Raw genomic sequence first — 57671 nt, forward strand, 5'->3', positions numbered from 1 at the left:
TTAATTTAGAAGTAATTGTTTCGTGGCAAGGTCGACAAGAGTTCAATGCAAATGATGCTACTGGCGCTACAAAGTGTGGAACGGCTGACAAAAAGCGCCGCTTAGTTGTTTTAACTAGTTATATTTACCTTAGGAGCTAACATGAAGCAAAAAGGTTTTACACTTGTAGAAATGATGATTTCATTATTTATTGGTGGATTAATACTAGGTGGCGTTATGTTTACCTATATAGGAATGAAAGTAACCACTAAAGATACGATGACTATTGGTGAGCTTCAAGAATCAGGGCGCCTTGCAATTAACATTATGCAACGTGATATTGAACAAATTGGCTTTTGGGGAACTTATTATGACGATTCGTTCACCGCAATAAACACAGATACACTAGCAAACCCTGGAACAGACTGCTTTGAAGGATTAAATAATGGGAGTTTCCCTGATTTTGCTACAGCTAGTAATTTTAGAACTATTTACGCAAAGGTTGCAGGCGAATCAAAAGAGCTTAACTGTCTAAATAATCCGATTAAAAGCACTGACATTATTCAATTAAAATTTTTACAAGGCAAGAGTTTAACAGTTAATGCAGTAACTAATGAGACTCAGGCCGATGAAAACTACTTTATAGCTGAGCAAGAGAAAGCTCAATTTTTCCGTGGAACGGTTAACGCTGCTTCTCTTAATGTTAATGCAACTGTTTGGCCTTATAGCCATCATGTTTATTATCTATCAGAACAAACTTATAAAGTTAATAATAAGAATTTAACTGTACCTGCATTAATGAGAAAGCGCCTGGTTGGTGGAAATATCAATACAGAAACTATTATGGAAGGTGTTGAGAATATGCGGTTTGTTTTTGGTCTTGATACTAACAGCGACAATCGTGTAGATACCTACCGAAGTATTCAAGATATGAAGCATACAGATTGGGAAAATCGTAAAGGTATTTTAACTGTTCAGGTTTTTTTATTAATACGTGCATTGCAGCCAGACCCAGGAGTTAAAATTAAAAACCAAACTTACACATTAGGTGAAGATGAAGATAAGCGTATATTAACATTTACCGATAATTTCAGACGTACTGTGTTTACTACTACTATTCGATTAAATAATGTTGGATCAAATTTATGGCGTATTTAAAACAATCACAAAAAAAACAGCAAGGTGTAGTTCTAATTACAGCTTTAATAATGGTTATTGCAGTGACCGGTATTGCTGTGACACTTATGAGCAGTAGTAGTATTGATATTAAAATTACCAATGCAGCACAAGAGCGCGAAGTAGCCGAAAATGAACTCATTGGTGAAGTGCAACGCATGATCTCTGATGAGGCAAATCAAGGCGCTGATAATCATTTCTTCCTGACTCCCGATGAAGTAACTGCAATCGCGGATGGTGATGACAAAGGTATGGTGATTGCAAATCATGCAGATATGCAAAGCAAAATGACTAACCTGAACAAGGGGGAGCTAGATTTAGAATGCCCTCGACGCTTTAATTTTACAGCAGGTATATCGTGCAATATGTTACAGGTCGCCACTACTATAGAATATGGTTCTAAAAGTAAGCATGAACTAACTATTGTTACAGGTATAGCACAAGAAATGGCCAGCGTAAGCAAGGGGATTTAAGATGAAATTTAAATTAAACAAAGTGTTAGCCTCTTTGCTTGGCTTAACAATAAGTATGTCGGTATTTGCAGAGGATATTGAGCTTTATGTAAATCATGATGTAGAGACAGACGAAAATCCAAGAGTGTTAATGATATTTGATACTTCAGGAAGTATGGCTTGGGATGTTGTAGATGGAGGCAGGTGTTATCGTCGTTATCAAAATGGACAGTTCTATGAATCTGATTGTTTTAAAAGTCAGACTTACTTTAATTACACACAGCAGTGTTACAAGTCTGTAAATGGATATGCACAAGCTATTTGTGAAGATAGTCGATTATTAGTAGCAAAAAACGCCGTTAGCCAACTAGTTACTGATAATGATGATATTGATTTTGGTTTAATGAGATTTAGAGAAAGCTCAGGTGGCTATGTATTAGCAAGGCTTGGTTCTAACAAAAATACCTTACTTAATGAAATTGATGATTTGCCTGCAAGTGGAGCAACTCCCTTAACAGAGACCTTATGGGAGGCGTATAGATATATTACTGGGCAAAGTCTTTACTATGGTTATGGTATTAACAATAGAGATAAAGCAGCTGATGCTAATGGAACTTATAAGTCACCATTTAAAAAGGAGTCAGGAGATCCTCTTAGGTGTGATAACTCAATTAATATTATTTTGATGACTGATGGAGATCCCACTAACGATGATGGTCGTGATGATCAGATTAAAAGTGTACATAATAATTTATTTAATGATTCAATCCCTTTTGTGAGTGGTGATTATTCTAATAGCTATTTAGTTGCTCTATCAAAAATAATACATGGAACAAATAATACAAAAGTAGATTTATACTCTGAGACAAGCGATGTGCTAGATACGGGTAGAGTTTTTACCATAGGCTTTGGCACAGGAATGAGTGATGGCGGTATTGACTTACTAGAGAAAGCGGCATCGGTTGGTGGAGGGCAGTACTTAGAGGCGCGAACCTCAGAGGCTTTATCAGAGGCATTAAAAAATACGATTTCAAGAATCAGAGAAGTAAATGATAGTTTTTCATCACCTTCAGTTGCAAGTAATAATGTAGATCAAACTCGTAGTCGAGATGCTGTTTATTTTGCCATGTTTTACCCAGAAACAGGTGCTCGTTGGCGTGGAAACCTAAAAAAGCTGAAAGTATCAGGGAGTCAAATTGTTGACTCAAAAGGATTATCGGCACTTGATGAAAATGGCTTGATTGACGAAAATGCAGAAACATTTTGGTTGCCAAGCGGGGAGCCAGCTGATGGTAACTTAGTTGCACAAGGTGGTGTAAATCTTCATTTAACTACATTAGATTCAGATAGCCGTAATTTATACACTGACAATCAGGGAGCAATAGTAAATTTTAATACCTCAGTTGTCAGTGATATTCTTAATTTAGTCGATAATAATCCTCTGAGCTTATCGAGCGATGATATTAAATGGGCGATGGGTGTTGATGTTGATGATGATGATGCTGATGGGTCTAACGTTGACCAGCGTCAAGATATTTTTGGTGATCCTCTGCATTCTAAACCTGTCGCAATCGATTATGGTAATGATGATATTCGAGTTTTAATAGGAACTAATGCAGGCTTTTTGCATATGTTCAAGGATTCTGATGATAGCGTAAGTGAAAGTTGGGCATTTATACCGTCTGCTTTATACGACATTATTGAACCTCTACGTAAAAATCAGGCCGATACGAAAGTATATGGTATGGATGGCCCTATTAGTATTTATTTTGATAATAAAAACTTAAATAGTGATGGTTTAAACGACGGTATTATTGATGCGAGTGGCGACGATAGAGTGTGGGCTTTTGCAGGAATGCGTCGCGGTGGTAAAAATTATTACGGACTTGATATAACAAACCCAAACATACCAAAAAAATTATGGGACGCACCAATAGAGGGCGGAAAAGGCGATTTTAAAGAGCTTGCGCAAACATGGTCAAAGCCACAAATAGCCTATATTAAAGCATTTGGTGATAAGCCTTTATTAATTTTTGGTGCTGGGTACGATACAAATAAAGATGCAGCTATTCGTAGTGAGGATAATATAGGGCGAGGTATCTATATTGTTGAAGCCGAAACAGGTAAAAGAGTATGGGCATTAACACCCGATATTAATGGCTTTAAAGGTAAGCATAGCATTGCTGCAGATGTTACCACGCTTGACTCAGATTATGATGGGTATATAGACCGAATTTATGCGGCAGATACTGGTGGAGATATTTGGCGTATAGATATGCCAGGCACTAGTACTAGCGAATTTAGTCACTTTAAATTAGCTGAACTTGGCAGTAATAAAGCAACTGAAGACCGACGCTTTTTTTACAAACCACTCGTTGCACGAACTATTTATAGTAAAGTAAGCGAGACAACAATTGATGGTAGTACCGTTATAACACGCTTAGATACGCCGTATGATGCAATAGTTATTGGTAGTGGTAACCGCTCAAAACCAACCGGTACCAATGAGAAAGATCAACTGTTTATGATCAGAGATGAAAATACAGTTACTAAATCGTATAAAACGAATGCACCAGATACTATTGTGCCTGCTGATTTGATGCAAATGAATTCAGACCCATTTGGTAATGCTCTAGATGACGTTGATGATTTTGTTGACTTAGAAGTGGACTTGGCTAAATTTAATGGCTGGAGATATGAGTTAGGAACGGGTGAAAAATCACTAGCTGCTGCTACAGTTGTTGGCGGTGTTGCTTATTTTACAAGTTTCACACCTGCATCAGATACATCGACTGAAAACCAATGTTCATTAAGTGGTGGTGGTGGTTCTTTATACGCTTTTCACTTACATTACGGTACTAAAGTGTATGACGACCTTAAATTTACAACCAGCTATGATGTACCAGATACACCTCAGTTATACTTTGGTGAAGGCGCTTCATGTGTAGATGGTAATGGCGATGGTAAATGTGATGACGACCCAACAGTTGACGTAATACAAGAAAGTCAGTTTTATTTAATTGGCCCTGGTATTAAAGGTGAAAATGCGGAAAATCCAATGAAACCTGTAGAAATAAAAGGTCCTGGTTTAACTGTTGTCGATGGTAAAGTTGTATTGGTTAATGACAATGCAGTAGGGTTTGGCTTCAAAACCCAACAAACATATATCTATAAACGTGAAGAAAATGACGAAGTTAATAATTAAGGAAATTAAATGAAGAAACAATACGGGTTTACCTTAATTGAGCTGATGATAGCTGTTGCTATCGTCGGCATACTCGCTTCAATTGCGCTGCCTAACTATACTGAATATGTAAAGCGTGCTTCGCGCGCTGAAGCGGCTGCAGCATTGTTAGATGCTGCAAATAAGGAGGAGCAGTATTTTGTCGATAATAGGGAATATACAGAGACATTTACTGATTTAGGATTGCAAAGTAAGACCGAAAATGGTCACTTTGAGCTATCCATAAAGGTAGTCGATAGCAATACCTTCACTATTACAGCTAAACCTATAGATGGTCCTGTAAAGGGGGATAATGACTGTAAAGAGCTTACAATTACTGACACAGGTCTTAAAGGTGCAAAAGGAAGTAAAGGTAACTCTGATATTGATTATTGTTGGGGTCGATAATAGCCTAGATTACTTCTTCTGACACTTATCAGTTGATTTGATGCGAATTCTACCCGTTTGACTTACAGATAAAGCCAATCCTTCGAGATTGGCTTTATTGCTATTGGGACAATATATAAAAGTCCCATTTTGAAAGCCATTTAAAGAACCATCTGGACGAAACGTAATGGCGTTGCGCGGATACTCTAAAGTATCAGCGTCATGAACATCCTCGAAAGTGCTTAAGAGTAACTCATCATCATCTAGAGTCGTTGATTTATCTTTGTCGATAAAGAGTGACATTTGACCATCCCACTCGTCCTTTGTACATTGACTGCCTTTTAGTGCGCAAAGTGTGACGTAAGTCCCATTTTCAATTGCGTAAAGGCGGCCATAATTTATATTTCGGTGTAGCAGATTCACATGGTTATCTAATCGGTTTTTAGCCAAGAAATCTGGATAAAACCACATCGACAATTGACTGATAATACTGACAACAGCCATCGATACCATTAATTCAAGAAGTGTCACTCCCTTGTTTTTTGATATTGATAATCTCATCCTTGAAGACCTGAGTTAATAAATGATTAACTGAGTCTAGTAAATGATACAAATATGACAAGATGAATTTGTGTGTTTTTTAACCGCAAGTCTGAGCTGTATCACCAGTATAAAAAGAAGTACCAGATTGAGATACTGTTAAAGCTTTATTATTTTCACTGCCATTATTAGGACAAAATACAAAATCACCGGGCTTCGTTGTTATTCGACCACTGGTATTAAATCGTAATCTCCTATCATTACCAGTATATTTTATTTTGTCATTAAGGCTTATTTTTTCCATGACACGTAGTAAAGAGTCTGTAGAGCTGTTGTATTGACCACTATTATCACCATCAATGAATACAATGATAATTTTATTTCTGTCCCATCGATTACGACATTGCATTGTATCATTTTGATTTTTTACTTCACCATGCTGCGCGGCGCATATAACGACTATTTCATCTGTACTCGCTGCTTGAGAGCGTGCATAGCTAATATTTCTTTTTAATTCCAACAAAAAGTTCTCAGCTCTATTTTCTTCTAGCATATCGCTACTATTCCAAATTGCAATTGATGCAATAATGCCAACGATAGCAACGGTTACCATGAGTTCTAAAAGGGTGAACCCGTTTTGTTTGTTTTTCATATTAATCTCATTTACTGCTAGTCATTTAAGTATAGCTATTTTTATATAATAAATTATACCACGATAGGTTGTTTTATCACCGTAATTCAATTGCTTTGTTTGCTATGAACACCATGATTGTCTAAAATCGAGGCAACTGGAGATTTCAAAAGTAATCAATATGAAAAAAATAGAAGCAATTATTAAACCTTTTAAGTTAGATGATGTGCGTGAAGCGTTGTCGGATGTAGGTATAACAGGTATGACGGTAAGCGAAGTTAAAGGCTTTGGGCGTCAAAAAGGTCACACTGAGCTATATCGTGGCGCAGAGTATATGGTCGATTTTTTACCTAAAGTAAAACTTGATATTGTATTAACTGATGAAGATGTAGACCGTGCAATTGAAGTTATTGTAAAAACGGCGCAAACAGGAAAAATCGGTGATGGTAAAATATTTGTCACAGATGTTGAGCGTGTAATACGTATTCGTACTGCAGAGGAAGATGAAGAAGCGATTTAAGCTTGTTTTTCTATGTAGCAAAAAGGCGCTTAGTAAGCGCCTTTTTTATTTAGTGCTTTTATTTAGTTCTTTTATTTAGTTTTCGTGTTTGCTTTGCGTGCTCACTAAGCTCAGTTAAACCTAATTGGTCGTAACTTTTCTCCATCATTTCAAGCGCGGGATCTAAGTAACTGCTTTGTGAATAATGCTCAACAACAAACTTACCTCTATTAGCAGCAGCTAAATAAGCTTCACGTTCGTAATAGTAAGTTGCTACTTTTAATTCATAACGTGCCATACGGTTTAAAAGCCACACTAAACGACGCTTAGCTTCAGGCGCGTAATCACTTTTAGGAAAACGTTTTACTAATGTCGATAAATCTGTAAATGCAACACGAGTACGGTTAGCATCACGGTCGGCTCTATCTACACCAAAGTACTCTTGGAACGCATTTTTATCTGCTTTAATATTTACTAAACCACGCATGTAATACATGTAGTCTAAATCTTTATGATTTGGGTTTAAGCGAATAAAGCGGTCAATGGTTGCAAGCGCTTGTTCAGTATTACCTGATTGATAATGTGCATAGACTAAGTCCATTTGTACTTGCTTAGAGAATGGGCCAAACGGGTAGCGAGAGTCTATTGCACTCAAAAGTTCAATTGCACGAGCATATAAACCAGAATCTAGCGTTTCTTTTGCATCTTCATATAAAGCGTGTGCAGACTTATTCGGTACACGTTGAATGTCTTCTTGGTCTGGAGCAGACGAACAAGCGCCTAAACTAAGTACAGAAACTGAAAAAACAATGGCAAATGCACGTTTCCCTATTTTATTTATCATTTTATTTGTTACCTTCGATGTCTTCGGCTAGGCCAAGTCGGTAAAACCGAGTAAACTATGCGTATTATATTATGCTTTTATTAAAAGCGATTCTAACCCAGTCGAGCAAAGCTTGCACTGGTAAATTGGGTAAAGTTACTAATGTCAGAGCAAATTTCTCTTCAAGCCGACGTTCCAACCGAATTAGGTGGTAAACGTCTAGACCAAGTATTAGCACAATTGTTCCCTGATTATTCACGTTCTCGTATAAAAACGTGGATTTTGGATGATAAAATCACTGTAGACGGTGAAATTTTCAACACTCCACGCGAAAAGCTACTAGGTGGTGAAGTTGTAAGTGTTGAAACAACAATTGAAGCACCACGCGAATATGAAGCACAAGATATCAAATTAAACATTGTTTATGAAGACGATGATATTTTGGTAATTAATAAACCAATGGGCCTAGTGGTTCACCCAGGTGCGGGTAACCCTAATGGAACAGTGTTAAACGCATTGCTACATTACTACCCTGAAATAATTAACGTGCCACGTGCAGGTATTGTGCATCGTTTAGATAAAGACACGACCGGTTTAATGGTTGTAGCTAAAACGATTCCAGCACAAACGCATTTAGTAACAGCGCTGCAAAAGCGTGAAAACTTTACGCGTGAATATGAAGCACTGTGTAATGGTACTATGACTGCAGGTGGTATGGTTGAAAAAGCGATTGGCCGTCATCCTACTCAGCGTACGCATATGGCCGTACATGAACTGGGTAAACCGGCAATTACACATTACCGTGTTGCTGAAAAATTCCGTGCTCATACTCGTTTACGTCTGCGCCTAGAAACAGGCCGTACTCACCAGATTCGTGTGCACATGGCGCATTTAAATCATCCGCTAATTGGCGATCAATCTTATGGCGGCCGTCCGCGTCCACCTAAAGGTGCAACACCAGAGTTATTCGAGTTACTTCGTAGCTTTAGACGCCAAGCATTACATGCTGTAAAATTGAGCATTGCGCATCCAATCACGGGTGAAATGATGACATGGCAAGCACCTATCCCTGATGATATGGTTGCTATGACACATGCACTACGTGAAGATACTAAAGCTAATCCTGATATCGATAGATAATGCACTTATTGTCAGCGACATGGCAAAACCTTCATAAAGTAGGAACGTTAAGTACTACTTGTGGAGGTGGTGTTTCAAAAACCCCATTTAAAAGTTTCAATTTGGGATACCATGTTGGAGATAATCAAGATCATGTATCAAAAAACCGCTCACTATTAACCAAATACTTACCTAAACCTGCCGTGTGGCTAAATCAAGTTCATAGCTCTGATGTTGTTATTGTTGATGAACATTTTGACTCTAATAAGTTACACAATGCTGATGCGCTTTATACTCAGTTATTAAATCAGCCTTTGGCTATCATGACCGCCGATTGCTTGCCTATTTTATTAGTGAGTGATGATGAAAAGGAAGTTGCAGCTATACATGGCGGCTGGCGAGGGCTTGAGCAGGGAATTATTAAAAATACTTTAGAATGTTTTAGCTCAAAGTATGAAAATATAAATGCTTGGCTAGGGCCTGCAATTGGGCCAACTCAATTTGAGGTTGGGGCTGAAGTGTTTGAGTTATTTCAAAAAAGGTCTTCTTCATTTATTCAAGCATTTACACCACAAGCTAATGGCAAATTTCTTGCTGATATTTATGGCATTGCGCGTACTTTACTTACCCAGCAAGGCGTTAAAAAGATTACAGGCGGCGACTATTGTACAGTCTCTCAAAGTGACTTATTTTTTTCTTATCGACGGGATGGACAAACCGGACGTATGGCAAGTTTGATCTGGCGCAAGTAATTAGCACCTTTAGCTATTATATTTCTCTCTACACCTTGAACAAACACCTAAACATACCCATTAATTAAGCAATTAGATTATTTAATAGGTAACACCATGCGTTTAGATAGGTTTACAAGTAAATTTCAATCTGCGCTTTCTGATGCGCAATCGCTAGCCCTTGGCCGCGACCATCAATTTATTGAACCCGTACATTTAATGTACTCATTACTGCAGCAAAGCGGCTCCAGTGTGCGTGCGTTATTTGCCCAAACGGGGGTCAGCGCAGATGAACTTAACACCAAGCTTTCTCAAGAAATAGAAAAACTATTTAAAGTAGAAGGCGTAGGTGGCGACGTGCAGCTATCAAATAATATGGCTTCACTTATTAACCTATGTGACAAGTATGCGCAAAAACGCAAAGACAAATACATTTCAAGTGAATTGTTTGTACTGGCAGCATGCGACGATAAAGGTCCACTTGGCGATATATTTAGATCGTTAAATATTACCTCCACTAAAATTGAAACAGCGATTAAAGCGATTCGTGGTGGTCAAAAAGTTGATGACCCAAATGCCGAAGAAACACGCCAAGCGCTTGAAAAGTACACGATTGATCTAACTGAGCGAGCAGAGCAAGGTAAGCTTGACCCTGTTATTGGTCGTGATGACGAAATTCGCCGTACGATTCAAGTACTACAACGCCGTACTAAAAATAACCCTGTATTAATCGGTGAGCCAGGTGTTGGTAAAACAGCAATAGCAGAAGGTTTAGCACAGCGTATTATTAATGGTGAAGTACCTGAAGGATTAAAAAACAAACGTGTTTTATCGCTTGATTTAGGAGCACTAGTTGCGGGCGCTAAATATCGCGGTGAATTTGAAGAGCGTTTAAAATCAGTATTAAACGAATTGGCTAAAGAAGAAGGCCAAGTCATTTTATTTATTGATGAAATACACACTATTGTGGGTGCAGGCAAAAGTGATGGCGCAATGGATGCGGGTAATATGCTAAAACCTGCTTTAGCACGCGGTGAGTTACACTGTGTTGGCGCAACCACGCTTGATGAATACCGTAAATATATAGAGAAAGACGCAGCACTTGAGCGTCGATTCCAAAAGGTACTCATTGAAGAGCCGTCGGTTGAAGATACCATTGCAATATTGCGTGGCTTAAAAGAGCGATATGAGCTACATCATTCAGTAGAAATTACTGATCCCGCGATTGTTGCTGCGGCGCAGTTATCTCATCGCTATATTAGCGATCGTCAGTTACCAGATAAAGCAATTGATTTAATAGACGAAGCGGGTTCTTCGATTCGATTACAAATTGATTCAAAACCAGAGTCGTTAGATAAGCTTGAGCGTCGTATTATCCAATTAAAATTAGAAGATAATGCACTTGCTAAAGAAAAAGATGAGGCGAGTCAAAAACGTCGCACTGAAATGCAAGAGTTGATCACCGACCTTGATGGGCAATATCGTGAGCTAGACGAAATTTGGAATGCTGAAAAAGCATCGCTTCAAGGTACACAAGTAATTAAAGCCGAGCTTGAACAAGCAAGATTAGATTTAGATGTAGCGCGAAGAGCAAGTGATTTACAGCGTATGTCAGAGCTGCAATATGGGCGAATTCCAGAGCTTGAACGAAAACTTGATTTAGCCTCACAAGCCGAAATGCAAGAAATGACTCTGCTTAAGAACCAAGTAGGTGAGGATGAAATTGCTGAAATTTTATCTCGCTGGACAGGTATTCCTGTTGCAAGAATGCTACAAGGTGAGCGTGAAAAGCTGCTGCAAATGGAAGATAAGTTACACAGTAAAGTAATAGGGCAAGATGAAGCGGTCGTTGCTGTTGCTAACGCAATAAGACGCTCACGTGCAGGACTTGCAGATCCTAATCGCCCAATTGGTTCTTTCTTGTTTTTAGGTCCAACAGGTGTGGGTAAAACCGAGCTTACAAAAGCACTGGCTGGTTTTATGTTTGATACCGAAGACGCCATGGTGCGTATCGACATGTCTGAGTTTATGGAAAAGCACTCAGTTGCCCGCCTAGTGGGCGCACCTCCAGGTTATGTGGGTTATGAAGAGGGCGGTTATTTAACAGAAGCTGTTCGTCGTAAACCTTACTCAGTTATATTGCTTGATGAAATAGAAAAAGCACACCCAGATGTGTTTAACATTTTACTGCAAGTGTTAGATGATGGCCGATTAACTGACGGACAAGGTAGAACCGTTGATTTTAAAAATACTGTTATTATCATGACATCAAATTTAGGCTCAGATATTATCCAAGAACAAGCGGGTAATAATGACTATACGACCCTTAAAGCTAAAGTAATGGAAGTATTGATTAATGAGTTTAGACCTGAGTTTATTAACCGTATTGACGAGACTGTTGTATTCCACCCGTTAGCAAACGAGCATATAAAAGAAATAGCTGATATTCAGTTAATGAAATTACGTGAGCGTTTAACAGAGATGGGGTATCTGCTTGAAATAAGCGATGCTGCACTTGAGCGAATTGCAGCAAGTGGGTTTGACCCTGTGTACGGTGCACGCCCGCTTAAGCGTGCTATTCAGCAAACGATTGAAAATCCGCTAGCACAAAAGCTACTTAATGGGGACTACATACCAGGTAGCGTGATTGTTATTGATGCAAATGACGACGCTTTGGTATTTACCAAACGCTGATTGTAAATAATTAAACTCTAAAGCCGCTAAAATAGCGGCTTTTTTATGTTTGTTAAACTTTAAAAGTTAGTAATAAATCGTTCACTCTACGTGAGCCTTCAACAAGCTCAGCTGCACCTTTTGCCACATTAAAGCTTAAACTTAAGTTGTTATCGCCAAAGTCTTTAATTTGCGAAACATTATTACTAATGTCGTTACTAACCATTTGTTGCTCTTCTGCAGCGGATGATATTTGTATTGCTAAGTGAGATATTTCACTGATTTGGATAAAAATACCCTCTAATTCAACTTGGGTTTTATCGGTTGTCAAAACACAGTTATCGGCTTGTGCTTTAGTGCTTTGCATTACTTTGGACCAGCTAAATAAAGTGTCTTGTATTTCTTTAATAGAACTATGGATTTGTGTCGTAGCATTTTGAGTGCGTGACGAAAGAGTCCTTACCTCATCGGCGACTACTGCAAAGCCTCGACCATGTTCTCCCGCTCTAGCTGCTTCAATCGCTGCATTAAGAGCAAGTAAGTTAGTTTGATCGGCAATTCCTTCTATTTCACTCATTACCTTACCAATTTTATCTGCTTCAGAGGCTAAGCTGGTGGCTGTATTTGCAGCTTGTTCTACTTGAGAAGCTAAGTCAGATACCATTTTACTATTATCAGCAATGTGGTCTTTTATCTCTGAGCAACTTTGATGGGTGTTATTCACTTTATCCGCTGTTTGAGCGGTATTTACTGATATTTCACCAATGGTAGAACTCATTTGAGTCATCGCTGATGCAATTTGTTCTAAACGCTCACCTTGAGAAGAAATCCCTTTTTCGGTAAGTGTTGATTGTTTGTCTAAATCAGTCGCGATGCCATTAAAGCTTAATGTTGAGTCTTTCATACGGCCAAGAACGGTGCGCAATTTTGCACTTAGCATTTGCTCTCTATAATCACTTACACTGTGCGGTGTATGGCCGCTGTAAATATAACGAGAGATTGAATCGGCTTTTGCTTTTTGTTCGCGTAATATTTTAGGGGTAACAATGAGTTCGTCATAATTTAGCACAATAACTAAAGCACAAATAAATAGGCTAATTGCAGCAATGGTGATTGATGCCGCAACAGCAATAAAAATCAGCCAAAATAATAGGCTTATAAAAGTAAGGCTTTGTCGTATTGTGGTGTGTTCTCGTAGTTTAAATAATGACTTGTTGGTATTTATTTTGTTGTAAAGTGTTTGTGCACGTTGCTTAAGTTGAGAGCTTGCTTTGGTTCTTACAGATTGATAACCAACAAGTCGGCCATGTTCAAAAATGGGGGTTACAAAGGCATCTACCCAGTAATAGCGGCCATCTTTACAGCGGTTTTTAACCATACCGCGCCACGAGTGTTCTTGTTTTAATGTTGCCCACATTTCTTTAAAGGCTGCTTTTGGCATATCAGGGTGGCGAACAATATTATGATGCTGACCGATAAGCTCTTGTGCGCTATATCCTGCTACAGCACAAAACGCTTGATTGACGTATGTTATTACACCTTTAAGATCAGTAGTGGAAACCAGCTCTTGTGATTCATCAAAGTATACTTCTTCATTTTTTAAGCTTTTATCATTGTGCATTGTATTTATTATCATCCTTTATTGTTGCAGTCATTATATTGCTTACACCCTACAAAGCAAAAAATAGCGTCCTTCCTTCTATGCTCATAAGACAAATAATTGTATTTATTGATCTAGATCAAGTTTAAATACCGGACAGCTAAAGCGAACTGATTTTGTATAAGTTCCGGTCTATTACTTTAAGCTGATATTTTACTTATTTGATTTATAATTAAATACGTATTTAAAGCATTTGTATAATGCACATAGCAATGGCAATATTACGACTTAATATAATGATGTTGGTCATATTAAGCGCATGTATAGAGTGGGGAAATAATTATTAAATTTGAAAAGTTATATAGTTCTTAGCAATTTATACCAGTTGCATTAAATAAGTGATCTATTATAGCGCTAAGAAAATAGCACAATAGCAAGGCGAAAATTATGACATATAGTTGTTCTATATGAGTAATTTTTAACGCAGTGAGTGCGCTATTTAATGCGATAGAATGATCATATTTTCAATAAAAATTGGTATTAATCTTGAGTCTAAGTAATTAGTCCCCATAACCTTATGATTAAGCCACGTGGCCCGAGGAAAGATTTTTTGACAACACATGATTTAGCTAACGCACTTGAAGCGTTATCAGTAAATGAGCACCAACATGCAGTTAAAGGCATTAAACGTGGCATAGAGCGAGAGTCGCTAAGAATACAAGAGAATGGTGCTATATCACCTAAAGGTCATCCAAAAGGGGTGGGCAGTGCGTTAACTAATGGCCATATCACAACTGATTTTTCTGAATCTTTACTTGAATTTATTACTCCAGTTAGTGAGTCGTCAACGCAAACTCTTAAGCAATTAAAAGATCTTCAAAAGTTCACTCTAGAAAAGATGGACGATGAACTGCTTTGGCCTATTAGTATGCCATGCTTTATTGAACACCAAGATGATATTGTTTTAGCTCAATTTGGTAGTTCAAATACTGGTCAAATGAAAACACTATACCGTGAAGGATTAAAAAATCGTTACGGAAGTATGATGCAAGCAATTGCAGGTGTTCACTTTAATATTTCATTCCCAGATACGCTTTGGCAATCGCTTCATTCGTTACAACAAAGTAATGCAAGCCTTCAAGATTTTATTTCAGAAGGTTATTTAGCGCTTATTCGTAATTTTAAACGCGAACTATGGCTAATAAGTTACATGTTTGGTGCATCGCCAGCATTGTGTAACTCATTTTTACAAGGTCGAAAAACCGATTTACCATTTAAAAAACTAGGTAAAGGTACGCTTTACTTAGAAGTTGGTACTGCACTGCGTTTAGGCAATTTAGGTTATACAAATAGCGCTCAGTCGTCACTACGCGTAATGTATAACTCGTTAGATGAATATGTAGCAGGCCTTAAAAAAGCAATCAACACACCATCAGAAATTTATGGTGATCTTGATGACTACAAGAGTGAAAACCCTAAGCAGTTAAATAAAAATATTCTGCAGATTGAAAACGAATTTTACTCGCCAATTCGTCCTAAGCGTAATGCTAAAAGTGGCGAAACGCCAACGGATGCACTGCTTCGAGCAGGCATTGAATATGTAGAAATTCGCGCATTAGACGTTAATCCGTTTAGCGAAGTTGGTATTGATATTGAGCAAATTCACTTTTTAGATGTGTTTTTAACGTATTGTTTATTAAAAGATTCAGCTCCAATGGATTGGAAAGAACAAGCACGCAGTACTGAAAACCTCGACACAGTAGTCAATCAAGGTCGAGAAGAAGGGCTAATGCTTAACTTTAATAACACACAGCGTAGTCTTCAGTCGTGGGGCGATGAAATATTTGCACAGCTCACTGATGTCGCTAAATGGATGGATAATGCTTATGGTGTTAATTATTACTCCGATACTATAAAGCGCATGGCTACGTGGGTGCATAATCCAGAGCTTACTTATTCTGGACGTTACGTGTCGCAATTAAAAGAGTCTGGTTTAGACAACGGTCACTTTGCACTAGCACTGGCTAATAAATACAAACAAAGTCACGCAGACACTGATTACAGTGAGTTTTTAAAGCCTTGGCTGGAACAACAAGTTGTAGAGTCTAACGAAGCACAAACTGCAATTGAGCAAGCAGATACTCAGTCATTTACCGCCTTTTTAGATGCGTATTTTAGCGGTAAATAATCTTAATACTTAGTAAAATTTAAGCAAAAAAAAACGCAGCCTAAGTAGGCTGCGTAAATATATATTCAGGGATGAACTAATGCTGTACTGCTGCATTCATTGAGTCAGACCCACACTTTTTAGAAAAGTTCTGTGAGATCTTAGAAAAATGAAAAAAAATGCAATTATTTTATCTCTTGCCATTACTTTAGCTGGTTGTGCTACAGCGCCTCCAAAACAACCTAACGATCTATGTAAAATCTTTGAAGAAAAACCTGATTGGTATTTTGACGCAAAAGACGCGCAAGAAAAATGGGGTTCACCTAAGCATGTACTCATGAGTATGATGTACCAGGAAAGCTCCTTTAAGCATGATGCGGCTCCGCCTATGGAGTACTTCTTATGGATAATTCCAACCGGTCGCGCAAGTGATGCTTATGGCTACTCACAGGCTAAAACACCAACATGGTCAGATTATATTCGTGAAACAGGCAACAATGGTGCTGATAGAGACGACTTTGACGATGCAATCGACTTTATGGCGTGGTTTGTTTATAAAACGCATAAAGTAAATAAAATCTCTAAATGGGATGCTTACGCACAATACCTTAATTATCATGAAGGTTGGGGTGGCTATAAGCGTGGCACATATAAAAAGAAAAAGTGGTTAATGGGTGTAGCAAACAAAGTTAAACACAGAGCGAGCCGTTATGGCGCGCAATTAAAGCGCTGTGAAGACGAGCTTGATAAAGGTTGGTTTGAACGTCTTATATTTGGCTAGAGAGTTATTAATGGATATAAAAAAGGAGCCAATCGGCTAATGCCAGTCAGTTAAGCTGACTGGCATCTTTCTTTTTATGGGGATACTTAGATGGTTTTGGCTTAACCCATCGGGGATATCTTCTATCCTCTCGTCTAGCTGGAAGCTTAAATAAGACCAGTGTATCGAGTGAGTGCTGCCAGTGTATTGGAATGTTCCCTGGGCTCATTATAGATACTGACGAGAAATACTGAATGACAGCCATCGAACTGCTAGAGAAACTTAGCTGGTTAGGCCATATCCCTGTGACTGTCGCCGCCATCGTCATTATTCTTCGTATTAAATTATAGGCGAGTAACACGGCCCATAGCTCCTGACGCACCATGTCTGGACGCTTACTTCTTAAATGGTATGCGCTATCAAGCATGGTTTGTTTGATTTCTCTAAACCCAAGTTCTATCTCCCAACGATGACAATATAATTCAACAATTTCATTACCTGGATAACGCAATCTATCCGTCATCGAGGTTAATATACGGTAGCTTTTGCCCTTTATTGTTTTGCTGATTAATCTCGCTTTAATCGTTTCAGGAACATCGGGAAAGTTTTTTTGTGCATGCTTTGTGGTTTTCAATTCAATGATATGGTCATTTTTACCCGCGCTGGAGATGATTTCATACTGTAAGTCGGGCCTTGCTGGTATCAGCCAGTGCCTCACCTCCCCAGTTTGATGCCAACGGTTTAACAGGCCTAAAGAATAATATCCTTTATCAAACATAGTCAGTGAATTATCTGGTGTACGTTCAATTAAACGCTCAGCTAATTTCATCTCGTTGGTTTTATAGTTATCAAACTCGCTACTGAGAAGTTGATGGCTGGTCAATTCCATATGACAAACCATGCGTATTTGAGGAAAGGCTGTATCACCGTATTGGTTGCTACCTGAAGAGAAGGCTTTACGATTATCAGGCGTGTCGGCTGTTCGCCACACAACACCGTAACAGCTAATAGGTTCAAACCATTCCATGTTTCGAATGACTGTTGCTTATACATTGATTGAGCAGATTTATTGAAAACGTGTTTAACGGAATCATCACCTAACCTTTGTCTCGCCTGTACCATCGCACTTGGAGCAACGAGTTGGTTCTTGCCAGGTAACATGATATCTAGCTTATTAGCGATATTCCAAACTGATTCTTTTCGAAACAATGCCATGCCAATAACTGACCACAAAACGGCTTCAAGCGGTAATCTTCGCTTACGAACGGTTGCAATTCCTGCTTGTTGAAAACCTTGTTCAATGATTTCAGGGTCAAGAATTTCTGATAATTTTTCAAAGGTATGATATCGGCTGCTTTCTTCAAGTGTTGCTTGCAGTGCTTGTTCTATATTCACAAAAAATCCGTAGTTAGTTTCCTAACTACGGATTTTGCATGATCGTTTGGATCGGTCAACCGGTCATTTTCTTAACTGATCGGCATTAGCCAATCGGCTCCTTTTATACTTAGCGAGAACGCTTATTAGGCTGAATCTTCACCTGTTTTATCATATTCTCTTTTACTTCGAGTACTTCAATAGGGTAGCCCGCAATACGTAGACTAATATTTGCATCGGGAATATCTTCTAAGTATTCAACAATTAAACCACTCAAAGTTTTTGGGCCGTCTAGTGGGAAATCCCAACCCATCTCTTTATTTAAATCGCGTACGTTAGCGCCGCCATCTACAATACAAGAGCCATCTGTTTGTGTTTCTACTTCTTCGCTTGGCGTACGAGTTTGTGTAGTTGTAAAATCGCCAACAACTTCTTCTAAAATATCTTCAAGCGTTACTAAACCTTGAATATCGCCATACTCGTCTACTACTAAGCCAATACGCTCTTTAGACTGCTGAAACTTTAACAGCTGAGTGTTAAGTGATGTTCCCTCTGGGATAAAGTAAATTTCGCGTACAGCACGTAGCAAAGATGGTTTATCAAATTGCTCTTTTGTAAGTAGACGAAGTGCATCTCGAGAGTGAATAAAGCCTACTGCGTCATCTATATTGTCGCGATACAACAACACGCGAGTATGTTGTGCATGGGTAAGCTGGCGACTAATTAGTTTCCAATCATCATTAATATCAATAGCCACAATTTCGTTACGTGGGATCATGATATCTTCAACGGTTACTTGCTCTAAATCTAAAATTGAGGTCAGCATACTTTGATGGCGAGCAGGGATAAGTGCGCCTGACTCATTGAGCACTGTTTTTAATTCTTCTTTGCTCATGCTGTGCTCGTCGATTTGAGCGGCACTAATACCAAATAATCGCAATATCCCGTTGGTCATCCAGTTAACGATAACAACAAAAGGAAAAAGAATTTTTAGTAACCCTTTAAGTATTATTGAGCTTGGAAAGGCAACTTTTTCAGGATAGAGGGCAGCAAGAGTTTTAGGTGTTACTTCGGCAAATATAAGCACGACTAAAGTTAACACACCCGTAGCGATAGCAATACCAAGGTCACCGTAAAGGCGAATACCTATAATGGTAGCAACTTGAGCTGCAGCTATATTGACAAGATTATTGCCAATTAAGATTAAACCGATGAGCCTATCTGGACGGCTAAGTAATTTACTGACTCGTTTAGCTGCACGATGATCCTCTTTAGCGAGGTGTCGCAGGCGTATACGATTGATTGACATAATTCCGGTTTCTGAACCAGAAAAATAAGCAGAAAAAAGCACCAAAAAACCTAAAATGATAAATAGGGTACTTGTCGATATGTCGTCCAACGATGGATCCTTTTCTTATAAATCAATGCGTATTAAGCTAGAGTGAGCAAGCAGAGTCAAGTTAAAACTTATTTAGTATCACTTCTTGTATGAAACGGCTGCCAAAATATGCGAGTGTGAGGACAAATGCAGCGACCATGATCGTAATAACCACAGGTTTACCGCGCCAACCCTTTTTCATATGCCCGATGGCTACAATGGCAAAAATAGCCCACGCAACTAACGACAATATCGTTTTATGAATGAACTCTTTAGCAAACATCCCATCAAGAAATACAAACCCCGAGAGTAATGCGAACGTGAGTAATATGGTGCCTAAATTAAGGAGTTGGTAAAGCTGGCGCTCAACAACCATCAAAGGCGGAAGGTGACTATGCACAATTGCTAAATCTTTACGTTTTAAACGTTTATCAATAAAGTAGAACTGTACACCATATAAAGTAGCAATAATTAAAATACAGTAGGCCAATAGGGATAAGGAAATGTGTGTTACTAAGCCAACCTCAATATTAATGCTTTGAAGTAAAATATGATGAGGAATAAATAAACTGGCAATTGTAAGTAAAGCACCAAAACCATAAACAACGGGCAATAATAAAGTGGCAGGGAACTTTAGCGACACAGCTGTTACTGAAACTACAATAACCCAGCATGTTAAAAGGGAGACGTTTACAATACTTAAGTCTTGACCGTCGGATCTAAAAACAGAGTTAACTAACAGCAGCATATGCGCCACTATAGCAACAGTGCTCAATATGACGGTTACCTTTTGGCTAGGGCCTTGTTGATGAAACAGGCGTGAGAGCACGTGAGACGTTGCTAACACATAAAATAAACTGGCAATAATAGTTAAACTAATAATCAGCATTGTGCTTGGGCCACTTAATTTGAGACAAAATAATCCTTGTTGTTATATAGCCATTGTATTTTATAGCAAAGCAAATGCATAGACCTTAAAAAAAGAAACTCAACAAGGTGCACTTGAACACTGTATTGTAAGACGCCATATACGGTATACTACTTTTAATTGAAACTTAATAAGTCAATCCTGGTTAATTGAAAATCAAACTAACCGTAAAATTTTAATGGATTGATATAAACGTCTTATCGGAACCGTTACATGTTTGAGAACCTCCAAGAACGATTAGGTAAAACCTTAAAAAATATCAGTGGCCGTGGCCGTCTGACTGAAGACAACATAAAAGACACACTTCGCGAAGTGCGTATGGCATTTTTAGAAGCCGATGTGGCACTGCCTGTTGTTCGCGAGTTTGTAAAACAAGTTAAAGAACGTGCAGTTGGGGTTGAAGTTACAAAAAGCTTAAGCCCAGGCCAAGTATTTATAAAAATAGTGCGTGAAGAACTAGAAAAAGCAATGGGTGAGGCCAATGAAGAGCTAAGCCTAAATGCACAACCGCCAGCCGTTGTTATGGTAGCGGGTCTGCAAGGTGCGGGTAAAACCACCAGTGTAGCTAAGCTTGCTAAGTTTTTAAAAGAACGCAAAAAGAAATCAGTGCTTGTAGTAAGTGCCGATGTTTATCGCCCTGCTGCGATTAAACAGCTAGAAACGCTTGCTACAGAAGTTGACGTTGATTTCTTTCCAAGTGATATTTCGCAAAAGCCAGTGGATATTGCAAACGCTGCAATTTCTCATGCTAAAAAGAAATTTATAGATGTAGTACTTGTTGATACCGCAGGTCGTTTACATGTTGACAGCAACATGATGGACGAGATTAAAGATCTTCACAAAGCAATCAACCCAATTGAAACTTTATTCGTTGTTGATGCAATGACGGGTCAAGATGCGGCAAATACAGCTAAAGCATTTGACGAAGCCCTGCCACTAACCGGTGTAATATTAACAAAAACCGATGGTGATGCACGTGGTGGTGCTGCTTTATCTATTCGTCATATTACAGGCAAACCAATTAAATTTATGGGTGTGGGTGAGCGTATTGACGCACTTGAGCCTTTTCATCCAGACCGTATAGCGTCGCGTATTTTAGGTATGGGTGATGTACTTTCATTAATCGAAGAAGTCGAAATGAAAGTAGATAAAGAGCAAGCTGCCAAAGTTGCTGAAAAAGTATTTAAAGGTGCCGGTTTTACCCTTGACGACTTTGCTGATCAATTAAAGCAAATGAAAAACATGGGTGGCATGATGTCGATGCTTGATAAGCTCCCTGGTATGTCTAACTTACCAGATGCTGTTAAAGGCCAAATGGGTGACAAAACATTTATCCAAATGGAAGCTATTATTAGCTCAATGACTAAAAAAGAGCGCGCACGTCCAGAAATCATTAAAGGTTCACGTAAAAAGCGCATAGCTGCTGGCTCTGGTACACAAGTACAAGAGATTAATAAGTTGCTTAAGCAGTTTACGCAAATGCAAAAAATGATGAAAAAGATGAAAGGTAAAGGCGGCATGACCAAAATGATGCGCGGTATGAAAGGCATGTTACCACCTGGGATGATGGGTGGCGGTGGTCCTAAGTTTTAAAAAATACTTTTGAGTTATTTTTTAAAATAATAGCGAATCATATTTAAAGGAGCAAATAGCTCCTTTTTTGTTGAATAAATTATGCATGTAATACACCTTTAACCCTAATTTGTCGTTGAGATCACGGTTTAACCTACTAAACTGTCTTTTTGCTTCACTTCTTACTTGCGTTATTGCCAAAAACTCGTACAATTCCCCAGCTCCCCATTCTGGGGAGTAAATCTTATTAATGAAAACAGTCAATCTTTATAGAGGACGGTATGGTAACTATTCGTTTGCAACGTGGTGGCGCTAAAAAACGCCCTTTCTATCAAATTGTGGTTGCGGATAGCCGTTTCTCGCGTGACGGTCGCTTCATCGAGAAAGTAGGCTTTTTTAACCCAATTGCTTCAGGTCAAGAAGAAAAAATTCGTTTAGATTTACCACGTGTTGAACACTGGGTAGGTCAGGGCGCATCTCTTTCAGATCGCGTAGCTAAGTTAGTAAAAGACGCTCGTAAAGCGGCTTAATAGGCGTAAGTGTAACCATGAGTCAAGAGAACACCTCATCAATAATTGTCGTAGGAAAGCTCGGTGCCCCATATGGTATAAAGGGCTGGCTTAAGGTACATTCATTTACTGATGATCCCGTAGGGATCTTCGATTTCAGCCCGTGGTTGATAGGGCAGCAAGGTAAATGGCAGTCCTTAGAAGTGGTCGACTGGCGTCGCCACAACAAAGGCTTTATCGCTAAATTTGCGCAGATAAACGACCGAGACGAAGCAATGGCTTATACCCATGCTGAAATCTCAATGGATGCAGCGCATTTACCAGAACTTCCGCAAGGTGAGTTCTATTGGCGAGATCTCATTGGCATGTCTGTTGTAACCGATAAAGGTTATAGCTTAGGCATTGTTGATGACCTTATGGAGACAGGGTCAAATGACGTACTAGTTGTGAAAGCAAATAGTAAAGACGCATTTGGTCAAGCTGAACGTTTGATTCCTTTTTTAACTGATTCAGTTATTAAAGAAGTTAAATACGACGCAAGAGAAATTACCGTAGATTGGGATCCAGGGTTTTAATGACGCAAACTAGTTCATTATGGGTAGGGGTGATAAGCCTTTTTCCAGACATGTTTGACGCTATTACAGACCAAGGTGTTACCGGTCGCGCAGTAAAAAATGGTTTAATTGATTTTAACTGTTGGAATCCGCGAGACTACGCTTTAGATAAGCATAGAACCGTAGATGACCGTCCTTACGGGGGCGGACCAGGTATGTTAATGATGGTTGAGCCATTAAAAAAAGCGATTGCCGAAGCTAAAAAAGCAGCTGGTGATGGCGCTAAAGTAATTTATATGTCCCCGCAAGGGCGCAAACTTGATCAGCAGGGCGCTAGCGAACTCGCTAACTCTAATAAACTGATTTTGATTGCCGGTCGCTATGAAGGTATAGATGAGAGAATAATAGAATCATATGTTGACGAAGAATGGTCAATTGGTGATTTTATTTTGAGTGGTGGTGAACTACCTGCCATGACATTAATTGACGCAGTAGCGCGATTAGTGCCAGGTGTGTTAGGTCATAACCAGTCAGCAGAACAAGATTCGTTTTCGGATGGCTTGTTAGATTGTCCACACTATACACGACCAGAAACATTGGACGACAAACAGGTTCCTGCTGTATTACTCAGTGGAAACCACCAAGAGATAGCAAAGTGGCGGCTTAAGCAGTCATTAGGTAGAACTTGGTTACGACGTCCTGACTTGTTGCATAACCTAGCTCTGACTGAGGAGCAAGCGGTATTACTCGCAGAATTTCAGCAAGAGTACCAAAAAGCTTGTGGCTAGAAGACAGTTACACCTAGGAAAGTGAGAAACATAATGGCAAAAGTAAACCAAAATATTATTAAAGCGCTTGAAGATGAGCAGCTTAAAACAGACGTACCTGCATTTGGCCCTGGTGATACAGTGGTTGTACAGGTAAAAGTAAAAGAAGGTGCTAAAGAGCGTCTACAGGCCTTTGAAGGTGTTGTAATCGCTAAGCGTAATCGTGGTCTTCACTCAGCATTCACAGTTCGTAAAATTTCGAACGGTGAAGGTGTTGAGCGTGTATTCCAAACGCACAGCCCTCTTATTGATAGCGTAGCAGTTAAGCGTCGCGGTGCAGTTCGCCGTGCTAAGCTTTACTACCTACGTGAGCGTTCTGGTAAATCTGCACGTATTAGAGAAAAACTTAACTAATACGCGCTGTTTATCAACGCAAAAAAACGGGTTGCATCCTTCGGGTTGCAACCCGTTTTGGTTTTAGAATATTATTTTCTCAATTCTCAATTCTCAATTCTCAATTCTCAATTCTCAATTCTCAATTCTCAATTCTTATTTCCTCATTAGTAAAATTTAAGCTTTAGCCTTTTATCAGTTAGCTGATCCTGTTAGTATTTATCGTATTGATTAGTTTACTTTTATGTAAATTTATATTTACGTTATTTGTTTTTTAAGGTGGTATGAACGTGGCTGACATAAGTGATTTAGCACAGCTGAGAGAAGGTATAGATGAATGCGACGCACAGCTTGTTGCCTTACTTGCTAAACGTAATGGTATTACGCAAAAAATTGGTGAGATAAAACAACAAACAGGCGCGCCTTTACATGCTCCTAATCGTGAAGCAGAGCTATTAGCGGCAAGAAGACAAGAAGCAATAAATCAAAATGTAAGCCCCGATCTCGTTGAAGATATACTAAGACGCATGATGCGAGAAGCCTATCAAAACCAACAAGCAAAACTTGCATGTGCAGCGCCAGAACTTTCGCCAATTGTTATTGTAGGTGGCCAAGGAGCTATGGGGCAGCTATTTGCTCAGCAGTTTATTCGCTCAGGTTACGAAGTTAAAGTTTTAGATAAAGATCAGCAAAACGATGCGCAAAATATTTTAAAAGGTGCCAAGCTAGTAATGATTAGCGTACCAATTAATGCATTGGACGAAGTAGTTGCTAAGTTACCTAAACTAGATGATGACTGTTTACTAGTTGATATTACATCGGTAAAGCAATCGCCTATTAAAGCACTAAAAGCTGCGCACAGTGGCCCTGTGGTTGGTTTGCATCCTATGTTTGGCCCTGACATATCACACTGGGTAAAACAAACAGTCGTTGTATGTGAAGGGCGAGAGCACCAAGCGGCAAAAGGCTTGTTACAGCAGTTACAAGTATGGGGTTGTCAGCTTGTTGAGCTTGATGCTAAAAAACACGACGAAGCAATGCAAATTATTCAGGTAATGCGCCATTTAACAACATTTGTGTACGGACAGTTTTTAGCAAAACAAAGTCATACACTAGAAGAGTTACGTAGTTGCTCATCACCTATATATCAATTAGAGCTGATGATGGTAGGGCGTTTATTTGCGCAGTCGCCGGAGTTGTACTCAGATATTATGTTAGCGCAATTCGATGATGTAGAGAGCCTACTCGCACAGTACCAAGACACTTTTGCAAGTACATTGGAAAAATTAAAAGCAGGAGATAAAGCAGCGCTTATTGATTCTTTTGCACAGGCGAAAGTTTACTTTTCTGACTCAACAGAGCACTTTTTAACACAAAGCCGAAGCTTATTAAATAAAGCGAATGATTCAAAAGTTTTAGACTAATACTTGTCACTTTTTGCTAAAAAGGGCCGATATCGGCCCTTTTTAATTATGAAAGTGTGTATTAGGTATTAACGCTTACAGCCTGTAATGACTCGCTTTGATAGCAGCCTAAAATACGCACATATTGGGTGTGTTCTTTAAGTTCTTCTAGCGCTTCTTTTACTTGGCTATCAGCTAAGTTTGCTTCAAGATCCACATAAAATACTTCTTCCCACGGATTGCCCGGAGTTGGGCGCGACTCAAGTTTTACTAAATTAATCTTATGCTGTTTAAAAATCATCAACGCATCGGCTAGTGAGCCCGCTTGCTGTTTTGTGGACATGATTAAACTAGTTTTAGTTGGAATTTGGTTAGACACTTGCAGAGGTTTACGCGCAACAACAATAAAGCGGCTATGGTTTTCGCTTTGATTAGCTAGGTTTGATTTAATAACCTCAAGGCCGACATTTTTTCCTGCTTGTGCAGAGCCAATTGCAGCACTATTTGGTGTGTTCAGAGCTGATTGTAATGCGCTTGATGTAGAGTCACAAGTTTCGTGTTGCAAATCACCCAAGCCTTGCAAAAAACGGCTGCACTGTGCAAATGGTTGTGGATGTGCAAATACTTTTGTTAGTTGGCTAAGTTCAGTATCAGGGTTTGCGAGTAAGCAATGCTCTACACTGTGAGTGACTTCTCCAACAATAGAGACTTGTGCGTGCTGTAATAAGTCAAATACTTCGTTAATGCTACCAGAGCTTGTGTTTTCAATCGGTAATAAACCAAAATCAGCTTGGCCGTTTTCTACTTTACCTGTTATTTCGTCAAACGATGTACAGCCAATTTCAATTAATTTACCAGGGCGGCGGCTAAAGTATTTATGACATGCAAGCTGGCTATAAGAACCTTGACCACCTAAGTAAGTTACACGGTGTGTTTCACTCAGTGCGTCTGGATTAAGGTTTTTTTGTAACATTGCTTGTTGGTGTAAAACTGAATCTTCCAAAATAGTTTGAAACACATTATTTACGTAGTAAGCATCTAAACCCAGTGACTTACCATAACCAATTAATTTTTCTAGAAGCGCGAGTTCACGTGCTTCATCGCGAATTGGCTTGTTGTTGGCGATTTTATATTCAACCACACCGTGGCTAATGCGACGGCGTTTAGCTAATAACACGAGTAAGTCGGAGTCTATTTCATTTATATCGTGTCTTAGTGCATTTAATACATCATTTGTCATTTTGGTATCCTCATTCCAAAAGTAGGCTGTTATTACACAGCAAAAACAAAAAAGCCTCCCGGTTGGGAGGCTTTACTATTCGATTGATTTTATCTCACAAACAGGGAAGCCTCTTCTATATAAAGAAGCTAAAAAACGAAAAAAAAGTGCGAGAGATAAATATGTTCATACGGTTAATGTATGGAGAGTTGCCAACAATGTCAATAAAGATCTAAATAAGCTTAGGGTACTATTTATTTACCTTAGGTGGTTATTATAGAAACTTTACAAATAATTTATAAATATGAATGCGGATCTGGTATATTTCGTTAACTGGTTCAAATAATAACAATTATTAATAATTAAGGTTGACCCGTGGTTTACAGACGGCCTCCATCTCGTTTTGGATTGAATTCTTTAAGTGTAAAACTTTCACTGCTTATATCTGCTATTTGTTTAATAGCAGGGGTATGTGCGGCTGCCTTAATGCTTAAATCTGAAGAGAAACAACTTGTTTTTGAAGAACATGAGGTGTTAAAAAGCTCTACAGATTTATTAGTGAAGCAGTTTAATGAGCGTATTAAAACAAAAATAAATATTGCTCAGCAAGCTAATAACGTAGTAACAGAGCAGCTTTTTCAATCTAATTCACCAATTAATTTAGGTAATAAATCACAGTTACAGTTTAATAGCGATGGTACCATTCGAAGTGCCTCGGCTGATGGATTGTCAGCAGCATTTTTACCACAGCAAAATTACTCTCCCTTTTATAAACGCCTATTTAATGATTCTGAAATGTTATGGCGTATAATTTCTCCGACTCTGGTACACGACTTTTTTAACTTTTATTTAATTACCGATGACGATTTCATTCGTGTTTCTCCTCCAAACTGGGCATTAAATGCACCAGCCGAGTTTAGAGTTACGCAAGGAACAACGTATAAATATATTAAAAGTATGTTGGGGTCAGAGCGAGAGCCTGCATGGTCAAAAGTTTATTACGATACAGTATGGCGAAAGTGGGTTATTAGCTTACTAGTGCCGGTGTATGTTGATAACGAGTTTTTAGGTGTAACGGGAAGCGATATTTCCCTTAACAAACTTATTTCATTTTTACCTGTTGGCGATAAAGAAAAACACTTACTTGTATTTGATAGTAAAGGGCAATTGTTAGCCCATCCCAATCTAAACCCCGCATTATTAGCTGACTACGGTAGTGACAATAAAGCACTCGCTACTAACGAATTTGTAAACCCAGAACTGCAGTCAATTATTGACGATGCAATTGCGGTGAAGTTACCAGAATACGCCAATTCATTTGAACAAAATGATGAAGCTCACATTATTAATATCCGTAAAATTGATGATTTAGATTGGTACATAGGGGTTTATAAAAAACGTTCATCAACGTTATCTGCGTTACAAGATTTAAAACTGAAGTTTTTTGGACTCTTTATTTTATACGCAATATTAGTTGCCTTATTGCTGCATCAGGCGCTTTATCAACTAGTGCTTCGCCGTTTACATACTTTAGTTTATGCAGTAACAAGCTTTGGTAAAGGTCAGCTAACAACAGAGTTTCCGCCAGAAAACAAAGATGAAATAGGTACCCTTAATGGCTCATTTAGAGACATGACGGTAGAAATCCGCAAACTTATTGATGGTTTAAACCAAAGAATTACAGAAAAAGAAATTGCTGAAAAAGCAGCTAATCGTTTATCTAAAGCGGTCGCGTTCTCGGGTACTGGGGTTGTGATCACCGATGAAAATTTTGTCATTGAGTACGTAAACCCCAAAATGCTCGAAATGACAGGCTATCCAGAAAGCCATTTTAATAGGGCACCATTACTTAATATTATTGCCTCAGAAATGTCTATTTTAATTGAAGATATAGACATAGATTTACGCAGCCGTAATTACTGGCGCGGGGACACATTAATAGCTGGTTTAAACAAAGAGCCAATTTGGGTGTCTTTAAGTGTTTCGCCAATTCGTGAAGAGGGCGGTGAAATAACCAGTTATGTAGCATCAGCACAAGATATTTCGTTTGTAAAAGAAAGCCAGCGTAAAATGGAACAATTGGCTTACTTTGACACCCTTACGGGACTTGCCAACAGAACATTTTTTAGAATGCAATTGCGTAAATCAATGGCATTAGCAGAGCGCGGACATTATGCATTTGCTTTGTTTTACTTTGATTTAGACGAATTTAAGCGTATTAACGACACATTAGGGCACGATGCTGGCGATCAATTATTAATTGAAGTGGCAAACAGACTTAAAAAACGTTTACGAGCCGAGGACACCATAGCGCGCTTAGGTGGTGATGAATTTGCAGTGTTGCTCAGTGGTATAGAAAGCCAAGCTCACGCAGCTGATGTTGCCAATACAATTCAAAAAACACTGAATGTGCCTATAAAACTAGGTAGCAATGAAGTTATTGTGAGCGCGAGTATTGGTATAACTATGGCTCCTTACGATAGCTTAGAGGAAGATCAGTTACTCAAACATGCTGATTTGGCAATGTATGAGGCAAAAGCAAAAGGACGTAATACCTTCCACTTTTATAGCCAAGAATTAAATGCGGCCGCAAATGAGCGTTTATTTATTGAAAATGAGTTACGTATAGGGCTCAAAGAAAAGCAATTTGTAGTTTACTACCAACCTCAAGTTGATAGCCGTACTCATCAGGTCGTTGGTTATGAAGCGTTATTAAGATGGTTCCACCCAACTGAAGGCGCAATCCCTCCAGATAAATTTATTCCTATTGCAGAAGCGACAGGCCTTATAGTTGAATTAGGTGAATGGGTGCTTCAAGAGTCTTGTGATTTTGCCGTAAGATTGGCAGAACAAGGTCTAGAAAATAATATATCGATAAACTTATCGGCCCGCCAGTTTAAAGACTCAAGCTTAGTTACAACACTGAGCAAAATGATAATTAAGTCGGGTGTTTCAGCAAAGCGCCTTCATTTAGAGCTGACCGAAAGCATGCTAATGGGTAATGTAGAGGCAGCCATTACACAATTGCACGAGCTTAAAGCATTAGGTATATCTATTTCTATTGATGACTTTGGTACAGGTTATTCGTCGCTCAGTTACTTAAAACGATTCCCGGTTGATATATTGAAAATTGACCGTTCATTTGTAAAAGATATCCCAGAGGATACAAATGATATGGAAATCACTGCAGCTATTATTGCCATGGCGCAAAAGTTAAAGCTAGACGTGGTCGCAGAAGGGGTTGAGACAATAGAGCAGATGCAGTTTTTACATAATAATAATTGCTTCGTTGTACAAGGCTATTATTTTAGTAAGCCAATTGCTGAGCACGAACTACCGAATTTGTATGAAAGGTTAAATGAACTCGCAAATAGCGAAGTAACTAGTTAATAAAATTGCGGGTTAACCACCCGCAATTTTAACTTTAAATTTTAACGCTTCTAAAATGCCTTTTAGTTTATCTCGGTCATCACCTTGTACTTCAATAATGCCTTCTTTTACTGCGCCGCCTTGGCCCATTTTGCTTTTTATAGTTTTAGCTAACTTTTTTAAATCGTGATCTTTTGGATCAATGCCAACAACTAGCATTACGCCTTTGCCTTTACGCCCTTTTGTTTGACGCTCAATGCGAATAAAACCATCTTTAAAAAGTTTAGCGTGCAACTCTTTTTCTGGTTTCGGCTGGTCAATGCGACCCGTACTAGTTGAATATACTAAGTGACTATCACTCATACCTTACCTTTGTGGATAAAAATGAATTAAATACTGGTGTAAATGATAGCAAATTTGAAGTTGTGTGTTTTTCTTTTTGCTAAATACTTTTAACAGGTTATATTTAGTTCAAAGGAAATATTATTGGAGTTTACTATGAGTTTAACTAAGAATGAATCAGTCGATGGCACTACATTAACAATACAAATTAAAGGTAAGTTTGATTTTAATTTAGTGCAATCTTTTCGCCAAGCTTATGCTCAAATGAGCGAAAAAACAGTAAAGGTTATTATCGATTTAAGAGAGACTGATTATATGGATAGTTCAGCACTTGGCATGTTACTTAACATGAAAAAAACCATTGATAGCCAAGTAAAAACCATCGAAATAAGTAATTGCCAGCCTCAGCTTAGAAAAATCCTACAAATTTCACGTTTTGATAAAAAGTTTGATATTAGCTAATGATACATGTGTTGATTGTTGACGATCAGGCGCTCAATCGCATTTTACTAAGTAAAATGCTTGAGCAGGAAGGTTACAAAATTTCAGTGGCTTACAATGGGCTAGATGCACTTAATGTACTTAAAAGAGAGCAAATAGACATTGTTCTACTTGATGTTTTAATGCCCATAATGGATGGTTTTGAAACCGCTGAAAAAATAAAACAGCAGTATAGTGAAGTTTACTTACCGATTATTTTTATAACTTCCTTAGAAGATCAAGCAAGTTTTGAGCGCTGCCTTGCGGTAGGTGGCGATGACTTTATTCATAAACCATTTGAAAAAGTTATTTTACATGCAAAAATTAAAGCACATAGCCGCACCAGAGAGTTGAGTAAAAAATCAAATCAACAAAAAAAGCTGCTTGAATATCATCACAATCAAATTGAACGTGAACACGAAATAATTGAGCATATTTTTAATAACTCATTAGAGAATCAAGGCAAGTTTAAAGAGTACCTCGATTTTAATTTATCGCCGGCGTCTATGTTTAACGGCGATATGTTTTTAGTGGCGCAAAGTCCAATAGGCAATCTGTATTGCATGTTGGGAGACTTTACAGGACACGGCTTAGCGGCAGCTATTGGTGCATTACCTATCTCTCGTGTTTTTTATACTATGGTACAAAAAGGCATGGCGATTAATGACATTGCCTGTGAGCTAAATACACTGCTTTACAATCTCCTACCTGGACACATGTTTTGTGCTGCAACCATTATCGAGCTTAGTGCATCCGGTAAAAGTATTTCTGCATGGATGGGCGGCCTGCCAGATGCGTACCTAATAGATAAAGACGGTAATGTAAAACAAACATTAGAGTCGCAACATATGGCGCTGGGGATTTTAGACGACCAAGAATTTGAATATGAAGTTATTCACTTTGAAACAAATAGTAATACACGCCTAGTATTAGCAACCGACGGTATTATAGAAACAGCAAACAAAGAAGATACATTTTTTGGGGAAGAGCGTTTTTTACAAACCTTAAAAAGTAAATCGATGATTAGTAGCGAAGATATAGTGGGTGACGTTACTAAGTTTGCAGATGGCACTAAACAGCAAGATGATTTAAGCATTGTTTTACTAAACTGCCTGCCTTTAGTTCCTGAGGAGCAAGAGCGAGAAGCATTCTCTACTTTAGCGTTTAATTTATCTTTAAGTTTAAACTCAGAACAAATAAAAAAAACAGACCCCGTTTACGACGTTGTTAATATTTTAAGCAGTGTTGGGGGGCTAAATGCCCATCGTTCTAATATATTTTTACTGTTGTCTGAGGCTTATAACAATGCGCTTGATCATGGTGTACTAGGGCTTAACTCAGAGATTAAAAAACAAGAAGACGGCTTTTTTCGATATTATGAATTAAGAGAGGCAGCTCTTGCTAAACTTACAGATGCGATGATTATTATTGATATGCGCTATTGCCCCGACACGCTCAGTTTATATTTCATTATTTGTGACTCAGGCCGAGGGTTTAGTAGTAAGCACGATGAGTTGGCAAAGGTTAATAATGAATTTGGTAGAGGGGTGTCTTTACTAGAAGAAATAGCCGAAAAGGTAACTTATAACGCCAGCGGTAACCAAGTTGAAATGTGCTACAAGTTGAGCTAGCTCTGCAAAAATATCCATGCTATTATTCTCGAAACTTTAGATGTATGGATGGCCAAATGATTTCTTCTTACCTAAAAAAAGCACAACTAAGTGCTAATCCAGCTTTGATTTCAACAGAGCTTGAAAAGCTTGAGCTACATTTAGCAAACACAGCTTTGCCTGATGTATGTTGGGAGTATCAAATACCTGAGCTTGGCGAGGGCGGTGCGTGTAGTTTATTTGGTTACCTACAAGATGAGCCATTCAAATTAACTGATTATCTTGAAAATGATGAGCAAACCCAGTTCAAGCTAGCTAATTTACAAAGTATTGTGAGCTACATTGAGCACCAAACAAGTGTTGATTGGTATGGTATTTATCAATCAACTAATACTAGTGAAGGTAAGCAACTATTAAAATTGGCTTATCATGGTGTGCCTAGTCGTCCGTTGTTCCCTTTAACGCAAGCATTTGCGGCAGGTAGTAATAACGTGCAGGTTGCGCTATCTCACAAGGGCCGTATTATTAATAACGTTGAAGAGTACTTATCACAAGGTGGTGAATACTACACATGCGATCCTAAAGTTAAATCAGAAACCTGCTTACCTTTATTTAATACACAAAATGAATGTGTTGGTATTGTAGATGCTGAAGCTTTTAAAAATGATTTTTTTGATGAAAAGACGCTTGCCGTTTTAATTGCATGTTGTATTAAAATTCCTCACTTTCTAGTGTAAATAACGCTAGTCAACATGATGTGCTTTTATGTTAAGCTTAGCTTAACAGCTAACCCCTAAATAACGATAAGAGATAGCCAATGTTCTCAGTATTAAAACCATTACCAACAGATCCTATTCTTGGCCTTATGGCGGCCTATAAACAAGATACAAACCCTAATAAAATTGATTTAGGTGTAGGTGTCTACAAAGATGAGCAAGGCAATACACCGGTTCTTAAAGCGGTTAAAAAAGCTGAAGCGTTTCGTCTTGAAAACGAAATGAGCAAATCTTACATTGGTTTAGCGGGTAACTTAGATTACTGCCAAAAGATGGAGCAGTTACTACTAGGCGAACATCAAGCATTGCTAGCAAATCGCGTACGTACTGCGCAAGCACCAGGTGGTACGGGTGCACTTCGCGTTGCAGCTGAATTTATTAAGCGTTGCAATGCAGATGCAACAGTATGGGTAACTAATCCAACATGGGCAAACCATATTAGCTTGTTTGAAGCTGCAGGCTTAACAGTAAAAGAATACCCGTATTACGATTACGAAAATAAAGACTTACTGTTTGATGAAATGATCAACACACTTAAACAAGTGCCTAAAGGTGATGTGGTTTTAGTGCATGCATGTTGTCATAACCCAAGCGGTATGGACTTAAACGAAACACAGTGGAACACAGTTGCCGAACTTGCAAAAGAAGTTGGCTTTACACCACTTGTTGATATTGCATACCAAGGCTTTGGAGCTTCACTTGAAGAAGATGCACGTGGCTTACGTATTTTAGCTGATGCAGTAGAAGAGCTAATTATTTGTTCTTCATGTTCTAAAAACTTTGGCTTATACCGCGAGCGTATTGGTGCATGTTCACTAATTGCAAAAGATAGCGCAACAGCAGATATTTCAAACTCTGTAATGCTAAGCGTTGTACGTAGTATTTACTCAATGCCGCCAGCGCATGGTGCTGATATTGTTAATACTATTTTAAGCAGTACAGAGCTTACACAATTATGGCACTCTGAGCTTGATGAAATGCGTAGCCGCATAAATGGCTTACGTAGCTTAATTAAAGAAAGCTTAGCAACTAAAGATATTGCGCAAGACTTCTCATTTATTGAACGCCAAAACGGTATGTTTTCTTTCTTAGGTATTAATAAAGAGCAAATTGCTCGCCTACAAAAAGAATATGGTATTTACATTGTAGGTTCTAGCCGCGTAAATGTTGCAGGTGTTAGCCAGTCAAATATTGAATACTTTTCAAATGCTGTAGCTGACGTTTGTAAATAAACGCAGTTAATATAAAAAACTGCACATCTAATGATGTGCGGTTTTTTATTATCTAAATTAAAACAAAAAGCTTTAACCGATAGCAGGAATTAGCCCCGCCATTTGCATAAACTGCGCAGCAATAATCGTTATGCCACATATAGCTGCTATGCCAAGCCCAACATTCCCACTTTTAACTTTGTAGCCTGTTTTACTTGATGTTGTACGCTGTTTATAAACCATTGCTACAGGCAAAAATATTGCAAGTACGACAAGTGCTATTGCAGCGTAACCTAAAGCCATAATAAAGCCTTGAGGATAAAATAATGCAAAGCCAAGCGGCGGGATAAACGTAATCAAGGCCGTTTTAATTCGGTCCGTTTTATTGTCACCTTTTTTAAATGTATCAGCAAAAAAATCAAATAACCCTAAACTCACCCCTAAAAATGATGTCGCAAGTGCTAAATCAGCAAATAACTTAACGGCCGTTGCCACACTTGGGTTATGCGCAATACTTGCCACGCTTGATACAAAGCCACTAAGGCCTTGGCTGTTGAGTAAGTCAGCTTGGCTCATAATACCTTGGCTAAGTAGTTGCCAAAAAATATAAATGACTAAAGGGAGGGCGGCTCCAGCAATCATTACTTTGCGCAGTACTTTTATTTCTACACCAACATATTTAACAATAGAAGGAATAGAGCCATGAAAGCCAAACGAAGTAAATATAACCGGTATAGCCGAAAGGATTAATCCTTGCTCTACAGGCATCTCTAATAAGTGCTTACCTTGTACATAAGGGGTTAGCATGTAAAACAAACTAGCTAATACAATAATTTTTATTGTAAATAACACTCTGTTTAGTTTATCTACCTTGCTAGTGCCCAGCGTTACCACACTTGCAATAATAACAGCGAGGATCACAGAGCCAAACTGTGGGGCTATATTTACATCAAAGCCTATATTTATACGCGCTTGAAGTTGTGCACCACCACCTGCAATATAAGCAGCGCATAAAGCGTAAAATAAAAAAACCATCGAAAAATTCGCGATGTATTGTCCGCGCTTTCCAAGCCATAATTTAGCCAACGTATTTAACGTTGCATCGCGTGGTGCATATTGGTGTAGCTCTAGCATGAGTAGTGCGGTGTAGGTCATTAGTAACCAGCTAGCAATTATTAATGCAAGCGCGGTGCTAAACCCAAGCCCGGCAGATGCAATTGGCAGTGCCAACATACCTGCACCAATAGTTGTGCCTGCAACAATTAACATGCTTCCAGTTGTTTTATTTTTAAGCACTTAATTACCTTAATTATTATTAATATACATGCACGATATAACTAGTTACTCAAATCTCAAATAGTTTTGTAATAAAAGAGCTGTATTAAAATGTAACTTACAATTTACAACTGTATTTATTAAGGACTTGTATGCATTTAAAAGTATTAAAATAGGGTGGTGAGGGTATAATTTTATGTACGTTGGATTGCGTTATAAAACGCTAAGGATTGGCATGTGCCGGTAAAAGTATCGTATTTTTTAATGGTTCTTATATGGTCCACTACACCACTGGGTATAGTGTGGAGTAGTGAAACAGTATCGCCAACGCTTGCTGTATTAATGCGTATGCTGGTGGGGTTGTTTTTAGGTGGTTTAATTGTTGCCATAACAAACATTAGAGTACCTTGGAGCAAAAATGCGTGCTTACTTTATTTTTATTCGAGTATAGGTATTTTTGGCGGTATGTTACTGAGCTATATGGCAGCTAAAACAGTCCCTTCGGGTATTATTTCGCTTATGTTTGGCCTTGCACCTATCTTGTCGGGGTTGCTTGCTCAGCAGTTATTAAATGAACCTAAATTTAGCCCGATTAAATTAGTGGCGTTAGCGTGCGCCTTAATCGGCTTATATTTTGTTAGTTATAACCAAGTACAAAACTCGCAAACTCAAGGGCTCGGGTTACTTTATGTGTTTATGGCTGTCTGCTTTTTTAGCTTAAGTGGTGTGATGATCAAGCGTGTACAGATTGCGATTCATCCTATGGCGACAACATTTGGTGCCTTAGTTTTTGTAACCCCACTCTTTTTTATTGCTTGGTGGTTATTAGATGGTCAGTTGCATATACAGAACTGGAGTGCTAAATCATTGTGGGCAATTGGTTATCTAGGTGTGTTTGGATCTTTAGTTGGGGCTTTGGCGTATTTTCATGTACTGCAAAACCTAAATGCGAGTACGGTATCACTTACTACGCTCATAACTCCTAGCTTTGCGTTAGGTTTAGGAGCTTGGCTAAACAATGAGCCATTAAGCCAAGAGCTAATCATTGGTGCGGTTATTATTTTAATTAGTCTGGGCCTGTTTATCTTTCAGGATTAAGATTTGTTCAACCTAGGGGCGATTTAATCGCGGCGCGAGGTTTGTAACCTAGTGGGCTAAGTAAAAACCGAGCAACAAAGAGTAAATTGCCCCTAGGCAGAACCCTTCGGGCAGCGCATGTTTGGCATTAATGCTACGTTATCGCCTATTTATGGGGAATAACCACACTACATAGGCTCTGCCTTGCCTAAATACCAAACGTACTGCTGCAAATTCAATCTCGAAAGACAAACAGGCCCTAGGTATTTTCCAATTTGGTGATAAATTTTTAAAGCGAAAGAGAGTAAGCGCAAATTAGTTTTACTACATTTTCTCTATTTGAATAATTAAACGACGGTTTTTGTCTCGGCCTAAAATGTTATCGTTATTATCAACAAAGCGTTTTTCGCCTAAGCCGGTGGTTTGTACTTTTGCTTCATCGACACCCAAGCTCACCATATAATCTTTTATAGTTTTGGCGCGCTTGCGCGATAAATCTAAGTTATTCCAGCGTCCGCCATAACTATCGGTGTATGAGTCAATGCTAATGGACTCTATGCTTGCGTCATTTTTTAGATACTCAGCAATCTTATCAAGGCGTTGTTGCGACGATTTAGTTAATTTACTGCTGTTAGATTGATAGTTCATTACAGTAAACGAAATATCTTCAAAGCTGTAAGGGAGTAGCTCATCGCGGCATTGTAAAAAAGCCCAGTAAGCTTGTTTAAAGTTTACACTCGATATGCCAACGGCAATTTTATCGGCACTATTTTGCCAGTCTTGATAATAAAAAGTAGGGTAGTAGCCTTTTTCAAGCTCGCTAAGCATCTCCCATGCGGTTTTATTGCCCAGCTCACCATCAAACTTTTTAAGTAATTTCATATTTGCAATATCACGGGCCGGTAAGCCTGCTCGCCAAGACGGTGGCACGGCTTTTAAACCTGCAATTGCGTAATTATCTGGGCGTACAACCATATCTAAATTAAACGTTAAGTTTTTATTTTTACTTGCTGAAGCTTTAAAAATAGCTTCCCCATAATAAGGAACTTCATGATTTAATTGGCATTGTAAGCGCGTTGTTTTAACGACTTCCCAGTTGGAGTTGTCTTGGGTTGCTGTGTATTGGCGCATAGCAGCTTGCGAGTGATTACTGTAAAGCACTGCACTTATACTAAGGCTAATAAATAACAACTTATACTTCATGGTGCTCTCCAGCTATCCGGGAATGCCAATAATTTGGCAAATTAACGACTGCAATGATTAGTTTGTTCTCTACGTAACTAACTTATAAGTTAAAGCAAGTTATGTGCCTACAATTTTAAAGCAATAAATACTTAAATCCCCTAGCCTAGGGGGCATCAATTTTGACATAATAGTCAGCTTACACGTATAAACAAAGAAGACTATGGCAAATACTGAGCAAACACCTTTCGCAAAACGCTTTCGTGGATTTTTTCCTGTTGTTATTGATGTTGAAACTGCTGGTTTTAACAAAGAGACAGATGCCTTGTTAGAAATAGCAGCTTCTGTTTTAAAAATGGATGACGAAGGACTGCTCAGCATAGATCATACTGTTCATTTTCATGTTCAGCCATTCGAAGGCGCTAATATAGAACAAGCAGCCATCGACTTTAACGGTATAGACCCGTTTTCACCATTACGTGGCGCAGTACCTGAAGACGAAGTAATTAAAGAAATATGTAAAGTAGTACGCAAAGCGCAAAAGGCCGCAGGGTGCCAACGCTCAGTTATTGTGGCGCATAATGCCGCATTCGATCATGGCTTTTTAAATGCAGCAATAGAGCGTAATAACATTAAGCGTACGCCATTTCATCCGTTCGTAAGCTTTGATACAACATCTTTAGCGGGTTTAGCGTTAGGGCAGACTGTATTAGCAAAAGCATGTAGAGCGGCAGGTATCGAGTTTGATAACAGCCAAGCACACTCAGCGCTTTACGACACAGAACGTACAGCTGAGCTTTATTGCTTAATAGTAAATCGCTGGCAGCAATTAGGTGGTTGGCCATTAGCGCCAACTGATGATTGCGACGCTAATAACAAAGTTGAAACTGATACACAAAATAACGAAGAAACTAAAACGTCTGAGTAATTTTACCCTCAGTTAGCTTAACTAGGTGGGGCGGGTAAATACGCGAAAATTGTTTAGAATCTTTCGCTATTTTAAGCTCCACACCAGGGTGCATTAATTCATTTACTTTTAAACGACTACTGGCAAGTAATTGCACTATTTTTTGCTTAATAAGTAGTTTTTGACGATGAATATGTGCAGAGCGTATTTTTATATGCTTTTCATTTTCAGTTATCTTATTCATGAATTGCTGGCGCTGAGCAGCCCCCGCAATTTTACTCGCTTTTTCACGAGCCTGTTGTAAAGCGGTTACTTTAGTCGCAAGTACTTTTTCAAAATCGGTTATTTGTGTTTGCTTTTGGCGAAGCTCAAACCAGAGTTGCGCTAAAAATACGCGCGTTTTAGTACCGGCTGGCGCGCCTAGCTCACCTGTTTCAATGCGCATAGCATCTAAAATATTACCGCCAATAATTTTACCTCGCGGATCGTTTGCTTTGCCTACACGTATTAACCGCCTAGCACTTAAATCACAATGTAGAGCTTGGCGTTCAATAAATAAATCTTGTTCGGATTTAATATTGCAGTACTGAGCATAACCAATCGAAATAGTTCGCTGAGCGGTTATAGAGCATGTAAATGCTTCCTCGCCTTCACGTTTTCTACCAATTGCGCCAAGCATAATGGTTACCGCACTTTTACTTTCAACAGCTCCTGATTCTACAAAACCCAGTACCGTAATATCACCATTGGCTTTTACACGCATGCCGTCTTTAATATCGCCAGTAATAATTACGCTACCATCAAAATCAACGTGGCCTGTACTTACATCTACGTTATCAAAGCATAAAACGTCATCTACACGCATACCTCGGGGTAGGGCAACGGGCACACCTTTGCAGTCGGCAATAAGCATATTAGGATTATTAGGATCTACTTTTGTACCTTCGAAAGGCTGGAGTTGGTGATCTGTACCTGGTTTTGCACTAATTGAATCGCCAAATACCGTATAGCCATCTTCTCCAGGAGTAGCGGCAATACGCTGCATTAAGGGAGTACCAGGTTTTACGGTGATAATAGCGCCAAGATTTTTCATATCAACCTTACCACCTTCCTTAGCTTGTGGGCTAAGCACACGGTCTTGGGCTGTTGAGCATAAGCGCACAAATTTAGCATCGCTGCCTTTTTTAGGATTACGCCCATGTGCAATTATGGCGCTATAAGAGCTTCCTGCTGGTTTTTCAAACTGCTGGCCTAAAAAGGTATCAAGCGCGCGTGGGCTTATTCCTTTTTTAACACCTGCATCAGCAAGCGCTTTTTGCGCACCTTCCATAGACAAAAGCGCACCACCTTTAGCGGTAGTTAATGTTGCTTCTGCGACCATGTTTTTTTCATCAATATTAATGACAAGCGACGCATCTACCGCTTTAGCAACGACAAGTGATACTTCCTGATAGTTTTTAGTTGGCGCAAAAAGCTTTCCAATATTGGCAATGACAGCTTCGTACTCACTAAACTCAGATTGTTCGAGCATTTGCGTAAGCTGAGTACTCGTAACAGGAAAGCCACTATCAATAGGGTGACTAACTAAAGAGACAAACCCTGTATTTTGATCAAATGAAAAAACCGACATTTATTAATTCCCTACTCTATGCCTGTTATTATTTTTTTTTACAACTAAAGGTTTAGAAATGACAAAAACCTTAACTCCTTATTTGAACACAGGTTAAACACATTGTTAAGCAAATGTTTAGATGGGCTTGCATAAACTAAATTTTGGTTACTTAATGCTCGGTTAGTGCACGCAATTAAAATAAAGCGTTACTAGGCCTTGAGTATCAGTACTTTACTCAGTTATACTGTTTGCACGCTCTGAATTGAGTTACTAATTCAGGGGCTGATTAGGATTCGACGGAATTCAAGAAGCCCAAGGTGCATGTCGAGGTGCGGTTTGCCTCGTTAAACAGCCGCAACCTAAAGTAATCGCAAACGACGATAACTACTCTCTAGCAGCTTAGGCTGGCTAGCGCTCCTTCCATGTATTCTTGTGGACTGGATTTTGGAGTGTCACCCTAACACCTGATCGCGACGGAAACCCTGGCCGGGGTTGAAGCGTTAAAACTAAGCGGCCTCGCCTTTATTTACCGTGTTTGTCCGGGACTTAAAGGTTAATTAAATGACAATACTAAACATGTAGTACCGACGGTCGAGGCTTTTCGGACGGGGGTTCAAATCCCCCCAGCTCCACCAATAAAGGTTTTTGAACTCGTTATTCGAGAACCATAAGAAACCCGCAAATTTGTTAATCCAAATTTGCGGGTTTTTTTATGAAATTTATAAAGTAAAAATAAAGTTTAAGAATGTCTTATAGCACGTAGCTTCATTTTTATTGCAATCACAAGCAGGCTAAATAATGACAGCATACTTATTAACAACGTTAGGTTACGTATGGAGTTACTTGGCTCGTAAGTAGTGACAGGAGAGTTGTTTGTAGTTTGCGAGTTTTGCTGTTGCCTAATATAGCTTTGGCTGATCCAATCTACCGCGTTTATCCATTGTACTTTGGCGGGATCAGTATTGTTTAGCTTCCCTATTGCATGTTTATCGTTATCTAAGCTTTTTGAAAGTTGTATCAGTTGCTGCCAAAATTCATTTTTAGGGCCTAGGTCATCTATTTCTTGCAGGTGCTGTTGTAATTTATCGCCCCCCATTGTTTTTATATCAGCTTGTCCTGTACTTTGCGCGTAGCTATTTATTAGTGATGAAAAGCGACTAAAGTATTCATTACTTTTTTGCTGTGTATGGTTAGCTGTTCGCTCGTTTGTTACTTTTTGTGTTGGTTGATTTAGGCTGTTTTGATCAATCAAATATTGTTTATAGTTTTGGTAACTTAAGCTGTTTGTAGTTGTGTTATTTGTAGTTCCATTATTTAGAGTGCCAAAGTTATTTTTAAGTGCATTAACACTGATCACTACGCCTATTATGGTAATAATACAAAGTGCGCAATAGCAAAAGTACAATGCGCTTTTTAAAGTGTTACGCAGTAATTTATATTTATTATAACTTTGCTTAATAGCTGCAGCTGTATTTGGGGCTTCACCTGTATCTAGGCGTTCATTTTGTATTGAGATATTTTTGCCGCTAGTGCTTTCACTAATGTGTTTATCTGTATTTTTACTGTGCTCAGTGAGTGCTATTTGATTATTTTGAGACTTAGAGGTTACAGTAGAGAGTTGAGGTTCTACATTAGTAATCAAACCTAGCTTTTTTAGTGAGGATTCTGTTTTAACAGCATCAATACTCGATAAATCTTTTTTTAAAGCGTAAGCTTTTCCATCAAATAACTGAATAACAATATTATGAGGAATATTAAGAAGTTGGCTAAGTTTTTCTTGGGCAGAGGTAATGTCAGTATTTTGATATAACTGACCATTAAAAACAATTTTAAATGTGGCGCTCACGTTAGTACCTTGCTTGTGTAATTCCATTTTTGGAATTTTATTTTTATTATTTGATACACAAAGCTAACTTAACAGATAAAGGGTATGCTTTCTAATGATTTGCGATTAAAAAAGCCTTAACAAACAGCGTTAAGGCTTTGGCGTGTAGCTGTTACTTTATCGTTTAGCGAGTGATTTTACAGATTGCTTTTGGTCACTTGCTGGTTGGGTTGCTTTGTCTATTAATGTTTCAAGTGGTTTATTTCGAACGCACATAAGTACTTTGTTCATTGCTTGGCATGTGCCTGTCGCTTTTTTATCATGGCTTGTGTAGCTGCAATCTTCATTAATGGCTTTTGCTTCACATGCTTCCCAAGGCGCATTTGAGCCGTGGCCTGCATGACTTAGCGCTGAGTATGAGGCAGCAAGTAAAAAGCCAGTGGTTAGTGCTTTTATTACGTTAAATATTTTCATTAGTATCTCAGTTAATTATTTGGCCAAAATGTGCGTTATCTTGCGGTAGCACCTTTAAAACAACCAATAAACATGTTTTCAGATACATCGGCAGCATGGTAGTGGTAACCGCGTGTATCGTCGGTGTGGCCTCTACATTCGTCTAAATCAGTGGGTTCTAATCCATCTTCGTTAAGCATGCCAAATATACCAAATCCATCGAGTGCATAACCCATCATGGCGGCATGACCGTCTGATTGAATTTGAGTTTGGCTACAACCTGCTTCACCGTGGTAGTGATAACCTGCTACTAAGTTAATATGGCCAGCGCAATCATCAAAGGCTGCAATAGTGTATGCGCCTAAAATAGCCTCAACAGGGGCGGGTGCAGCAAGTACAACACCATTAAGAGCAACACCCACATTAGCGTTACCAATACTGCTATTTTGAGTGGTTGCAACAGGCATTATTGGAATTAAAAATGATTCTGATATACCGCCATCAACATAATCAATAGAGCATTCTACGCAGTGGTTTTGGTATTGCTCCTCTACGTTTGGACGTGCAGCGCCATCACACGATTCTTGTGTGTCGGTTACATTTACAAGGCCTGTACCTTCGTCGTATAGCTGCCAATGACTATCGTTATATAATGTAGGTAGATTTAAAATAAAGTCGCCAGTTATATCGTAAACCTCACCGGTGCCATCAAACCAAATGCCGGCTTCGTCTGCTGTTGAGGTGATATTTTGAGGGCAGAATACACCAATCTCGTAATTTGAAGGCGCACCGGCAATATCAATTTTGTAGCATGATGCTTCATCGCCATTACTTAGCGTACATGTTTGAGTGGTAATAGATGAAATGAGTGCATCGCTTTCAAAGTTAAAAGGGTCAACTTCTACAACAAAATCGGTTGAAGTATCTGTTGTAGTTCCCTCATCGGTGGTTGTTTCAGTTACGACGCTACTTTGAGTATCGCTACCGTTACAGGCAGCTAAGCCCAATGCAAGTATGCACACTGCAAGCGGTGCTAAAATTGGTGCGTTAAATCTTCTCATCAAAAATATCCGGTAATGAAGTTGAATGTATAATATTTGTTAAATGTGCAAACAAAGTGCAAAAACAACGCAACATAATACATTGCCTGAAATAGAGGCTGACAGCGCTAGCTATAAGTGTATGTTGTACCTTTAATTGTTTAAGATACTGCGACTTTAAAGTACCTAAATAGGCAGTGGAGTTTTATGGACTTTTTATTTCCCGACAGTATGTCTTTATTTTTATTTTTATTGTTGATAATTACAGCTGGGTTTACTTCTTTTGTATCTGCTGCATTTGGTGCGGGTGGCGGATTAATGCTGCTTGTTGTTATGGCGTCGTTTATGCCTATGGCAGTTGTTGTGCCTGTGCATGGTTTAGTACAGCTTGGCTCTAATGCAAATAGGTTATTACTCAGCTTTAAGCATATTGATAAAAGCATGTTTGTATATTTTGCGTTAGGCGGCTTAGTAGGGACGGGGTTATCAAGTTTTGTTATTAATGATATATCGCTTGATGCTATGAAGTTAGTGGTCGCTATTTTTGTTATTTATTTACTGTGGGGTAAAACACCGCCAGTAAAATTAACCTCTAAGTTATGGCGTATGGTCGCCGGTGGCATAACGACTTTTATTTCTATGTTTGTGGGAGCGAGCGGGCCATTAGTTGGTAGCTGTTTATATATAAATAATTACGAAAAGTTAAAATTTACGGCAACGTTTTCGAGCATTATGAGTGTGCAGCATTTATTAAAAGCGGTAATTTATGGTGCTGTTGGCTTTAGCTTTTGGCAATGGATGCCGCTTGTAATTGCTATGGTAATAAGTGGTGCTGTAGGTACTTGGTTTGGAATTAAATTACTTAAAAGGATGGCTGGGGATAAATTTAAGCGTATTTTTAGAGTCGTTTTAACGTTATTAACGCTACAACTCGGTTGGCAAGGTATTAAAATATTACTCCACTAATTTACCTAGTGGAGTAAATTTAATTTTATTAAACATAAATCACTTAAGCGAATTAAATAACTCATTGCCTAAAAACTACCGATGCAGAGCGACTACACTGTAATTTTTTGCCTTATCGATGAACTATACTAATCTGCAATAATTGTTTATACGTTTAAATAAATTGGTATTAAAGCTTATTTAACAGCGGCTTTAATTGGTTTGTCACCATCAAATAACTCAAAAATGCGGTTACTAATAAATGAGTTAGTCGCAATATGTAATAATGCATTGGCTACGTTTTCGCGGCTAATTTTAGCCTCAGAACGATCACTTGGTCGCTGCGTCGTTATTTGCATTGAAGCGCTATCATCAGTCAGTGTACCAGGGCGAACAATGGTGTAATTTAAACCACTATTGATTAAGTGCTCGTCAGCCATGTGCTTGGCAACTAAGTAAGGTTTTAAATCACCTTGAATCGAATCTGGGTCGTCTGCACCGATTGAGCTGACCATAATAAAGTGTTTAACGCCATGCTCTTTTGCAAAGGTAGCTGCTTTAGTTGCAGCCCATAAATCAATAAGTACAGTTTTATCATCGCCCGTACTTCCGCCAGAACCTGCAGCAAAAATCACTTGGTCACAGCCTTTCATTGCATCACCAAAATCGCCTTCAAGATCTTGCTCAACAATAGTTAAAAAAGAGCTGTTTAAATCGCTTAGCTTATTTTTGTGGCGCACTAATGCCACAACATTTTGCTCATTTTTTAAAAGTAGCTCAGTTGCCATTTTACCTATTTGTCCGCTTGCGCCAATAATTAGGGTCTTACTCATAATTAACTCCTTCCAATAAATAGTAAAAGTAATGTGCTTACAAACAGACCTTGGGGGTAGGGGATAATTTTTAAAGGGTAAAAAAGAGTTTAAATGAGCTAATTTCAAAAAATACTTTAATTAAAATTCAATACTTAACTGAGCATTAAAATTAGCTGCTTTTGGCGTGTTTTTTAGAACTTTTTATTCAACCATTATACTCACTTCGGTCACATAACTACGGCGATATAGACTAATACGAACCTTATGTTCTTGGTAATTATAAAACAAAGTGCGATATGTATTATTGCCGCTTGTTTTTAACGGCTCTCCTAATTTTTGCTGATAAAAGCGAGCGATATCAGAAATTGAATCTGTTAAATAACCAGTGCGAACCATTGGGTATTCGCCGGCTACATCCATTGTTGTAACAAACTCTTCAGGAAGTGGGATTTCAGTGACGTTTTGGCTAAGTACATTAAACGATAGAGTGCATAGCAGTATTATTAAAAATGCTAAAGTTTTCATTAAAGTCCTTTAAATAATAAATTCCATTTATTGGTACTCATTTTACCTCAATAAGCACCTTTGTCATTTAAATTTTATTACGAATTAAATCTCGTACTATAAACCGAGCAGGGTGAATAGCTTGGCTTACACGTTCGCTTAATGGGCGGGGCTCGTTATTTAAACAACTTATTAACCGACGCATTATACAACTCTTAATATGGCTGCACTCCAGTTACACGTTGAAGTTTGAAAAAGTTACGCAAATAAGGATCGTTGAATTAAGTTTGCTCATTAGGCATAGTGCTAATGTAAACTAATACTTTAAAAGGAATTTTTATGAAAAATAATATTATCAAAGTACTTTTAATTTGTACTACCTACCTGTGCTGCATATTTAACCTGCAAGCAAAGCCATTATTAACGGCTTACCCCGATGCGAAATTAGAGAATAAAGTCACTTTAGCTGGCGAAGAAACACAACTTGTAACTGCTTTTAATCCTGCGCTAAAAAAATCTCAAAAATTTGAATATAAGACATTTATTGGTGATGTAAGTCATTTTTCTTATCAAATAAAGAATGTTGCTTCTTTAAAGGTAATAGAAAACTACAAAGACGCTTTAAATGATGCTGGATTTAAAGTTTTGTATATATGTTCTTTAAACGATTGTTATGAAAAGCGAGAGGATAAATTGCTGGCTGAAGAGTCGAGCTATTTCAACGTGTCTAGTTATTACGGACAACCACATTATATTTACGCAGCAAAAGGAGAGGTTCCTGAAGCTGCCATTTCGTTATTTGTTGGACAATATAAAAATACGACACAAGCGCTTTTGACTACGATCAATATTAAAGAAATTGAAACTGGACTAATAAAAGCTGATTTTGAAGCATTCAAGAAAAAAGTTAATAATAAAATAAAAAAATCTACACATGGAGATTATAAAGGTTCTGCAGATCATCCTTTATTAAGTCGTTACCCTGGTAGCTATATCGAGGATTATCAAAATGTTGATTATGAGGAGTTTAGTATCCCAATTGGCAAGTCTGATAAAAAAACGAGTACTTCATCTATGCTTGATGTTACAGGAGATTTAACGCGAATTACTTATATTGCGAATAAAGTATCGACGTTAAAAATTTATCATAACTATGTGAGTGCTTTGACTAAAGAAGGTTTTGAAACCGTATTTTCTTGTCAAAAAAATGAATGCGGTACAAAAAGAAAAGAAATTCAAGCATTAGGCGATAAGCTGGCAATCAAACCTGTTTATAACTACTTTCACCAACCTAGATATCAAGTTATGAAAAACACTCTAAATGAGCAAACTACCTACGTTGCCTTTTTTATAGGTAACTATAATGGCGATTCTCGTATTCAGCTTGTTGTTGCTCGTACAGAGCCCTTAGTGACAGGCTTAATAGAAACGAATAGTGATAAAGTTCTTGAGCAGTTAGAGCAAAAAGGAAAGGCGTCTATTTACGGTATTTTATTTGATTATGATAAAGCCACTATTAAAGCTGAATCTAAAGAGGCGTTAGATGTTATTGCTCAAGTTATGGAAAAAAATAAAAAATTGAGTTTATATGTTGTTGGTCATACCGATGATAAAGGCTCGTTTGATTATAATGTAAACCTTTCAAAGCGCCGTGCTGATGCGGTTGTTAACGCATTAATTGCTGATTATGGGGTAGCTAAAGAAAGGTTATTAGCTCAAGGAGCGGGTCCTTATTCACCCGTTGCAACTAATAAAAATGATCTAGGTCGTGAACTAAACCGCCGTGTTGAATTAGTTGAAAGGTTGTCTAGTTCAAAATAATTTACGTTTTTAATTTATATGCACATTAGATCTATTATTTTAATGTGTATACCTCATTTAAATTTTATTACGAATTAAATCTCGTACTATAAACCGAGCAGGGTGAATAGCTTGGCTTACACGTTCGCTTAATGGGCGAGGCTCGTTATTTAAACAGCTTACGAGATGTTCTGCGCTTAGCGGTGCGCTACATAAAGCGCGGGCGCCAAAGCCGGTAAAAATATGTAGGCCTTGTTGTGGCTTATTAAGTTTCTCATATTGATAGCGTTTACCTAAACGTAGATTAGCAAAGGCCATTGTATAATCACTTTGTTCGCACCATTGCCCTGCCATTGGTAGGTGATCTATAAATGTGCATCGTACAGCTGCTTTTGCCGAGGTAATATTGCCAAGGGTTGAGGCAAATTCACTTTGCTGATAAAAGCTAAGTAGTTGCTCTTGGTTTAATTGGTTGTCGAGCGCTGTAACTTGACGGCTTTTAGTATTTTTTTCAAATGTGGCACCCATACAGTGATGATCTAAATAGGCTGGGGTAAAATACCCTTTATGGCACAGCACTGTTTTAAGTTTGCGTGATTGCTCACTTGCCTCAATATGTGAAACTTGCCCGCGTACGCCTACTATTGGTAGCGCTTTTGTTTGCTCAAATGCATCACTGTGCTCGCCTGCACAAATAATTACATCACTAAAAGGACCTAACTGCTCATCATTCGTTAATAAAAACCAACTGCTGTCAGTTTTTTTAAGCTGTTTTATATTGCAGTTAAATACGCTTTTAAATGGGTTTATGCTATTTGCAGCGCTTAACATGGCGTTTACTAATTGCGGAGGGTTAACCCAGCCGCCTTGTTCAAAAAACACGCCCGAATAACCTGTTTCTACGCCGGCTATTTCGTCGCCTTGCTCTGCGGTTACGTTGTGCATTAGCTGGGTTGGCCACAGTTGTTTTTGTGCTAAGTTTTCATGTTTATCGGCCAGAGGTTTTTTTACTGCGTGTTGTAATACGCCGCACCAATCGTAATCAAAATTAAAACCACTGCTAAGTAAGTTGTTATATAGGCGCTTTGCGTATAAAAAGCTATGTGCAAACAATTCGCTGTGTGGTGAATTTTTAGCTTGTAGGTGAGGGTAGATAGCGCCTTGCACATTGTGCGATGCCCCCATAGCTGGTTTTTCATCTTGGCAGAATAATTGGCTTGCTATGCCTCGTTTAGCCAAACTATATAAAATGCAGCTACTGGCTATACCGCCGCCAATGACCGCTACATTTTTTAAAGCGCTGCTATCTTGATGAAAATATGCAGGAGCTGATTGAGCATCATTTACGCACTCTAGCTGGCCAACAAGCATATCTCTTTTTTGGCCAAAGCCTTTGGCTTTTTTAGTATTAAAGCCTGCATCAATTAATCCACGGCGAACAAAACCTGCTGAAGTAAATGTTGATAAGGTTGCACTTGCCCTTGATATATTGACCATAGAATTAAATAAACTTTGCTGCCACATTTCGGGGTTTTTACTTGGCGCAAAACCATCTAAATACCAAGCGTTAACAATTCCTGTTTGCGGATAGCTCATAGCTTGTATTGATTCAAGTGCATCACCAAAGTATAAATCGAGAACAACCAGTCCATTGTCAAATTCGAGTCTGTGGCATCCTTCTAAATTAATTGGGTATTGTTTAGATAATTTGTTACTAAAGGCACTTAATGATGGCCATGCCTGTAGTGCTTTGTTTAAATCGTCTATGTGCAGTGGATATTTTTCAAATGAAATAAAGTGTAAGCGTTTAACACCATTATCTAATTGATTTTGAACTTGTTGACGTGCAAGGTGGTCAGTAAAGCGTTGCCATGTATTTAAAAAGTTTAAACCTGTACCAAAGCCGGTTTCGGCAATAACAAAATGTGGCTGGTCATGATTTTGTAATCGTGCATCTATATTATTTTGCTCATAATACACATAATGCGATTCAGCTAAGCCATCGTCATTAGAAAAATAAATATCACCGAAGTCATTAGCGAAAGGTGTACCTAAATTATTAAAGTGTATATGTGCATTTTTGATCATGATTTTTTAATTTTATAGATATATTTTTTAATTATTTTACGGGTTTTCTTTGAAATAGTCTGGCGTTATTTATAAGCTAGCAGTTCAGAGTACAAGTGTACGCTAGAAAGCTGACCACTTAGGTGATTAAATTCGCGTAAAATAGAATGCAATTAAGTATTAAGCTAAGGGAATTACCCATGAGAAGAGCTGTAATTACAGGTATCGGTGTTGTATCAAGTATAGGTAACAACAAAGAAGAAGTATTAGAATCGTTAAAAACGGGCAAAAGCGGCATCGCTTTTAATCAAGAATTTGCCGATTATAAGTTACGTAGTAACGTATCGGGTAAAATTGATATTGACGTTAAAGCACACGTTGACCGCAAAGCAATGCGCTTTATGGGAGATGCTGCCGCTTACTCTTATATTTCAATGACGCAAGCAATTGAAGACTCAGGTTTGTCTGACGACCAAGTATCAAATGAGCGCACGGGTATTATTGTTGGCTCTGGCGGTGGTTCGTCTAAATGGCAAGTAGAAGCTGCTGATATTTTACGTGAAAAAGGCGTAAAACGTGTAGGGCCTTATATGGTGCCACGCACTATGGCGAGCACTACATCTGCTTGTTTAGCAACACCATTTAAAATTAAAGGTGTTAACTATTCAATTAGCTCTGCATGTGCAACATCTGCGCATTGTATTGGTAATGCAGTAGAGCAAATCCAGCTTGGCAAGCAAGACGTTGTGTTTGCTGGTGGTGGTGAAGAGCTACACTGGACATTGGCAATGGAATTTGACGCTATGGGCGCACTTTCTACTAAATATAACGAAACACCTGAAAAAGCATCTCGTACATACGATGCTAATCGCGATGGTTTTGTTATTTCTGGTGGTGGCGGTATTGTTGTCGTTGAAGAACTTGAACATGCACTTGCACGTGGCGCGCACATTTACGCTGAAATTGTTGGCTACGGTGCAACATCTGATGGCTACGACATGGTTGCTCCATCGGGCGAAGGTGCAGCACGTTGTATGCGCCAAGCTATGCAAGATGTAGATAGTATTGATTACCTAAATACGCACGGCACATCAACGCCTGTAGGCGATGTTAAAGAGTTAGGTGCGATACAAGAAGTGTTTGGTGGTAAATCACCAATGATCAGTGCAACTAAAGCAATGACAGGTCATGCATTAGGTGCTGCAGGTGTTCACGAAGCTATTTTCTCATTATTAATGCTAGAGCACAGCTTTGTAGCACCTTCAATTAATATTGATGAGTTAGATGAGCAAGCAGCAGGTTTAGATATTATTACTGAGCGTCGTGACGTTGAGTTAAATACTGTAATGTCTAATAGCTTTGGCTTTGGTGGCACAAACGCGACTTTAGTTATGAGTAAGTACAAAGGTTAATTTGAGCTTATAAGTCCTATATGCAAACGCATATCTGGATTAAATAGCCCAAAACAAAAAAGGAAAGCCGAGGCTTTCCTTTTTTATTATCGAAAGTTTAATTAACCTTCGTTATGTTCTTGACGCGCTTGCTCAATTTCGTCTGCAATTTCTTGCGCTTTTTGCTTAGTTTTTTCAGTTAACTCGCCAGCAGCTTCTTTGCTTTTAATCCATGCGTCAACCGCAATCTCTTTGCCGTCGTCGTACATGTCTAAGCCCATTGCTTTACTTTGCTCTAATAGCTCGTTTAAAGACTCGTCATTTTTAAGATCGTTAGTTGTCTCTTTAACGTCGTTCCATGCATCACCAAGCTTTTCTTGCATTTGTGCGCTTTTATCTTTTGCATCTTCTTTTACTTCGTTGGCATCTTCACAACCAGTTAATGTAATTAAAGTGCCTAATAAAGCTAAACCTGCTAATTTATTCATGTGCTATCTCCTTTAGAGACTGATAATTAATTCGAGGCAGACTATACAACAATGAAAATGAACGCCCCCGTAACAAAACGATTAAATTTTAAATTAATGAATGAGCATGATTGGCCTCAATTATTTGAACTCGACTAAGACCCAGCTGTAATGCAGTATTTAACACGAGGTGAACCTACCTCTTTAGAGCAAATAAAAAATGAGGGAGTGCCTCGTATGCTCGCATATCGAAATGAGCTTAAAGGCTGGGGGCTGTGGAGTATCACTATAAAGCAAACCAATACATTTATAGGTTGGGTATTAATAAGGCCTATGGGCTTTTTTACTGATGCACCAAACTACAGTGATATTGAAATAGGCTGGCGCTTTAAGCAAGCAAGTTGGGGGCATGGTTATGCAACCGAGGCGGCTTTAGCATTATGTGATGAACTTATAAAGCAAGATGACGTTAAGGCGATAAGTGCAACGGCACTAAAAGATAATACGGCCTCTATAAATATAATGAAAAAGCTAGGTCTGCAATTTATAAAAAATTATACACATACAGACGAGCAAGGCGACTTACCCGCGGTGCTTTATTCAAAAAGTGTTTAAAGATGATTAAATATCAACAGTATAAAGATTGACCTGTCCTTAAGTGACGTGCATTAATAAGAATGCGTAACTAAAAAATAACAAATTAAGGATGTTGTATGGGATTGTTTTTTGCACCAAGTAAATTAATCGTCAAAAGTGTGCTGGTTTTACAGTTCGCTGCTTTTAGCGTTTTAGCGCAGCCTTTATCGCAAAGCGCGGTAGCAATGCCTGACTCGTTCAGTGCCGATGCTGCTAAAAGTATATTAGAGCTAGGCGGTAATGCTGTTGATGCGGCTATTACGGCACAATTTGTACTTGCAGTAACACTTCCTGAAGCCGGCAATATTGGCGGCGGGGGATTTATGCTTATTCAAAAAGATGGCAAGGGTGATTTTATAGATTATCGCGAAACAGCGCCAACAGCAGCTCATCGTGATATGTATTTAGATGAGCAAGGTAATGTTATTGCAAACAAATCAATATATGGCATTCACGCAAGCGGTGTACCTGGCAGTGTAGCGGGCATGTGGCTTGCCCATCAAAAGCATGGCACTTTAAAGTGGGAAGAATTAGTACAACCTGCGGTAACGTTGGCTGAGCAAGGGTTTGTAGTTCCGCCTAAGTTAGCAAAGGGTGTGAGCAATTATATAGCCCACCTAAAAGAGCAAAAAATAAATGTAAACTTCGAAAAATACTTTGCTGATGTAAAAGCTAATAAAGTATTTAAGCAACCCGAGTTAGCGGCGACGCTAAAGCGTATCAGTGATAACGGACAAGATGGGTTTTATAAAGGCGAAACTGCAAATATTATTGCTAAATTTATGCACCAACATGGCGGTATAATTAATCAAGATGATTTAAAAGGTTACACCGCTAAATCACGTACACCTATTAAAGCGAGTTGGAATGGTTATGAAGTACTTACCTCGCCACCGCCGAGTTCAGGTGGTATTGCTATTTTACAGTGGCTTAAAATGTATGAGTTACAAAAACCAGATGCGGGCTTAGCGCATAACTCTACTCAGTATGTACACTTACTTTCTGAAATAGGTAAACGTGTATTTGCAGATAGGGCGGAGTATTTAGGCGATCCTGATTTTTTTGATGTACCAGTCAACGCATTAACTAATATTAACTACCTCAAAGAGCGCAGTAATGGCATTTCGTTAACCACTATCTCGACTACCGAAAATATTAAACCGGGCCTTAAAGAAAGTGAGCAAACTACACACTTTTCAATCGTTGATAAAATGGGTAACGCTGTCGCAAATACCACCACAATAAACTTAGGGTTTGGTAGCGGTGTAGTTGTTGAAGGTGCAGGGTTTATTTTAAATGATGAAATGGACGATTTTAGTGCCAAACCAGGCGTTATGAATGTGTTTGGTGCAATAGGCGGCAAAGCTAACGAAATACAGCCGCACAAGCGTATGCTTAGCTCTATGACGCCTACAATACTCCTTAAAGACAACACCGTTAAAATGGTGACAGGCTCGCCTGGTGGCACAACAATTATTAGCTCTGTGTACGAATCTATCTTAAATGCGGTAGAGTTTGATATGACTGCAGAGCAGGTTGTAAATAGCCCTCGTTTTCATCATCAACTGTGGCCTAAAAATATAATTAGAACACACATAGGTTTAACCGATAGCGTAAAAGCAGAGCTTACAAAAATGGGTTACACCATAGATGAGAATCACTTTGGTGACTTACACGTTATTATTAATAAAGAGGGCCAATTAGATGCCGCTTCTGAAGCATCAGGACGTGGTAAATCAATTGTTTTTTAAATAAAAAAACACCGCGCTAAAAGCGCGGTACTTTAAACAATACAAAATTATTGAGTATCAATTAAATCTTCAACACCCACTATTAGCCATGGAGCGTCGTCTGAAATTAGACGCTCTAAGTGCCAAATTTCTAAAATAGGCTCTTCTTTTTTATCGCCTAAATCACGGTACTTACCTTTAAAGCGAACACTAACTTGCCACGATTGCGCGTTTGTATCTGCGCGCACAAGTTCGGCATCAATAAACATCACTTCTGTTTCTACGCATTGTATAGCTTCACGTTCAGCTTTAAACTCGGCAACAAGTGCAGGGCTTAAGTATTCAGCCATTGTGGAGTAATCGGCATTGTTCCATGCAGTTTGTAGCGTATGGTAATGACTACGGGCACCTTGCAAAAAGCCATTAACGTCAAAGTTAGGTGGTAAATTAAAAGGCACACTTTCACCTTGTGGGGCGCTGCTTGCAAAGCCTGTACTTGTTGGTTGCTCGATAGGTGCTTGTTTAAAAGCATTTTGCTGAGCACTTGTACTTGCACTGGCAAGTTGTGGGGCACGATTGGCACGTAAAAAGCCCGTTACTAGCTTAAATAAAATAAAGAGTCCGCCAGCTAATAAAATAATTTCTAATAGCTGAAAACCTTCAAAATCGTCGCCTAACATTGCTGCAATTAAGCCACCCGCTAAAAGCCCTCCAAAAACGCCTGCCATAATGCCTTTTTTATTTGATGTGGCTTTAGGTGTTGTTGTATCTGTTTGCTGTTTTTGCGCTGTTTGTTGTGTTGCAGGTGTCTGTCCGCGTTTACTACTGCCAAACTTTTTACGTGCGTGTGCATCAAAACTGGCAGTACATAATAATGCCAATAATGAAAAAATAACGATGATGTTCTTCATGAAATTCTCTAATTAAAATCGAGCCGCGATTATAATTTACTTTCTTTAGAAATTTAATTAATTACTTTAAAAATCAGAGGTTTTGGGTATAAAGGGAGGGTTTATTAGAGGGTATTTAATAAAAAAACCGCTCAGTAGAAACTAAGCGGTAAATTTGTCTATTTTAAAGCCAACGAATAGCGCCAGTAACGCGTTCGTTATAAGTATCTAGAGGTGCTCCAAGACTTGCTACTAAAATAGTATCAGCTTGTGAGCCACGATTAATGTGACCTTCAAAGCGCTCATCGCGGAAGCTGTCATCTCCAAAACCAAATGATTTATTTTCAGAAGGCACTATAAATACCGTCATAGGACCAAAGTCAGACTCAAATATTAAATGCAGTCCTTTTTCGCCTTTAAAATCACAAAACATGGCATAAGTTACAGCGCCTGGAAGTTCATCAAGATGACCACCTAATACTGCAAGCTTGTCGTTGACGCTTTGTAGGCTAATGGGCTCTTTTTTATCAAGCGCATTAATTTCGTAGTACACATGGGCAAGCGCATGCTCACCTGCTTCGTGTGCAATATTTTGCTCTGTACTAAAAAAGAAGGCACTAATCGCCACTACAAAAGACGCTGCTAACGCAAGATGTACACGATCAAACTTAAAACGCGATCGAGCATCAACCACGTTTTTACCAGTTGCTTGTTCTTCTTGGAGTGCTTTTTCTTTTAACGATGTGTTTAAAAGAATGCGGTCTGCAAGATTTTCAGGCACAGGTATATCTAAAGAATCTTGAATGAATTTATCAAAATCTTTCATATCGTTAATAAAACTTTGTCGCTCTGGGTTATTGTCAGCAAACTCCATAAGCTCCTTGTCAATGTCGTTTGGCTGCGCAATAGTGCGGCGACGAAACTCAAGTTCATCCATTATTTTGATGCCCCTTTAAGTTGTTCATCATCACGGCTTAAAGCCTCTTTAAGTTGATTTCTGGCACGGTATAAACGAGTCATTACCGTGTTTTTATTTAAATTAAGTATGCCTGCAATTTCTTCACCAGAGCAGCCCATTACAACTTGCAGTAATAATGGCTCTCGGTATTCATCAGATAGCAGTGCAATCTGGCGTTGAATTACCGTTTGTTCCATTTCATCGTCTAATGAATGACTGGTTTCATCAACAAGCGTATCGTTTTCTACGTCGCTGTAATCAAACTGTTTACGTTCAAATCGGCGTGCGTTTTCTCTTCGTAATATAGTAAGCAGCCAAGGTTTAGCTGCCTTTTGATCAAGTAAAGAGTCGAGTGAACGCCATGCGCGTAAAAACGTTTCCTGTACTAAATCATCTGCTATGTGTGGATCACGGCATAACCAATAAGCAAAGCGATAAAGCTCTTTATTGTAAACGTGGACCAAGGCTTCATAACGCTTTTGTTTCTCTGCCATATCGATTAAGACCTGATTGTTTGATTTTTTCTTTCCAAGCATAAGCACTTTTTTAATTAAAAATTATTATTTATTGCAAAAAAAGACCTAAGGTTCGTAGTTATTAATCATAAAGGTCTTTTAATACAGCTTGTTGCGACTTTGATGCCTGAGTTTGATAGTTCTCAAGAATTTTAATAATAGCATTAAGATCCGTGTTTGCGCCTTTATTACTATAAAGTTGTGCCTGCAATTGGCTAATGAGACCGTTAAGCTCGCTGCTGTTTACACGGATGCAGAGCTCATCAATCGCGCCAACATTTTTATGGGTCACCTTTACAGAAAAGTTATTTAATGCGGTGTAAAAGGCTTTCACATCGTGTGTTTTGGCTAATGCTTTAAGCTCATTTAAGCTTGGCTGAGAAGTACCACGGGTGTTTAGCTGTAATTTTTCAGTCGTATTTTTAGTAGAACGGCTTATTAAGTAAAAAATTACAGTACCAATCCATAAAATATACCCTAAAGCGGCAACAACTATTAACCAAAGAGGAGTATCACTTTTAGTTTCAATAGGTTGTGTGCCAGTTGCTTGATTCGAAATATTTTCAAGAGTAGGTGAATTATTTGTGCTGGGTTGTGGGTTTGCTATGGCTGTATTAGGCGCGGTAGTACTTGGCGTTACTGTAATAGTACGCTTTGGTAATGTGGCGAAGCTAATACGGTTCATTTTGGTATTAAACCAAGGCAGCTTTATTTCAGGCAAAGTATAAGTACCTGGTTTTTGCGGCAGTAAGGCATATGATGCCGTTTGCTGCGACACAACGCGTCCGTCTCGCACTGCATTGTTATTTTCTTTTTTATCAGGGTAACTGCGTATGCCATCAATAGTAGGCATAGAGATTTCAGGTAATTGCTCTTTTGTAACTCCAAGCGCGGTAAGTGTAATAGTACGAGTTATAGGCGTACCTACTTCTACTGT

50 protein-coding genes, 1 other RNA gene, 2 pseudogenes and 1 other annotated feature (2 of these 54 cut by a window edge) are annotated in these 57671 nt (G+C 38.6%); of the genes and pseudogenes, 30 read left to right on the top strand and 23 right to left on the bottom strand.

The annotated features are described in order from the left end of the window. The 5 genes in view from pilV to QMA08_RS10030 are tightly spaced (at most 9 nt apart) and all read left to right on the top strand, a layout consistent with a single transcriptional unit that may run on beyond the window. Positions 1–140, top strand: the 3' portion of a protein-coding gene (gene pilV / locus QMA08_RS10010; RefSeq protein ID WP_290174441.1) for a type IV pilus modification protein PilV. The gene continues 421 nt to the left of window position 1, outside the view; 140 of the gene's 561 nt are visible here — the last part of the coding sequence; its start codon lies off the left edge, out of view; the stop codon is at positions 138–140. 1 nt (position 141) lies between these two features. After that, positions 142–1137 carry a PilW family protein gene (locus QMA08_RS10015; protein WP_278381262.1) on the top strand — a complete coding sequence of 332 codons (996 nt, stop codon included), beginning with the start codon at positions 142–144 and terminating at the stop codon, positions 1135–1137. Then, the gene (locus tag QMA08_RS10020; RefSeq protein WP_278381263.1) at positions 1125–1628 is read left to right on the top strand and encodes a pilus assembly protein PilX; all 504 of its coding nucleotides are present in this window, start codon (positions 1125–1127) and stop codon (positions 1626–1628) included. The genes QMA08_RS10015 and QMA08_RS10020 overlap by 13 nt, the downstream gene beginning before the upstream one ends. Position 1629: 1 nt before the next feature. After that, entirely contained in the window at positions 1630–4812 is a 3183-nt protein-coding gene (locus tag QMA08_RS10025) for a PilC/PilY family type IV pilus protein (RefSeq protein ID WP_278381264.1), read from the top strand. A gap of 9 nt (positions 4813–4821) precedes the next feature. Further along, on the top strand, positions 4822–5238 hold the full coding sequence (locus QMA08_RS10030; protein ID WP_182670898.1) for a type IV pilin protein: 417 nt from the start codon (positions 4822–4824) through the stop codon (positions 5236–5238). Between the two features lie 9 nt (positions 5239–5247). Here QMA08_RS10030 and QMA08_RS10035 read toward each other — a convergent pair whose 3' ends face one another. Together QMA08_RS10035 and QMA08_RS10040 are read right to left on the bottom strand one after the other, a co-directional pair. Next, the gene (locus QMA08_RS10035; protein ID WP_182673708.1) at positions 5248–5778 is read right to left on the bottom strand and encodes a GspH/FimT family pseudopilin; all 531 of its coding nucleotides are present in this window, start codon (positions 5776–5778) and stop codon (positions 5248–5250) included. A gap of 79 nt (positions 5779–5857) precedes the next feature. Next, positions 5858–6409, bottom strand: a complete 552-nt coding sequence (locus QMA08_RS10040; protein ID WP_182670900.1) for a GspH/FimT family pseudopilin — start codon at positions 6407–6409, stop codon at positions 5858–5860. 160 nt (positions 6410–6569) lie between these two features. On the opposite strand from QMA08_RS10040, the gene glnB reads away from it, so the two are divergent. Continuing rightward, entirely contained in the window at positions 6570–6908 is a 339-nt protein-coding gene (gene glnB, locus QMA08_RS10045) for a nitrogen regulatory protein P-II (RefSeq protein WP_002962211.1), read from the top strand. 58 nt (positions 6909–6966) lie between these two features. Here the strand turns inward: glnB and QMA08_RS10050 are convergent, their stop codons facing one another. Beyond that, the gene (locus QMA08_RS10050; RefSeq protein WP_002962210.1) at positions 6967–7731 is read right to left on the bottom strand and encodes an outer membrane protein assembly factor BamD; all 765 of its coding nucleotides are present in this window, start codon (positions 7729–7731) and stop codon (positions 6967–6969) included. A 141-nt stretch (positions 7732–7872) separates the two neighbouring features. Here QMA08_RS10050 and rluD point away from each other — a divergent pair, with 141 nt between their 5' ends. The 3 genes from rluD to clpB all read left to right on the top strand — a co-directional run bounded on the left by rluD (position 7873) and on the right by clpB (position 12254). Beyond that, on the top strand, positions 7873–8850 hold the full coding sequence (rluD, locus tag QMA08_RS10055) for a 23S rRNA pseudouridine(1911/1915/1917) synthase RluD (protein ID WP_002962209.1): 978 nt from the start codon (positions 7873–7875) through the stop codon (positions 8848–8850). Continuing rightward, positions 8850–9581 (top strand): peptidoglycan editing factor PgeF, encoded by a 732-nt coding sequence (gene pgeF, locus QMA08_RS10060; protein WP_290174451.1) that lies wholly within the window; start codon positions 8850–8852, stop codon positions 9579–9581. The genes rluD and pgeF overlap by 1 nt, the downstream gene beginning before the upstream one ends. Before the next feature lie 96 nt (positions 9582–9677). Next, the gene (gene clpB, locus QMA08_RS10065) at positions 9678–12254 is read left to right on the top strand and encodes an ATP-dependent chaperone ClpB (RefSeq protein WP_039487056.1); all 2577 of its coding nucleotides are present in this window, start codon (positions 9678–9680) and stop codon (positions 12252–12254) included. A gap of 52 nt (positions 12255–12306) precedes the next feature. On the opposite strand, the gene QMA08_RS10070 is transcribed toward clpB, so the two are convergent. Next, positions 12307–13854 (bottom strand): methyl-accepting chemotaxis protein, encoded by a 1548-nt coding sequence (locus QMA08_RS10070; protein WP_290174454.1) that lies wholly within the window; start codon positions 13852–13854, stop codon positions 12307–12309. Positions 13855–14443: 589 nt separating this feature from the next. Here QMA08_RS10070 and gshA point away from each other — a divergent pair. Continuing rightward, a complete protein-coding gene (gshA, locus tag QMA08_RS10075) occupies positions 14444–16021 on the top strand; it encodes a glutamate--cysteine ligase (RefSeq protein WP_193226114.1) in 1578 nt (525 codons plus the stop codon). A gap of 148 nt (positions 16022–16169) precedes the next feature. Further along, positions 16170–16781, top strand: coding sequence for a transglycosylase SLT domain-containing protein (locus QMA08_RS10080; RefSeq protein ID WP_002962200.1), 612 nt, complete (start codon positions 16170–16172; stop codon positions 16779–16781). Between the two features lie 46 nt (positions 16782–16827). Here the strand turns inward: QMA08_RS10080 and QMA08_RS10085 are convergent. The 3 genes and pseudogenes from QMA08_RS10085 to ccsA all read right to left on the bottom strand — a co-directional run bounded on the left by QMA08_RS10085 (position 16828) and on the right by ccsA (position 20401). Continuing rightward, a pseudogene (locus QMA08_RS10085) lies at positions 16828–18149 on the bottom strand (IS4 family transposase). Between the two features lie 115 nt (positions 18150–18264). Further along, on the bottom strand, positions 18265–19533 hold the full coding sequence (locus QMA08_RS10090; protein WP_002962198.1) for a CNNM domain-containing protein: 1269 nt from the start codon (positions 19531–19533) through the stop codon (positions 18265–18267). 61 nt (positions 19534–19594) lie between these two features. After that, the gene (gene ccsA, locus QMA08_RS10095; protein ID WP_002962197.1) at positions 19595–20401 is read right to left on the bottom strand and encodes a cytochrome c biogenesis protein CcsA; all 807 of its coding nucleotides are present in this window, start codon (positions 20399–20401) and stop codon (positions 19595–19597) included. A gap of 252 nt (positions 20402–20653) precedes the next feature. Here ccsA and ffh point away from each other — a divergent pair, with 252 nt between their 5' ends. From ffh to tyrA, 6 genes are all read left to right on the top strand, one after another. Continuing rightward, positions 20654–22033, top strand: a complete 1380-nt coding sequence (gene ffh / locus QMA08_RS10100) for a signal recognition particle protein (protein ID WP_290174455.1) — start codon at positions 20654–20656, stop codon at positions 22031–22033. A 260-nt stretch (positions 22034–22293) separates the two neighbouring features. Next, the gene (gene rpsP / locus QMA08_RS10105; RefSeq protein WP_002962192.1) at positions 22294–22542 is read left to right on the top strand and encodes a 30S ribosomal protein S16; all 249 of its coding nucleotides are present in this window, start codon (positions 22294–22296) and stop codon (positions 22540–22542) included. 17 nt (positions 22543–22559) lie between these two features. Continuing rightward, the gene (rimM, locus tag QMA08_RS10110; RefSeq protein WP_024596584.1) at positions 22560–23096 is read left to right on the top strand and encodes a ribosome maturation factor RimM; all 537 of its coding nucleotides are present in this window, start codon (positions 22560–22562) and stop codon (positions 23094–23096) included. Next, positions 23096–23863, top strand: a complete 768-nt coding sequence (gene trmD / locus QMA08_RS10115) for a tRNA (guanosine(37)-N1)-methyltransferase TrmD (RefSeq protein WP_002962190.1) — start codon at positions 23096–23098, stop codon at positions 23861–23863. Before rimM ends, trmD begins: the two co-directional genes overlap by 1 nt. A gap of 33 nt (positions 23864–23896) precedes the next feature. Beyond that, on the top strand, positions 23897–24256 hold the full coding sequence (gene rplS, locus QMA08_RS10120) for a 50S ribosomal protein L19 (protein WP_002962189.1): 360 nt from the start codon (positions 23897–23899) through the stop codon (positions 24254–24256). 269 nt (positions 24257–24525) lie between these two features. Continuing rightward, the gene (gene tyrA / locus QMA08_RS10125) at positions 24526–25659 is read left to right on the top strand and encodes a bifunctional chorismate mutase/prephenate dehydrogenase (protein WP_182682004.1); all 1134 of its coding nucleotides are present in this window, start codon (positions 24526–24528) and stop codon (positions 25657–25659) included. 61 nt (positions 25660–25720) lie between these two features. Here the strand turns inward: tyrA and QMA08_RS10130 are convergent, their stop codons facing one another. Continuing rightward, the gene (locus tag QMA08_RS10130; protein ID WP_002962945.1) at positions 25721–26878 is read right to left on the bottom strand and encodes a chorismate mutase; all 1158 of its coding nucleotides are present in this window, start codon (positions 26876–26878) and stop codon (positions 25721–25723) included. A 44-nt stretch (positions 26879–26922) separates the two neighbouring features. Then, positions 26923–27040 (bottom strand) — a sequence feature (Phe leader region). Positions 27041–27232: 192 nt separating this feature from the next. Here QMA08_RS10130 and QMA08_RS10135 point away from each other — a divergent pair. Further along, entirely contained in the window at positions 27233–30247 is a 3015-nt protein-coding gene (locus QMA08_RS10135) for an EAL domain-containing protein (protein WP_290174456.1), read from the top strand. A gap of 12 nt (positions 30248–30259) precedes the next feature. Here the strand turns inward: QMA08_RS10135 and QMA08_RS10140 are convergent, their stop codons facing one another. Next, a complete protein-coding gene (locus QMA08_RS10140) occupies positions 30260–30589 on the bottom strand; it encodes a translation initiation factor (protein ID WP_002962947.1) in 330 nt (109 codons plus the stop codon). A 135-nt stretch (positions 30590–30724) separates the two neighbouring features. Between QMA08_RS10140 and QMA08_RS10145 the strand changes: the two genes are divergently transcribed. The 4 genes from QMA08_RS10145 to QMA08_RS10160 all read left to right on the top strand — a co-directional run bounded on the left by QMA08_RS10145 (position 30725) and on the right by QMA08_RS10160 (position 34666). Then, positions 30725–31030, top strand: a complete 306-nt coding sequence (locus tag QMA08_RS10145) for an STAS domain-containing protein (protein ID WP_002962948.1) — start codon at positions 30725–30727, stop codon at positions 31028–31030. Then, a complete protein-coding gene (locus QMA08_RS10150) occupies positions 31030–32679 on the top strand; it encodes a SpoIIE family protein phosphatase (protein WP_182673923.1) in 1650 nt (549 codons plus the stop codon). The genes QMA08_RS10145 and QMA08_RS10150 overlap by 1 nt, the downstream gene beginning before the upstream one ends. A 56-nt stretch (positions 32680–32735) precedes the next feature. Continuing rightward, positions 32736–33395, top strand: coding sequence for a GAF domain-containing protein (locus QMA08_RS10155; RefSeq protein ID WP_182671246.1), 660 nt, complete (start codon positions 32736–32738; stop codon positions 33393–33395). Positions 33396–33475: 80 nt separating this feature from the next. Further along, positions 33476–34666, top strand: a complete 1191-nt coding sequence (locus tag QMA08_RS10160) for an amino acid aminotransferase (RefSeq protein WP_002962951.1) — start codon at positions 33476–33478, stop codon at positions 34664–34666. A 72-nt stretch (positions 34667–34738) separates the two neighbouring features. Here QMA08_RS10160 and QMA08_RS10165 read toward each other — a convergent pair whose 3' ends face one another. Further along, a complete protein-coding gene (locus QMA08_RS10165) occupies positions 34739–35941 on the bottom strand; it encodes an aromatic amino acid transport family protein (protein ID WP_007581988.1) in 1203 nt (400 codons plus the stop codon). A gap of 216 nt (positions 35942–36157) precedes the next feature. Here QMA08_RS10165 and QMA08_RS10170 point away from each other — a divergent pair, with 216 nt between their 5' ends. Continuing rightward, a complete protein-coding gene (locus tag QMA08_RS10170; RefSeq protein ID WP_290174457.1) occupies positions 36158–37018 on the top strand; it encodes a DMT family transporter in 861 nt (286 codons plus the stop codon). A gap of 303 nt (positions 37019–37321) precedes the next feature. Here QMA08_RS10170 and QMA08_RS10175 read toward each other — a convergent pair whose 3' ends face one another. Next, the gene (locus QMA08_RS10175; protein ID WP_290174458.1) at positions 37322–38200 is read right to left on the bottom strand and encodes an OmpA family protein; all 879 of its coding nucleotides are present in this window, start codon (positions 38198–38200) and stop codon (positions 37322–37324) included. Between the two features lie 202 nt (positions 38201–38402). On the opposite strand from QMA08_RS10175, the gene rnt reads away from it, so the two are divergent. Further along, positions 38403–39107, top strand: coding sequence for a ribonuclease T (gene rnt, locus QMA08_RS10180; RefSeq protein ID WP_024595664.1), 705 nt, complete (start codon positions 38403–38405; stop codon positions 39105–39107). Here rnt and QMA08_RS10185 read toward each other — a convergent pair. Beyond that, complete coding sequence (locus QMA08_RS10185) at positions 39091–40716, bottom strand: FapA family protein (RefSeq protein WP_182737335.1); 1626 nt, start codon at positions 40714–40716, stop codon at positions 39091–39093. The genes rnt and QMA08_RS10185 overlap by 17 nt on opposite strands. Before the next feature lie 260 nt (positions 40717–40976). Here QMA08_RS10185 and ssrA point away from each other — a divergent pair. After that, positions 40977–41333: a transfer-messenger RNA gene (gene ssrA / locus QMA08_RS10190) on the top strand. A 104-nt stretch (positions 41334–41437) separates the two neighbouring features. Here the strand turns inward: ssrA and QMA08_RS10195 are convergent. The 3 genes from QMA08_RS10195 to QMA08_RS10205 form a co-directional block, all read right to left on the bottom strand. Continuing rightward, complete coding sequence (locus tag QMA08_RS10195; protein ID WP_290174459.1) at positions 41438–42544, bottom strand: hypothetical protein; 1107 nt, start codon at positions 42542–42544, stop codon at positions 41438–41440. Between the two features lie 156 nt (positions 42545–42700). Further along, on the bottom strand, positions 42701–42997 hold the full coding sequence (locus tag QMA08_RS10200) for a hypothetical protein (RefSeq protein WP_290174460.1): 297 nt from the start codon (positions 42995–42997) through the stop codon (positions 42701–42703). Positions 42998–43032: 35 nt separating this feature from the next. After that, positions 43033–44037, bottom strand: coding sequence for a YHYH protein (locus QMA08_RS10205; RefSeq protein ID WP_290174461.1), 1005 nt, complete (start codon positions 44035–44037; stop codon positions 43033–43035). A gap of 186 nt (positions 44038–44223) precedes the next feature. Here QMA08_RS10205 and QMA08_RS10210 point away from each other — a divergent pair, with 186 nt between their 5' ends. Next, complete coding sequence (locus QMA08_RS10210) at positions 44224–44982, top strand: sulfite exporter TauE/SafE family protein (protein WP_290174462.1); 759 nt, start codon at positions 44224–44226, stop codon at positions 44980–44982. A gap of 176 nt (positions 44983–45158) precedes the next feature. On the opposite strand, the gene QMA08_RS10215 is transcribed toward QMA08_RS10210, so the two are convergent. Both QMA08_RS10215 and QMA08_RS10220 read right to left on the bottom strand, forming a co-directional pair. After that, positions 45159–45794 carry an NAD(P)-binding oxidoreductase gene (locus QMA08_RS10215; RefSeq protein WP_290174463.1) on the bottom strand — a complete coding sequence of 212 codons (636 nt, stop codon included), beginning with the start codon at positions 45792–45794 and terminating at the stop codon, positions 45159–45161. Between the two features lie 183 nt (positions 45795–45977). After that, positions 45978–46301: a hypothetical protein gene (locus tag QMA08_RS10220; RefSeq protein WP_024596752.1), complete on the bottom strand. Its 324-nt coding sequence runs from the start codon at positions 46299–46301 to the stop codon at positions 45978–45980. A gap of 318 nt (positions 46302–46619) precedes the next feature. Here QMA08_RS10220 and QMA08_RS10225 point away from each other — a divergent pair, with 318 nt between their 5' ends. Then, entirely contained in the window at positions 46620–48101 is a 1482-nt protein-coding gene (locus tag QMA08_RS10225; protein WP_290174464.1) for an OmpA family protein, read from the top strand. 57 nt (positions 48102–48158) lie between these two features. Here the strand turns inward: QMA08_RS10225 and mnmC are convergent, their stop codons facing one another. Further along, entirely contained in the window at positions 48159–50168 is a 2010-nt protein-coding gene (gene mnmC, locus QMA08_RS10230; protein ID WP_290174465.1) for a bifunctional tRNA (5-methylaminomethyl-2-thiouridine)(34)-methyltransferase MnmD/FAD-dependent 5-carboxymethylaminomethyl-2-thiouridine(34) oxidoreductase MnmC, read from the bottom strand. 179 nt (positions 50169–50347) lie between these two features. Between mnmC and fabB the strand changes: the two genes are divergently transcribed. Beyond that, the gene (gene fabB, locus QMA08_RS10235) at positions 50348–51559 is read left to right on the top strand and encodes a beta-ketoacyl-ACP synthase I (protein ID WP_007582000.1); all 1212 of its coding nucleotides are present in this window, start codon (positions 50348–50350) and stop codon (positions 51557–51559) included. A gap of 101 nt (positions 51560–51660) precedes the next feature. Here fabB and QMA08_RS10240 read toward each other — a convergent pair whose 3' ends face one another. Then, entirely contained in the window at positions 51661–52026 is a 366-nt protein-coding gene (locus QMA08_RS10240; RefSeq protein WP_024596750.1) for a hypothetical protein, read from the bottom strand. A gap of 51 nt (positions 52027–52077) precedes the next feature. On the opposite strand from QMA08_RS10240, the pseudogene QMA08_RS10245 reads away from it, so the two are divergent. Together QMA08_RS10245 and ggt are read left to right on the top strand one after the other, a co-directional pair. Continuing rightward, positions 52078–52620: pseudogene (locus tag QMA08_RS10245) on the top strand (GNAT family N-acetyltransferase). A gap of 98 nt (positions 52621–52718) precedes the next feature. Next, positions 52719–54392, top strand: a complete 1674-nt coding sequence (gene ggt, locus QMA08_RS10250) for a gamma-glutamyltransferase (protein ID WP_290174466.1) — start codon at positions 52719–52721, stop codon at positions 54390–54392. 47 nt (positions 54393–54439) lie between these two features. Here ggt and QMA08_RS10255 read toward each other — a convergent pair whose 3' ends face one another. The 4 genes from QMA08_RS10255 to QMA08_RS10270 form a co-directional block, all read right to left on the bottom strand. Continuing rightward, positions 54440–55282 carry a Tim44-like domain-containing protein gene (locus tag QMA08_RS10255; protein ID WP_290174467.1) on the bottom strand — a complete coding sequence of 281 codons (843 nt, stop codon included), beginning with the start codon at positions 55280–55282 and terminating at the stop codon, positions 54440–54442. 163 nt (positions 55283–55445) lie between these two features. Continuing rightward, positions 55446–56198 (bottom strand): DUF3379 family protein, encoded by a 753-nt coding sequence (locus QMA08_RS10260; RefSeq protein ID WP_290174468.1) that lies wholly within the window; start codon positions 56196–56198, stop codon positions 55446–55448. Further along, entirely contained in the window at positions 56198–56755 is a 558-nt protein-coding gene (locus QMA08_RS10265; protein WP_032827217.1) for a sigma-70 family RNA polymerase sigma factor, read from the bottom strand. The genes QMA08_RS10260 and QMA08_RS10265 overlap by 1 nt, the downstream gene beginning before the upstream one ends. Positions 56756–56816: 61 nt before the next feature. Then, a protein-coding gene (locus QMA08_RS10270) for a BatD family protein (protein ID WP_290174469.1) crosses the window boundary here: on the bottom strand, positions 56817–57671 show its 3' portion. The gene runs 804 nt beyond the window's last position; 855 of the gene's 1659 nt are visible here — the last part of the coding sequence; its start codon lies off the right edge, out of view; it ends in the stop codon at positions 56817–56819.

It is taken from the genome of Pseudoalteromonas sp. APC 3355 (assembly GCF_030407615.1).
Lineage (GTDB): Bacteria > Pseudomonadota > Gammaproteobacteria > Enterobacterales > Alteromonadaceae > Pseudoalteromonas > Pseudoalteromonas distincta.

What these genes read in the sequence shown, in the direction of transcription:
- rplS (WP_002962189.1), top strand. Translation starts at nt 23,897, where the DNA reads ATGGCAAAAGTAAACCAAAATATTATTAAAGCGCTTGAAGATGAGCAG.
- QMA08_RS10070 (WP_290174454.1), bottom strand. Translation starts at nt 13,854, where the DNA reads ATGCACAATGATAAAAGCTTAAAAAATGAAGAAGTATACTTTGATGAA.
- QMA08_RS10035 (WP_182673708.1), bottom strand. Translation starts at nt 5,778, where the DNA reads ATGAGATTATCAATATCAAAAAACAAGGGAGTGACACTTCTTGAATTA.
- QMA08_RS10025 (WP_278381264.1), top strand. Translation starts at nt 1,630, where the DNA reads ATGAAATTTAAATTAAACAAAGTGTTAGCCTCTTTGCTTGGCTTAACA.
- pgeF (WP_290174451.1), top strand. Translation starts at nt 8,850, where the DNA reads ATGCACTTATTGTCAGCGACATGGCAAAACCTTCATAAAGTAGGAACG.
- rluD (WP_002962209.1), top strand. Translation starts at nt 7,873, where the DNA reads ATGTCAGAGCAAATTTCTCTTCAAGCCGACGTTCCAACCGAATTAGGT.
- QMA08_RS10140 (WP_002962947.1), bottom strand. Translation starts at nt 30,589, where the DNA reads ATGAGTGATAGTCACTTAGTATATTCAACTAGTACGGGTCGCATTGAC.
- rimM (WP_024596584.1), top strand. Translation starts at nt 22,560, where the DNA reads ATGAGTCAAGAGAACACCTCATCAATAATTGTCGTAGGAAAGCTCGGT.
- QMA08_RS10040 (WP_182670900.1), bottom strand. Translation starts at nt 6,409, where the DNA reads ATGAAAAACAAACAAAACGGGTTCACCCTTTTAGAACTCATGGTAACC.
- QMA08_RS10160 (WP_002962951.1), top strand. Translation starts at nt 33,476, where the DNA reads ATGTTCTCAGTATTAAAACCATTACCAACAGATCCTATTCTTGGCCTT.
- ccsA (WP_002962197.1), bottom strand. Translation starts at nt 20,401, where the DNA reads ATGCTGATTATTAGTTTAACTATTATTGCCAGTTTATTTTATGTGTTA.
- QMA08_RS10215 (WP_290174463.1), bottom strand. Translation starts at nt 45,794, where the DNA reads ATGAGTAAGACCCTAATTATTGGCGCAAGCGGACAAATAGGTAAAATG.
- QMA08_RS10050 (WP_002962210.1), bottom strand. Translation starts at nt 7,731, where the DNA reads ATGATAAATAAAATAGGGAAACGTGCATTTGCCATTGTTTTTTCAGTT.
- QMA08_RS10130 (WP_002962945.1), bottom strand. Translation starts at nt 26,878, where the DNA reads ATGACAAATGATGTATTAAATGCACTAAGACACGATATAAATGAAATA.
- QMA08_RS10220 (WP_024596752.1), bottom strand. Translation starts at nt 46,301, where the DNA reads ATGAAAACTTTAGCATTTTTAATAATACTGCTATGCACTCTATCGTTT.
- QMA08_RS10015 (WP_278381262.1), top strand. Translation starts at nt 142, where the DNA reads ATGAAGCAAAAAGGTTTTACACTTGTAGAAATGATGATTTCATTATTT.
- mnmC (WP_290174465.1), bottom strand. Translation starts at nt 50,168, where the DNA reads ATGATCAAAAATGCACATATACACTTTAATAATTTAGGTACACCTTTC.
- QMA08_RS10150 (WP_182673923.1), top strand. Translation starts at nt 31,030, where the DNA reads ATGATACATGTGTTGATTGTTGACGATCAGGCGCTCAATCGCATTTTA.
- ffh (WP_290174455.1), top strand. Translation starts at nt 20,654, where the DNA reads ATGTTTGAGAACCTCCAAGAACGATTAGGTAAAACCTTAAAAAATATC.
- trmD (WP_002962190.1), top strand. Translation starts at nt 23,096, where the DNA reads ATGACGCAAACTAGTTCATTATGGGTAGGGGTGATAAGCCTTTTTCCA.
- QMA08_RS10265 (WP_032827217.1), bottom strand. Translation starts at nt 56,755, where the DNA reads ATGCTTGGAAAGAAAAAATCAAACAATCAGGTCTTAATCGATATGGCA.
- QMA08_RS10255 (WP_290174467.1), bottom strand. Translation starts at nt 55,282, where the DNA reads ATGAAGAACATCATCGTTATTTTTTCATTATTGGCATTATTATGTACT.
- QMA08_RS10020 (WP_278381263.1), top strand. Translation starts at nt 1,125, where the DNA reads ATGGCGTATTTAAAACAATCACAAAAAAAACAGCAAGGTGTAGTTCTA.
- glnB (WP_002962211.1), top strand. Translation starts at nt 6,570, where the DNA reads ATGAAAAAAATAGAAGCAATTATTAAACCTTTTAAGTTAGATGATGTG.
- QMA08_RS10225 (WP_290174464.1), top strand. Translation starts at nt 46,620, where the DNA reads ATGAAAAATAATATTATCAAAGTACTTTTAATTTGTACTACCTACCTG.
- rpsP (WP_002962192.1), top strand. Translation starts at nt 22,294, where the DNA reads ATGGTAACTATTCGTTTGCAACGTGGTGGCGCTAAAAAACGCCCTTTC.
- QMA08_RS10080 (WP_002962200.1), top strand. Translation starts at nt 16,170, where the DNA reads ATGAAAAAAAATGCAATTATTTTATCTCTTGCCATTACTTTAGCTGGT.
- QMA08_RS10200 (WP_290174460.1), bottom strand. Translation starts at nt 42,997, where the DNA reads ATGAAAATATTTAACGTAATAAAAGCACTAACCACTGGCTTTTTACTT.
- clpB (WP_039487056.1), top strand. Translation starts at nt 9,678, where the DNA reads ATGCGTTTAGATAGGTTTACAAGTAAATTTCAATCTGCGCTTTCTGAT.
- ggt (WP_290174466.1), top strand. Translation starts at nt 52,719, where the DNA reads ATGGGATTGTTTTTTGCACCAAGTAAATTAATCGTCAAAAGTGTGCTG.
- QMA08_RS10210 (WP_290174462.1), top strand. Translation starts at nt 44,224, where the DNA reads ATGGACTTTTTATTTCCCGACAGTATGTCTTTATTTTTATTTTTATTG.
- QMA08_RS10030 (WP_182670898.1), top strand. Translation starts at nt 4,822, where the DNA reads ATGAAGAAACAATACGGGTTTACCTTAATTGAGCTGATGATAGCTGTT.
- QMA08_RS10260 (WP_290174468.1), bottom strand. Translation starts at nt 56,198, where the DNA reads ATGGATGAACTTGAGTTTCGTCGCCGCACTATTGCGCAGCCAAACGAC.
- QMA08_RS10145 (WP_002962948.1), top strand. Translation starts at nt 30,725, where the DNA reads ATGAGTTTAACTAAGAATGAATCAGTCGATGGCACTACATTAACAATA.
- QMA08_RS10175 (WP_290174458.1), bottom strand. Translation starts at nt 38,200, where the DNA reads ATGAAGTATAAGTTGTTATTTATTAGCCTTAGTATAAGTGCAGTGCTT.
- QMA08_RS10205 (WP_290174461.1), bottom strand. Translation starts at nt 44,037, where the DNA reads ATGAGAAGATTTAACGCACCAATTTTAGCACCGCTTGCAGTGTGCATA.
- rnt (WP_024595664.1), top strand. Translation starts at nt 38,403, where the DNA reads ATGGCAAATACTGAGCAAACACCTTTCGCAAAACGCTTTCGTGGATTT.
- QMA08_RS10240 (WP_024596750.1), bottom strand. Translation starts at nt 52,026, where the DNA reads ATGAATAAATTAGCAGGTTTAGCTTTATTAGGCACTTTAATTACATTA.
- QMA08_RS10155 (WP_182671246.1), top strand. Translation starts at nt 32,736, where the DNA reads ATGATTTCTTCTTACCTAAAAAAAGCACAACTAAGTGCTAATCCAGCT.
- QMA08_RS10185 (WP_182737335.1), bottom strand. Translation starts at nt 40,716, where the DNA reads ATGTCGGTTTTTTCATTTGATCAAAATACAGGGTTTGTCTCTTTAGTT.
- fabB (WP_007582000.1), top strand. Translation starts at nt 50,348, where the DNA reads ATGAGAAGAGCTGTAATTACAGGTATCGGTGTTGTATCAAGTATAGGT.